Origin of the sequence: Streptomyces sp. NPDC058307 (assembly GCF_042880295.1) — a bacterium.
Taxonomy (GTDB): Bacteria; Actinomycetota; Actinomycetes; order Streptomycetales; family Streptomycetaceae; genus Streptomyces.
In genome coordinates this window covers 1-57,531 of record NZ_JBHVYZ010000054.1, presented here as the reverse complement: position 1 = coordinate 57,531, position 57,531 = coordinate 1, and the positions used below count along the sequence as shown (strand labels likewise).

The 57,531-nt window shown below is 70.2% G+C and carries 47 protein-coding genes, 1 tRNA gene and 1 pseudogene; 37 read left to right on the top strand and 12 right to left on the bottom strand.

What is annotated here, in order from left to right; translation table 11 throughout:
- Nucleotides 1-480: 480 nt before the first annotated feature.
- From ACFVYN_RS31005 to ACFVYN_RS30985, 5 genes are all read left to right on the top strand, one after another.
- Nucleotides 481-1,770: an extracellular solute-binding protein gene (locus ACFVYN_RS31005; protein ID WP_390004477.1), complete on the top strand. Its 1,290-nt coding sequence runs from the start codon at nt 481-483 to the stop codon at nt 1,768-1,770.
- 14 nt (nt 1,771-1,784) lie between these two features.
- Nucleotides 1,785-2,741 (top strand): carbohydrate ABC transporter permease, encoded by a 957-nt coding sequence (locus ACFVYN_RS31000; protein ID WP_390004474.1) that lies wholly within the window; start codon nt 1,785-1,787, stop codon nt 2,739-2,741.
- Nucleotides 2,738-3,610 carry a carbohydrate ABC transporter permease gene (locus ACFVYN_RS30995; RefSeq protein ID WP_390004471.1) on the top strand — a complete coding sequence of 291 codons (873 nt, stop codon included), beginning with the start codon at nt 2,738-2,740 and terminating at the stop codon, nt 3,608-3,610. The genes ACFVYN_RS31000 and ACFVYN_RS30995 overlap by 4 nt, the downstream gene beginning before the upstream one ends.
- Before the next feature lie 10 nt (nt 3,611-3,620).
- Nucleotides 3,621-4,214, top strand: a complete 594-nt coding sequence (locus tag ACFVYN_RS30990) for a hypothetical protein (protein ID WP_390004469.1) — start codon at nt 3,621-3,623, stop codon at nt 4,212-4,214.
- Nucleotides 4,215-4,305: 91 nt separating this feature from the next.
- Nucleotides 4,306-7,041: a Tat pathway signal sequence domain protein gene (locus tag ACFVYN_RS30985; protein ID WP_390004466.1), complete on the top strand. Its 2,736-nt coding sequence runs from the start codon at nt 4,306-4,308 to the stop codon at nt 7,039-7,041.
- 68 nt (nt 7,042-7,109) lie between these two features.
- Here ACFVYN_RS30985 and ACFVYN_RS30980 read toward each other — a convergent pair whose 3' ends face one another.
- Nucleotides 7,110-9,500, bottom strand: a complete 2,391-nt coding sequence (locus tag ACFVYN_RS30980) for an SCO7613 C-terminal domain-containing membrane protein (protein ID WP_390004464.1) — start codon at nt 9,498-9,500, stop codon at nt 7,110-7,112.
- An 83-nt stretch (nt 9,501-9,583) separates the two neighbouring features.
- Between ACFVYN_RS30980 and ACFVYN_RS30975 the strand changes: the two are divergent.
- Both ACFVYN_RS30975 and ACFVYN_RS30970 read left to right on the top strand, forming a co-directional pair.
- Nucleotides 9,584-10,027: pseudogene (locus tag ACFVYN_RS30975) on the top strand (SRPBCC family protein); the annotation flags it as partial.
- Between the two features lie 437 nt (nt 10,028-10,464).
- Nucleotides 10,465-10,536, top strand: a tRNA-Val gene (locus ACFVYN_RS30970).
- A gap of 66 nt (nt 10,537-10,602) precedes the next feature.
- Here the strand turns inward: ACFVYN_RS30970 and ACFVYN_RS30965 are convergent.
- Nucleotides 10,603-11,328, bottom strand: a complete 726-nt coding sequence (locus ACFVYN_RS30965; RefSeq protein ID WP_390004461.1) for a 3'-5' exonuclease — start codon at nt 11,326-11,328, stop codon at nt 10,603-10,605.
- Nucleotides 11,329-11,520: 192 nt separating this feature from the next.
- Here ACFVYN_RS30965 and ACFVYN_RS30960 point away from each other — a divergent pair, with 192 nt between their 5' ends.
- The 3 genes from ACFVYN_RS30960 to thrS all read left to right on the top strand — a co-directional run bounded on the left by ACFVYN_RS30960 (nt 11,521) and on the right by thrS (nt 15,401).
- The gene (locus ACFVYN_RS30960) at nt 11,521-12,087 is read left to right on the top strand and encodes a DUF4365 domain-containing protein (protein WP_356109715.1); all 567 of its coding nucleotides are present in this window, start codon (nt 11,521-11,523) and stop codon (nt 12,085-12,087) included.
- Nucleotides 12,084-13,334, top strand: a complete 1,251-nt coding sequence (locus tag ACFVYN_RS30955) for a hypothetical protein (protein ID WP_390004458.1) — start codon at nt 12,084-12,086, stop codon at nt 13,332-13,334. Before ACFVYN_RS30960 ends, ACFVYN_RS30955 begins: the two co-directional genes overlap by 4 nt.
- A 90-nt stretch (nt 13,335-13,424) precedes the next feature.
- Nucleotides 13,425-15,401: a threonine--tRNA ligase gene (thrS, locus tag ACFVYN_RS30950; RefSeq protein WP_390004455.1), complete on the top strand. Its 1,977-nt coding sequence runs from the start codon at nt 13,425-13,427 to the stop codon at nt 15,399-15,401.
- 30 nt (nt 15,402-15,431) lie between these two features.
- On the opposite strand, the gene ACFVYN_RS30945 is transcribed toward thrS, so the two are convergent.
- The gene (locus tag ACFVYN_RS30945; protein ID WP_390004489.1) at nt 15,432-16,043 is read right to left on the bottom strand and encodes a potassium channel family protein; all 612 of its coding nucleotides are present in this window, start codon (nt 16,041-16,043) and stop codon (nt 15,432-15,434) included.
- 376 nt (nt 16,044-16,419) lie between these two features.
- Between ACFVYN_RS30945 and ACFVYN_RS30940 the strand changes: the two genes are divergently transcribed.
- Complete coding sequence (locus ACFVYN_RS30940) at nt 16,420-16,980, top strand: HIT family protein (RefSeq protein ID WP_390004453.1); 561 nt, start codon at nt 16,420-16,422, stop codon at nt 16,978-16,980.
- 43 nt (nt 16,981-17,023) lie between these two features.
- On the opposite strand, the gene ACFVYN_RS30935 is transcribed toward ACFVYN_RS30940, so the two are convergent.
- Nucleotides 17,024-18,685, bottom strand: a complete 1,662-nt coding sequence (locus ACFVYN_RS30935; RefSeq protein WP_390004451.1) for a hypothetical protein — start codon at nt 18,683-18,685, stop codon at nt 17,024-17,026.
- Nucleotides 18,686-18,891: 206 nt separating this feature from the next.
- Nucleotides 18,892-21,090: an elongation factor G-like protein EF-G2 gene (locus ACFVYN_RS30930; protein WP_390004486.1), complete on the bottom strand. Its 2,199-nt coding sequence runs from the start codon at nt 21,088-21,090 to the stop codon at nt 18,892-18,894.
- A 214-nt stretch (nt 21,091-21,304) separates the two neighbouring features.
- Here ACFVYN_RS30930 and pgsA point away from each other — a divergent pair, with 214 nt between their 5' ends.
- The 15 genes from pgsA to ACFVYN_RS30855 all read left to right on the top strand — a co-directional run bounded on the left by pgsA (nt 21,305) and on the right by ACFVYN_RS30855 (nt 37,295).
- Nucleotides 21,305-22,066 carry a phosphatidylinositol phosphate synthase gene (pgsA, locus tag ACFVYN_RS30925; RefSeq protein WP_390004484.1) on the top strand — a complete coding sequence of 254 codons (762 nt, stop codon included), beginning with the start codon at nt 21,305-21,307 and terminating at the stop codon, nt 22,064-22,066.
- Nucleotides 22,063-22,980: a phosphatidylinositol mannoside acyltransferase gene (locus ACFVYN_RS30920; protein ID WP_390004449.1), complete on the top strand. Its 918-nt coding sequence runs from the start codon at nt 22,063-22,065 to the stop codon at nt 22,978-22,980. Before pgsA ends, ACFVYN_RS30920 begins: the two co-directional genes overlap by 4 nt.
- Entirely contained in the window at nt 22,977-24,146 is a 1,170-nt protein-coding gene (locus tag ACFVYN_RS30915) for a glycosyltransferase family 4 protein (RefSeq protein WP_390004447.1), read from the top strand. The genes ACFVYN_RS30920 and ACFVYN_RS30915 overlap by 4 nt, the downstream gene beginning before the upstream one ends.
- A 180-nt stretch (nt 24,147-24,326) precedes the next feature.
- Nucleotides 24,327-24,869, top strand: a complete 543-nt coding sequence (locus ACFVYN_RS30910) for a hypothetical protein (protein ID WP_352390000.1) — start codon at nt 24,327-24,329, stop codon at nt 24,867-24,869.
- Between the two features lie 739 nt (nt 24,870-25,608).
- A complete protein-coding gene (gene pdxS / locus ACFVYN_RS30905) occupies nt 25,609-26,514 on the top strand; it encodes a pyridoxal 5'-phosphate synthase lyase subunit PdxS (RefSeq protein WP_057614185.1) in 906 nt (301 codons plus the stop codon).
- Between the two features lie 6 nt (nt 26,515-26,520).
- Nucleotides 26,521-27,126, top strand: coding sequence for a pyridoxal 5'-phosphate synthase glutaminase subunit PdxT (pdxT, locus tag ACFVYN_RS30900; RefSeq protein WP_390004443.1), 606 nt, complete (start codon nt 26,521-26,523; stop codon nt 27,124-27,126).
- Between the two features lie 49 nt (nt 27,127-27,175).
- Nucleotides 27,176-27,928 (top strand): YebC/PmpR family DNA-binding transcriptional regulator, encoded by a 753-nt coding sequence (locus tag ACFVYN_RS30895; RefSeq protein ID WP_390004440.1) that lies wholly within the window; start codon nt 27,176-27,178, stop codon nt 27,926-27,928.
- A 109-nt stretch (nt 27,929-28,037) separates the two neighbouring features.
- The gene (gene ruvC / locus ACFVYN_RS30890; RefSeq protein ID WP_390004436.1) at nt 28,038-28,577 is read left to right on the top strand and encodes a crossover junction endodeoxyribonuclease RuvC; all 540 of its coding nucleotides are present in this window, start codon (nt 28,038-28,040) and stop codon (nt 28,575-28,577) included.
- Entirely contained in the window at nt 28,574-29,179 is a 606-nt protein-coding gene (gene ruvA / locus ACFVYN_RS30885) for a Holliday junction branch migration protein RuvA (RefSeq protein WP_390004432.1), read from the top strand. The genes ruvC and ruvA overlap by 4 nt, the downstream gene beginning before the upstream one ends.
- 25 nt (nt 29,180-29,204) lie before the next feature.
- Nucleotides 29,205-30,275: a Holliday junction branch migration DNA helicase RuvB gene (gene ruvB, locus ACFVYN_RS30880; RefSeq protein ID WP_390004430.1), complete on the top strand. Its 1,071-nt coding sequence runs from the start codon at nt 29,205-29,207 to the stop codon at nt 30,273-30,275.
- A 174-nt stretch (nt 30,276-30,449) separates the two neighbouring features.
- Nucleotides 30,450-30,989 carry a preprotein translocase subunit YajC gene (yajC, locus tag ACFVYN_RS30875; protein WP_390004427.1) on the top strand — a complete coding sequence of 180 codons (540 nt, stop codon included), beginning with the start codon at nt 30,450-30,452 and terminating at the stop codon, nt 30,987-30,989.
- A 131-nt stretch (nt 30,990-31,120) separates the two neighbouring features.
- Nucleotides 31,121-32,890, top strand: a complete 1,770-nt coding sequence (secD, locus tag ACFVYN_RS30870; protein ID WP_390004424.1) for a protein translocase subunit SecD — start codon at nt 31,121-31,123, stop codon at nt 32,888-32,890.
- A 2-nt stretch (nt 32,891-32,892) separates the two neighbouring features.
- The gene (gene secF / locus ACFVYN_RS30865) at nt 32,893-34,002 is read left to right on the top strand and encodes a protein translocase subunit SecF (protein WP_390004482.1); all 1,110 of its coding nucleotides are present in this window, start codon (nt 32,893-32,895) and stop codon (nt 34,000-34,002) included.
- The gene (locus ACFVYN_RS30860) at nt 33,999-34,538 is read left to right on the top strand and encodes an adenine phosphoribosyltransferase (RefSeq protein WP_390004421.1); all 540 of its coding nucleotides are present in this window, start codon (nt 33,999-34,001) and stop codon (nt 34,536-34,538) included. The genes secF and ACFVYN_RS30860 overlap by 4 nt, the downstream gene beginning before the upstream one ends.
- 189 nt (nt 34,539-34,727) lie before the next feature.
- Nucleotides 34,728-37,295, top strand: coding sequence for a RelA/SpoT family protein (locus ACFVYN_RS30855; RefSeq protein ID WP_390004419.1), 2,568 nt, complete (start codon nt 34,728-34,730; stop codon nt 37,293-37,295).
- A gap of 73 nt (nt 37,296-37,368) precedes the next feature.
- On the opposite strand, the gene ACFVYN_RS30850 is transcribed toward ACFVYN_RS30855, so the two are convergent.
- Nucleotides 37,369-38,598, bottom strand: coding sequence for a DUF349 domain-containing protein (locus ACFVYN_RS30850; RefSeq protein ID WP_390004417.1), 1,230 nt, complete (start codon nt 38,596-38,598; stop codon nt 37,369-37,371).
- Between the two features lie 135 nt (nt 38,599-38,733).
- Nucleotides 38,734-39,552: a peptidylprolyl isomerase gene (locus ACFVYN_RS30845; protein WP_390004415.1), complete on the bottom strand. Its 819-nt coding sequence runs from the start codon at nt 39,550-39,552 to the stop codon at nt 38,734-38,736.
- A 180-nt stretch (nt 39,553-39,732) separates the two neighbouring features.
- Here ACFVYN_RS30845 and ACFVYN_RS30840 point away from each other — a divergent pair, with 180 nt between their 5' ends.
- Nucleotides 39,733-40,455, top strand: coding sequence for an MBL fold metallo-hydrolase (locus ACFVYN_RS30840; protein ID WP_390004412.1), 723 nt, complete (start codon nt 39,733-39,735; stop codon nt 40,453-40,455).
- A gap of 11 nt (nt 40,456-40,466) precedes the next feature.
- Complete coding sequence (gene hisS / locus ACFVYN_RS30835) at nt 40,467-41,729, top strand: histidine--tRNA ligase (protein WP_390004410.1); 1,263 nt, start codon at nt 40,467-40,469, stop codon at nt 41,727-41,729.
- A 29-nt stretch (nt 41,730-41,758) separates the two neighbouring features.
- Here hisS and ACFVYN_RS30830 read toward each other — a convergent pair whose 3' ends face one another.
- Genes ACFVYN_RS30830 through ACFVYN_RS30815 form a run of 4 tightly spaced genes read right to left on the bottom strand, consistent with a single transcriptional unit; the run spans nt 41,759 to nt 45,283 of the window.
- The gene (locus ACFVYN_RS30830; RefSeq protein ID WP_390004408.1) at nt 41,759-42,382 is read right to left on the bottom strand and encodes a response regulator; all 624 of its coding nucleotides are present in this window, start codon (nt 42,380-42,382) and stop codon (nt 41,759-41,761) included.
- Nucleotides 42,379-43,578 carry a sensor histidine kinase gene (locus ACFVYN_RS30825; RefSeq protein ID WP_390004479.1) on the bottom strand — a complete coding sequence of 400 codons (1,200 nt, stop codon included), beginning with the start codon at nt 43,576-43,578 and terminating at the stop codon, nt 42,379-42,381. Before ACFVYN_RS30825 ends, ACFVYN_RS30830 begins: the two co-directional genes overlap by 4 nt.
- Nucleotides 43,575-44,420 (bottom strand): ABC transporter permease, encoded by an 846-nt coding sequence (locus ACFVYN_RS30820; protein WP_390004405.1) that lies wholly within the window; start codon nt 44,418-44,420, stop codon nt 43,575-43,577. The genes ACFVYN_RS30825 and ACFVYN_RS30820 overlap by 4 nt, the downstream gene beginning before the upstream one ends.
- Nucleotides 44,417-45,283 carry an ABC transporter ATP-binding protein gene (locus ACFVYN_RS30815; protein WP_390004403.1) on the bottom strand — a complete coding sequence of 289 codons (867 nt, stop codon included), beginning with the start codon at nt 45,281-45,283 and terminating at the stop codon, nt 44,417-44,419. The genes ACFVYN_RS30820 and ACFVYN_RS30815 overlap by 4 nt, the downstream gene beginning before the upstream one ends.
- Nucleotides 45,284-45,428: 145 nt before the next feature.
- On the opposite strand from ACFVYN_RS30815, the gene ACFVYN_RS30810 reads away from it, so the two are divergent.
- The 3 genes from ACFVYN_RS30810 to rpsD all read left to right on the top strand — a co-directional run bounded on the left by ACFVYN_RS30810 (nt 45,429) and on the right by rpsD (nt 48,390).
- Nucleotides 45,429-46,091: a vitamin K epoxide reductase family protein gene (locus tag ACFVYN_RS30810; protein ID WP_390004401.1), complete on the top strand. Its 663-nt coding sequence runs from the start codon at nt 45,429-45,431 to the stop codon at nt 46,089-46,091.
- Between the two features lie 46 nt (nt 46,092-46,137).
- Entirely contained in the window at nt 46,138-47,493 is a 1,356-nt protein-coding gene (locus ACFVYN_RS30805; RefSeq protein ID WP_390004398.1) for a replication-associated recombination protein A, read from the top strand.
- 282 nt (nt 47,494-47,775) lie between these two features.
- Nucleotides 47,776-48,390: a 30S ribosomal protein S4 gene (rpsD, locus tag ACFVYN_RS30800; RefSeq protein ID WP_037714931.1), complete on the top strand. Its 615-nt coding sequence runs from the start codon at nt 47,776-47,778 to the stop codon at nt 48,388-48,390.
- Between the two features lie 30 nt (nt 48,391-48,420).
- On the opposite strand, the gene ACFVYN_RS30795 is transcribed toward rpsD, so the two are convergent.
- Nucleotides 48,421-50,583, bottom strand: a complete 2,163-nt coding sequence (locus ACFVYN_RS30795; protein ID WP_390004396.1) for an ATP-binding protein — start codon at nt 50,581-50,583, stop codon at nt 48,421-48,423.
- A gap of 151 nt (nt 50,584-50,734) precedes the next feature.
- Here ACFVYN_RS30795 and ACFVYN_RS30790 point away from each other — a divergent pair, with 151 nt between their 5' ends.
- From ACFVYN_RS30790 to ACFVYN_RS30765, 6 genes are all read left to right on the top strand, one after another.
- Complete coding sequence (locus ACFVYN_RS30790; protein WP_390004394.1) at nt 50,735-51,172, top strand: DUF948 domain-containing protein; 438 nt, start codon at nt 50,735-50,737, stop codon at nt 51,170-51,172.
- A 10-nt stretch (nt 51,173-51,182) separates the two neighbouring features.
- On the top strand, nt 51,183-51,509 hold the full coding sequence (locus tag ACFVYN_RS30785) for a hypothetical protein (protein WP_390004391.1): 327 nt from the start codon (nt 51,183-51,185) through the stop codon (nt 51,507-51,509).
- On the top strand, nt 51,509-54,181 hold the full coding sequence (alaS, locus tag ACFVYN_RS30780; RefSeq protein WP_390004389.1) for an alanine--tRNA ligase: 2,673 nt from the start codon (nt 51,509-51,511) through the stop codon (nt 54,179-54,181). The genes ACFVYN_RS30785 and alaS overlap by 1 nt, the downstream gene beginning before the upstream one ends.
- Entirely contained in the window at nt 54,181-54,645 is a 465-nt protein-coding gene (gene ruvX, locus ACFVYN_RS30775; RefSeq protein WP_007380695.1) for a Holliday junction resolvase RuvX, read from the top strand. The genes alaS and ruvX overlap by 1 nt, the downstream gene beginning before the upstream one ends.
- 122 nt (nt 54,646-54,767) lie before the next feature.
- Nucleotides 54,768-56,504 carry an endolytic transglycosylase MltG gene (mltG, locus tag ACFVYN_RS30770; RefSeq protein WP_390004386.1) on the top strand — a complete coding sequence of 579 codons (1,737 nt, stop codon included), beginning with the start codon at nt 54,768-54,770 and terminating at the stop codon, nt 56,502-56,504.
- Nucleotides 56,485-57,324 (top strand): shikimate dehydrogenase, encoded by an 840-nt coding sequence (locus ACFVYN_RS30765; RefSeq protein ID WP_390004383.1) that lies wholly within the window; start codon nt 56,485-56,487, stop codon nt 57,322-57,324. The genes mltG and ACFVYN_RS30765 overlap by 20 nt, the downstream gene beginning before the upstream one ends.
- Nucleotides 57,325-57,531: the final 207 nt, after the last annotated feature.

The following is a 57,531-nucleotide window of genomic DNA, read 5'->3' as shown; positions in this document are numbered from 1 at the left end:
GTCGGGGCTTTTTGTTCTGGGGTATGGCGTTTGTTCACAACGTTTTTGGAATCGGTTTCCAACCATTTCCCCCCCCCCCGCCCCCCGGCCCCGTGGGCTTTTTGGGGGTGGGGCCGTGGGCGTGTGCGCGCACCGCGCGCACCGATCTGAAGGCCGCCGGCTTTCCCCTTCGCGTGACGGTGACGGCGACGGCACGGTCCGCGTCGGCCCGTGCCGTCGCCCGTCCTTTTCCGGCCGCCCGTCGATGTCGTGAGACAGCCCGCGTGGCGTTCGATCGGTCGGATCCGCGTCTCTCACCTGGGGCATCGTCAGTTCCCCCGTACTGCGCGGTGGTTGGAGACGCTCCGCTCCCTCACCGGACTCACAATAAATTCCTGTCCGAATCATTGACGCGCCTCCGGGGCCTCCGTAGCTTGTGCCAGCAAGCGCTTACTTGAAACGATTCATGCGTGCGGCGACGCTGCGGGGAGGGGACCGACTGTGGGAACCAGCAGGAATGTTGAGAGGCGAACGATCCTGAAGGCGGCCGGGGCTACAGCGGCGACGCTGGGGCTGGCCGCGACGACCGGATGCGGGGGTGACAGTGGCAGTTCCGGAGACGGAACGGTGACACTGCGTTACGCATGGTGGGGTGGCGAGCCGCGCACCATCGCCATCAAGAAGACCATCGCGCTCTTCGAGAAGAAGTATCCGAAGATCAAGATAAAGCCGGAATTCACCGACTACGAGGCGTTCTGGGAGAAGTTCCAGACCCAGGCCTCCGGCGGAAATCCGCCGGACGTTTTCCAGAACGCGGTCGGCTTCCTGCGCAAGTACGACAAGCGCGGCGTTCTGCTGGATCTCAAGTCGCAGGCGGACGCCGGGAATCTGAGCCTGGACAACTTCCGCAACGGCGTTCTGGCGAACGGTCAGGTCGACGGCAAGCAGATCGCCATTCCGGTCGGCGCCAACACCATGTCTCTCGTCATCGATCTCAAGGCCTTCAAGAAGGCGGGCGTCGAGGCGAAGTTCGGCTGGACGTGGGACGAGTACTTCGCCGCGCTCCAGACGATCCAGGACAAGCTGAAGGTCGCCGGCGACACCGGCTATTTCGCCATCATGTACCTCTACGACCTGTACCTGCGCCAGAACGGAAAGGCCTTCTTCACCGACTCCGATCTCGGCTTCACCGAGGACGACCTGACGCAGTGGTGGACGGACGGCTACAAGCGTGTGAAGTCCGGACTGGTCGCCGACCCGAAGAAGATCGAGCAGGTCAAGCCCAAGTCCGGTCTCTCGGCGGGCCTCGCCGCGTCCGAGTTCACCTGGGACAACTTCTCCATCCGCTACGAGGGCGAGGGCACCTCCGACTACGGGCTCGCGCCGATCCCGACCACTGATGGCAAGCAGACCGGCCAGTACCTCGGGTCGCTGATGCTCAGCGGTTTCTCCGGGACCAAGCACCCCAAGGAAGTCGCACAGTTCATCAGCTTCATGGTCCACGACCCCGAGGTCGGCAAGATCATGGGCTACGACCGCGGCATCCTCGCCACGACCGAGCAGTACGACGCGTTCAAGCCCACCGACGCCCAGAACAAGGGTGTCGCGGCGTACGAGGACGAGGTCGCCAAGGCCGGTGTGCTCGGGAAGATCACCCCGCACCCGTCCGGCGCCGACGTCATCGAGGCGGCGTTCCTGCGTCTGGGCGGCGAGGTGGCCCAGGGCAAGTCCAAGCCGGCCGACGCCGCCAAGTCGCTGTTCAGCGAGGCCAAGGCCGCGTTCGCGGGCTGAGGGGACGTACCACCATGACGCTCGTCAAGGAAGCGCCCGTGCGCCCGGCGAAGAAGCGGCCCGCCGCTCCTGCCGCCGGGCGGCGCGGGCGGCGCCGCGAGAACATCGCCGGCTATCTCTTCATGTCGCCGTGGATCGCGGGATTCCTGCTGCTCACGGCGGGGCCGATGATCGCGTCGCTGTACTACGCGTTCACCCGGTACAACCTCTTCACCCCGCCCGAGTGGGTGGGCTTCGACAACTTCACGACGATGTTCCACGACCCGCGCTGGCAGAAGTCGGTGGAGGTCACACTCAAGTACGTCGTCGTGGCCACTCCGCTCAAGTTGCTGCTCGCGCTCGGCGTCGCGCTGCTGCTCGCGCAGAAGCGGCGCGGGCAGGGCCTGTACCGGGCCGCGTTCTACATGCCCTCCCTCATCGGCGCCAGCGTCTCCGTCGGCTTCGTATGGCGGGCGCTGTTCTCCGACGACGCGATCGTGGACCGCACGCAGAAGGTCTTCGGGCTGAACGTGGGCGGCTGGATCGGCAACCCGGACTACGTCCTCTACTCCCTGGTTGCCCTCAGCATCTGGCAGTTCGGTGCCCCGATGGTCATCTTCCTGGCCGGTCTCAAGCAGGTCCCCCGGGAGCTGTACGAGGCCGCCGAGGTGGACGGGGCCGGCCCCTTCCGCAGGTTCTGGAACATCACTCTGCCGATGATCTCCCCGGTGCTGTTCTTCAACGTGCTGCTGGAGTCCATCCACGCGTTCCAGGTGTTCGGCTCCGCCTATGTCGTCTCCGACACCCGGTGCGGGCCCGCCGACGCCACCCTCGTCTACACCTGTTACCTCTACCAGAAGGGCTTCAAGGAGGCCCAGATGGGCTTCGCCTCCGCGATGGCCTGGTCGCTGGTGGTCGCGGTGGCGCTGGTCACGGCGGTCCTGTTCTGGTCGCAGAAGAAGTGGGTGCACTACGAGGAGGCCGCCAAGTGACGACTGTCAGCACCCCCGCGGTGCGCACCGCGAACGAGCGGCGACGCACCGGTTCCCTCGCCTGGCATGTCGGCGCGCTCGTCGTCCTGGCCGTCGTCCTGTACCCGGTGATCTGGGTCCTCGGGGCTTCGTTCAAGCCGAGCAAGGACATCGTCGCCAGTGTCGACCTGCTGCCGTCCAAGCCGGTCTGGGCGAACTTCTCCGGGCTCGCCGACGGCATCTCCGGCATCTCCATCAGCACCTTCTTCCTGAACTCGCTGACCTACGCGGGCCTCGCCGTGGCCGGTGTCGTGATCTCCAGCTCGCTGACCGCGTACGCCTTCGCCAAGATCCGCTTCGCCGGCCGGAACCTGCTGTTCACGCTGATGATCGGCACACTGCTGCTGCCGTATCACGTGCTGCTCATCCCGCAGTACGTGATGTTCCGCAAGCTGGAACTCGTCGACACGCTGGTGCCGCTCGTGGCGGGCAAGTTCCTGGCGACGGAGGCGTTCTTCGTCTTCCTGATGGTGCAGTTCATGCGCGGGCTGCCGCGCGAGCTGGACGAGGCCGCCAAGCTCGACGGCTGCGGGCACTTCAGGACCTACTGGTCGATCGTGCTGCCGCTGTGCCGCCCGGCCCTCATCACCAGCGCGATCTTCACCTTCATCAACGCGTGGAACGACTTCATGGGCCCGTTGATCTACCTCAACACCCCTGAAAAGTACACCGTCTCGCTCGGCCTGATGATGTTCCGCGACCAGGAGGGCATCTCCAACTACGGCAGCATGATCGCGATGTCGCTGGTGGCGCTGGTACCGGTCATCGCCTTCTTCATGGCCTTCCAGCGCTACCTCATCGACGGCATGGCGACGTCCGGACTGAAGTGAGGCGGTCAGCATGGCGCAAGCACGTGTGAAGGCCCGCAGGGCGTCCGTGTTCGGCGGCGAGCGCTTCGCGCTCTTCGCCGAGACCCTGCTCACCGGTGTGTGGATCGCGGTCGCCTGTCTCGGTCTCGTCACCTACCCGGCGGCCTTCGCCGCCGGGGCGCGGCACCTGCGGCGTCGTACCGGCCATGAGGGCGGCGGCTGGCGGGACTTCGTCGCGGACTTCCGTACGGCCGTGCGCCGCGGGTGGCTCGTCGGGGTCGCCGGGTGGGTCGCGGCGGCAGCGGTCTGGGTGGACGTCCAGGCCGCGCGGGCCGGGATCCCCGGTGGCCCGCTGGTCGGAGCCGTCGGACTGTTCGCGCTGATCGGCCTCGCGGTGGCCGGGCTGCGCGCAGCGGCGGTCTGGGCTCCGGGCGCCTCCTGGCGGGCGCTGCTCAGGGACGCCGTACGCCGGACCCTGCGGGACCCCGCCGGGTCCTTCCTGATCGTCGCAGGCCTGGCCGTCGTGGCCCTGTCCGCAGGGTTCCTCGCGCCGCTGGCGGTCCCGGTCCTCGGGGCCGTCGCGGCGGCGGCCGTCGCCGTGGAGGAACGCTACCGGCGCCGCTGACGGGCGGCGCCCTCGTCACCAGGTCGGCGCCCCGGCGTCGTACCTCTCTCTGTCATGCCCCTGGCCAGCCTGTCCATGGAAAGGAACGGTCATGTCCCCCATCCCCCGCAGGTCCATCCTCAAAGCAGCCGCCGTCGCCGGTGCCGCCGCACAGTTCAGCTGGGCGCTAGGGACCAAGGACGCGCAGGCCGCGCCCAGAGCCGCCGAGGCCGACGACGCTCCCGTGACCCTGGACTGGCTGGAGGACGGCGGTCTCGGTGCCGCACCCGGCTCCACCGTCGGTGTCCCCTGGCCCAGGGGCGTCTACCAGGAGGGCCAGAAGTTCGCGGTCCAGGACGCCGACGGCAAGGCCGTCCCGGTGCAGTCCTGGCCGATCGCCTACTGGCCCGACGGCTCGCTCAAGTGGACCGCCCACGCCGTAAGTTCGGGCAAGGGCAAGCTGTCGCTGAGCGCGGGTGACGCCGCCGTACCCGACAAGAAGGTCACCGTCGACAAGAGCGGAGGCACGATCACCGTCTCCACCGGCGTCATCACCGCGAAGATCGGCAAGTCGGGCGCCACGCTCATCAAGTCGGTCACCCGCGGGTCGACGGAGATCGCCAAGAACGGGCGGCTGGTGCTGATCCGCCAGCCCGAGATCGAGGACGAGGACCAGGGCACCGTCAAGACCGAGCGCTTCGAGGGGGCCATCTCCGAGGTCACCGTCGAGCAGTCAGGACCGGTCCGCGCGGTCGTCAAGATCGACGGCAAGCACCGCAAGGGCAGCCGCAGTTGGCTGCCGTTCTCCATCCGCCTCTACTTCTACGCGGGCGCCGACTCCTTCCGCATGGTGCACACCATCACCTACGACGGCACCCAGGAGCCCGGCAAGGCGAGCGGCGACTTCATCCGCGGCCTCGGCGTCCGCTTCACCGTGCCGATGCGCGACCAGTCCTACGACCGCCACATCCGCATCGGCGGCGAGGGCACCGGTCTGCTGCGCGAGGCCGTCAAGGGCATCACCGGACTGCGCCGCGACCCCGGCATCGCCGTGCAGGAGGCCCAGTACGCGGGCAAGAAGCTGCCCGACCCCGCCACCTGGGACCAGCGGGTCACCACCCGGCTCCAGTACATCCCCGAGTGGGGCGACTACACCCTCTCCCAGCTCTCCGCCGACGGCTTCACCCTGCGCAAGCGCACCAAGAAGGGGCACGGCTGGATCGGCGCCGGCGGCGGCAGGCGCGCCTCCGGGTTCGGTTACGTCGGTGGCGCGAGCGGCGGATTCTCCTTCGGCCTGCGCGACTTCTGGGAGCGGCACCCCTCGCAGCTCGACATCCGCGACGCCCAGACCGACGAGGCCGAGGTCACCCTCTGGCTCTGGTCGCCCGAGGCCCAGCCCATGGACCTGCGCTTCTACCACGACGGCATGGGCCAGGACACCTTCGCCGAGCAGCTCGAGGGCCTCAACATCACCTACGAGGACTACGAGCCCGAGTTCGGCACCCCCTACGGCATCGCCCGCACCTCGGAACTGCTGTTCTGGGCCAACGAGTCGACCCCGTCCCCGGAGACCCTGGCCCAACAGGTCGAGGCCGTAAGGGTGTTGCCGCAGCTCGCCGCCCCGCCCAAGCAGCTCATCAAGGCGAAGGTCTTCGGTCCGGGCCTCTACTCCGAGCCCGACCGGTCCACGCCCGCCAAGGCGAAGATCGAAGACCACCTCGACTTCCTCTTCACCTACTACAAGGGCCAGGTGGAGCAGCGCCGTTGGTACGGCTTCTGGGACCACGGCGACATCATGCACACCTACGACGCCGTCAGGCACCAGTGGCGGTACGACATCGGCGGCTACGCCTGGGACAACTCCGAGCTGTCGCCGGACATCTGGCTGTGGTTCGCGTACATCAGGTCGGGCCGCGCGGACATCTTCCGGTTCGCCGAGGCGATGACCCGGCACACCGGCGAGGTCGACGTCTACCACCTCGGGCAGTGGGCCGGACTCGGCACCCGGCACGGCGTGCAGCACTACGCCGACAGCGCCAAGCAGCAGCGCATCGCCAACACGACGTACCGCCGCTACTACTACTTCCTCACCGCGGACGAGCGGGTCGGCGACCTCATGCACGCCAACGTCGACTCCGACGAGACGTTCCTCGTGCTCGACCCGCTGCGCAAGGTCCGCACCGACCCCTACACACCCGACCGGCACGCCCTGTCGGTCGGCTTCGGCACCGACTGGAGCGGGCTGGTCTCGGCCTGGCTGACCGAGTGGGAGCGCAAGGGGCCCAAGTGGGAGAAGGCCAAGGCGCGCGTGCTGTCCACCATGGAGGGCATCGCCGCCCAGCCCAACGGGTTCGTGCAGGGCAGCGGGCTCTACGACCTCGACACCGGCAAGTTCGCCGTGGCTTCCACCCCGGTCGTCGGGGTCTCGCACCTGTCCGCCGTGTTCGGCCTCAACGAACTGTGCGCCGAACTCATCGACCTCGTCGACATGCCGAAGTTCAACGAGGCGTACTTCGACTACTGCCGCTACTTCAACGCGACCAAGGCCGAGCAGGCGGCACGGTACGGGACCAACTTCGGATCACTGCTGCTGTTCCAGGGACACTCGCGGCTCGACGCGTACGCGGCCGTCAAGACCGGGGACGCGAAGCTGGCCGCTCGCGCGTGGGACAAGTTCTACAACTCCGACGGCTACAAGGAGTCGGCGCCCTGGAAGACGGAGGCGTTGACCGGGCCGGTGTCCCTGGTGGCGGGCAGCGAGGCGGCCTGGGTGGCGAGCAATGACACCGCGCTGTACGGGCTCGCCGCCATCGAGAACCTGGCGTTGCTCGGGGACAAGATGCCGTAACGGTTCGTGGGGAACTGCGGGCCCGTTGTGGCTGGTCGCGCAGTTCCCCGCGCCCCTGAAGGGACGCTTCAGTGCATCTTGGTCAGGATGCTCCGTACTCGTCGGGCATCCCTCAGGCGTTGTTCGTACGTCGCTCCCAGGGCCAGGAGCAGGAGGCCGGCCAGGGCCGGGGGCACCCAGCGGGGGAGTGCGTCGGTCACCTGGACGAGGTACGGGGCCAGTTCGTGCAGGGCGTCCAGGAGCAGTACCGCGCCGCCCAGCAGGAGCGGGGCCTGGAGATGGTGGCGGGCGCCCGCCAGGGTGACCAGCAGGGCCGCCAGGCCGAGCAGCAGGGGGCGCGTCCAGTGGGGGTCGGCCCAGGCCGCGAAGAGGCTCGGCACGAGAGTGGCGGCCAGGCCGGGGGCGTACGCCGTCCAGGACGAGGTCCGCGGGTCACGGCGGTGACGCAGGGCGCCGACCACCAGGGCGGGGATCGTGACCGGGAGGGTGTAGGCCTCCGGGGTGCCGATGTCCCAGGCCGCCAGGCGGACCCAGGTGGCCGCGAGGAACAGGGCTGCGGCCGCGTAGCCGAGGGGGCGGCGGTCCACACGGACCGCCGTGCCCGCCGCGATCACCGCGCACAGCGCCAGGACCGTCGCGAGCAGGGGCAGGTCCGTCGCCGCCATCGCGACGGCGAGGACTCCGGCCGCCGCTCCGGCCGCCTCGGCCGGCACGGTGGCCTTCGGGTCGCCGAGGTGCGGGGCGAGCAGGGCCGCGGTCGCGGGGACCGCCAGGACCAGCAGGGCGGTGTGCGGCGACGACCAGTCCGCGGCGGCTCCCGTCGCGACGGCGAGTCCGGCACCGTAGGCGAGGGCGGTGGGGGCGGTGAAGGGGGCCAGGCGCCAAGAGGCCGCCGTGAAGAGCGCGATCAGACCGGAGAGCACGATCAGGGTTGCCGACTCGGAGGCGAGGGCGAGGAAGACGAGGCTCGCGGAGGTGCCCAGTACCAGGACCAGGGCGGTGCGGCTCTGCCGTCGGAACACGGCTGCCGTGAGGATTCCGGCCGTTGTGACGGCCTGGGTCAACAGGCCCGCGAAGTAGGGGAGTTCGAGCACGGCGGGGAGAGTGAGTGCCGTGGCCCAGGCCAGGCCCAGTGCGCCTGCCGTCGCCTTCGGACGCCAGGCCGCGTCCCGTACCACCAGGAACAGCACGGCCGCGACGGCTGCCAGGACCACCGGCACCGCCTCCGCGTGCGGCGGCCAGGCCACGTCCACGGTCACCGCCGTGCGGGCGTCCGACGGGGCACCGGCCCACGCCCGCGAGGCCCAGGCGAGCGGGCCCAGCACCACGACACCGACGACGGGCAGGGCCCACAGCAGGGCCAGCGCCTGTACGGCCCCGGAGGCCCAGGCCAGACCCCGCCGTACCGTCTCCGGCAGCCGGTCGAGCCGAAGGGCCGCCAACAGGGCGATGCCGAACGCCAGATGGGCGGGGACGGTCCACAGTTCGGGCAGCAGGGGCCGTGCCGTGCCGCCGAGCGCGGCCACCGCGAGCAGTCCGGAGGCGACAGCGAGCCCGAGGGCCCGCCCGTCCGCCCGCGCTGCCGTACGACCGCCCTGCCAAGCGGCGGCCAGCGCGATCGCGCTCGCGAGGAGAAGGAGCGCCGCCGCACGGGCGGCGGCGCTCGGTCCGGAGGCTGTCCAGGACAGCCAGCCGGCGGCCAGTACGCCCAGGCCGCCCACTCCGTACGCACCGATCGCGGCGACGACGCGCAGAGACCTGGACGCCGTCCGCAGCGCCACGAGCGTGTCGAACCCGGCCGTCACGAGGAGTGCGGCAGCGAGCCCGTACGAGCCCGCGTCGGCCGCGATCGCCCAGAAGAACAGCGGGAGTTGGGCCGCGACCAGGGCGGCCGGGCGCGGCAGGCGCAGCTCGGAAGCGCGCGGCAGGAGGCCGTACGCCGCCCAGAGGCCCGCCAGCAGGGCCGAGACGACCGCCGTGTACGGCGCCCCGGCGGTCTCCGGGAACACGGCCCCGTGCAGCGCGACCCCGTCCAGGACCGTCAGAGCCAGCCCCAGTCCCGCCACCGACTCGGCCGTCGAGCGCAGCCCGCGCTTCAGCAGCGGGAGCGGTGCGGCGAGCGCGGCCGTCGTGACCGCGCCGAGCACCAGGGCCCGGCCGGCGATCCCCAGGTGACCCCAGCTGACCAGCGTGAACACCATCGCCGCCACGGTGAGCAGAACACCGCCGAGCACCAGGAGCACGTTCTGCACGCTCGGTGCGCTCGCCTCGGAGCGAGGGGTCGTGGCGGGCGTCGGTCCGGTCGGCTGCGGCGGCTGCCACTTCGGCTGCCAGTTCTGCTGGAGCGCGGTGACGAGCCAGGCGCGTCGGGCCAGCAACTGGGCTCGGCGGGCGTCCAGTTGCCACAGCTCGGCGTCGAGAAGCCGCAGCTCCTCGGCCGGGGGCGGGATGTGCGTCATGCCCTGAGTGTGGGCTGGGTCACGCGGCGCGACATGAGTACGGGTACTCAAAACATACTCGGATCCGATGCCAGACTCTCCCCATGGACTGGACCCGATACCGCTTCCGCACCCTGTGGTCCCTGCCCGCGAAGCCCGCCGTCGTCTACGACGCCCTGGAACGCGCCGAGGACTATCCCCGCTGGTGGCCCCAGGTGCGCGAGGTGCGACGGCTCGACGACACCACTGGCGTGATCACGATCCGCGCCGTGCTGCCGTACGACCTCGTCTTCACCGCGCGCGAGGTGCGCCGCGACCGGGAGGCCGGGGTGCTGGAGATCGCGATGAACGGTGACCTCGACGGCTGGGCGCGCTGGACGATCACCGCGGACGGCGACGGCAGCCTCGCCCGCTACGACCAGGTCACCGAGGTGCGCAAGCCGCTGCTCCGGCGCTTCGCCGTGCCGGGACGGCCCATCTTCCTGGCCAACCACCGGGTGATGATGCGCGCCGGGCGGCGAGGGCTGGCCGCCTACCTGGAAGGGGTTGCCAACTGCTTGCCGGGGAGCATGTGCAAGGGCTGTTTAACTCGATCGTGTGATGGTCGGCTTCCTGGCTTGCGGCGTCCTGGGCCGTTCGGCCTATGGTGATCGTGCGGCCTGGGGACACCGGGTACGGCGCCAGCGTGCGGGGCCCCCGCTCCACCGGAGTGATGGTTCGGGGCCTCCCCGTCGCCTCTGGCCGTGCCCATCTGGCCGGGTCGCGCAGGGAACCGGCCTCCCGGGATCGGACCATGGACAGGATCCGTGTCGCTGCCTCGGGGTTGAGTACGCCGGAGACCTGGGGGTACCTCCCACGCCCTTAAGGCAGTGGGGGAGCGCCCAAGACCGTTCGGGGCGTGCGGCTGAGCGGAGTCACTCATGCTCAGTCCACAGGAACGGTTTGAAGGAAACCCGCGGGGACCTGTATTGTTCAGTGCGTTCCCGGGCGATTAGCTCAGTGGGAGAGCGCTTCGTTCACACCGAAGAGGTCACTGGTTCGAACCCAGTATCGCCCACCGGGAAAAGCCGGTCCGTCTCAGACGGGCCGGCTTTCCGCATGCTCGGTCACGCTGCATGCTCGGTCACGCCGCCGCGGGCAGATCCGGGCGCAGCGGCCACGCCGGGTCCACCGACTCCTCCGAGCCGCTGCGCGCGAACCAGGCCTGCAGGCCCCGCGCCTGGGCCGCGTGCCACACCGCCTGCAGGTTGTGCAGCTCCAGCGGTTCCAGCCGCTCCAGCCGGGCGGCGAAACGGCGCCCGACCGCCCGTACGACATCCAGCGCGGCCTGTGCGTCGGCCGCGGCGTCGTGCGCGCCGTCCAGCGCGACGCCGTAGTGCTCGCACAGGTCGGTGAGGGTGCGGCGGCCCTTGCGGTAGCGGTCCAGGTGCTTGTCGAGGACCCGCGGATCCAGCACCAGCAGCGGCGAGGAGTCCAGCCAGCGGTCCAGCGACGAGGCGCGGTGGCGGCGCAACTCGCGGTCCAGGATCGTCAGATCGAACGGCGCGTTCATCACCACCAGCGGACGGCCCGCGGTCGCCTGCTCCGCCAGCGTCTCGGCTATCTCGAACATCACCGGCGCCGGCCAGCGGCCGTTGAGCTGGAGGTGTTCCTCCGTCAGCCCGTGCACCTCCGTCGCCCCGGCGGGCACCGGGACGCCCGGGTTGACCAGCCACCGGCTCACCCGCGGCCGGGTGCCCGCGGCGTCCTGGACGACGACGGCGGCCGACACGATGCGGTCGGTCTCGACGTCCACGCCGGTGGTCTCGGTGTCGAAAGCGGCCAGGGGCCCTTCGTACCAGCACGTCATACCTACTCAACCCCTCGTTCACCCACGGCAGCTGACGCCCCGTCTTCTGCCCCGTTTGGTGATACCCGGGCTGTTTGCGACGTACGCCGGAAGGACACAACAGGAGTGCGGGTCTTTGCAGTTCAGCGACCCGGTGTGGGATTCATGTGGCCCTTGTGAGGGCATGTCACTTGGCTTGGAAGGCTGTTGGTCATGGCGATAGCGCAGCCCGAGCGGGGCGGGCTGCTGCCCGAACGCACGGGCCCCCTTCGCGGCACGCTCGCCACCACCGCCTGCATGGAGACACTGCAGGTGGGCTATCTGCACGCCGTCGCGGCGGCGGCCGGCTGCTCGTTGTCGCAGCCCTTTCCGGACAACGGCATCGACTGGCACGTCAGCCACGGCTCGCCCGGACACACCGTCGACGACGAGGTCACCATCAAGGTGCAGCTCAAATGCACCTACCAGGTCGCGCCCAACCCGCCCGGCCGCTTCTTCTCCTTCACGCTCGACAACGACCACCTGCGCAAACTCGCCCGCACCCCGGTGTCGGTCCACAAGATCCTGGTGGTGATGCTCGTGCCGAGAACCCAGGACGACTGGCTGCGCGCCGGCCACGACCGCCTCGACCTCAGACACTGCTGCTACTGGGTCAACCTCGCCGGCCACCCCATCACCGGCCGGACCCGGACCACCGTGCGGATCCCCACCAACCGCATCTTCGACGACCGGGCGCTGTGCGAGATCATGACGCGCGTCGGGACGGGAGGCAGACCATGACCCACCGCCCGCTGCACGAGCCACTGCGTGCCGTACGCCCCCACCCGGAGGCCCACTGGGACCGTTCGCCGACCCCCGACGAGGTCGACCCGGCCGTCCTGAGCGCTCTGCTGCACCGGCACGGCTGGCAGCGGCGCGGGGGCGCCCCGGGACGCTACGGCCGCTGGACGCCACCAGGACCGGGCGGCGGCGGAACCAGCCTGCTCGTGCCCGAGAGCCGCGCCTTCCCCGACAGCGAGGACCTCCTCGGCGAGGCCCTCGTCGCCCTGTCCCGCAGCGGCACGCCCTCCGCGCGCGAGGTGCTCGTCGGCCTCGCCGTGCCCAGCGACGAGATCCGCTGGTGGCGGGACGTCCCGACCGGCCCCGCCGACACCACGCCCTGGACCGTCGAGGAGCAACTGCGCGCCGCCGCCCGCCAGACCCTGCTCGCCGGCGCGCTCGCCACCCGCGCGCGTGCCGGCTACTACGGCGCCCGTTACCGCCGTACGGCGGCCGCGTCCCTCGACACCGTCCTGGTCGGCTCCGCCGCCGGGGGCCGCCGGCTCACCGCCTTCGTGCCCGTCGGCACCGGCCGCCCCCTCGCCGTCCGTCTCCACCAGGCTCTCCACGCCACCCGCGAGGCCATCGACTACCGGCGGGCCACCGGGGGCATGGACGCCTTCGACGGGGCCGTGGAGGCGGGCGTCAGCCGTGAGCTCACCGAGGCACTGATCGCCCTCGTGCGCGGTACGGAGGGCGCGCGCATCGCCGTCGAGTGGGCGCCCGCGGCCGGGGTCCCCGACGGGTGCGCGGCCTCCGCCGAGGCCGTGGAGTTCTCGCCGGGCGACCTGTCCGTGCTGCGCGAGGCCGGGGCCCGTTTCCTGCACGAGGAGCCCTCCGTCGCGGTGCGGATCACCGGCACTGTCGTGCGGATGCGCAGGTCGGGTCCGCGCGGGGACGGGTCGGTACGGCTGCGGGTGATCGCCGGCGCCGAGATACCGCACGTCCGGCTGACCCTGGACGAGGAGGCGTACCGGATCGCCGGGCACGCCCACCTCGTCGGGCTCCCGGTCCGGGTGCACGGCAGGCTGGAGAGCCGCGGCGGCTTCCGTCGGCTCACCGGGGCCACGGGCGTGGTGCCCGTGCAGGTCGACGAGGCCGAGCGGGACCGGCTGATGAAGTCCCTCCAGGAGAATCTCGACTTCTTCGAGGAGGCCTGCGGAGAGTCCGGTGAGGAGTCCTTCGAGGAGTCCCGCGCAGGGGACTGATTTCGCGCTGGTGGGTGCCGGGTCGGTACGATCCCCTATTGCGCGCGCTCCCGGTATGGCGCCGCACCCACCTTCAGTCAGGAGAGACCGGTGTCAGACGTCCGTGTGATCATCCATCGCGATTCCGAGCGGGAAGAGCGCGTGGTGACGACGGGCACTACGGCCGCCGAGCTCTTCGCCGGCGAGCGCTCGATCGTCGCCGCGCGCGTGGGAGGCGAGCTCAGGGACCTCGCGTACGTCGTGTCCGAGGGCGAGGAGGTCGAGGGCGTCGAGATCTCCTCCGAGGACGGTCTCAACATCCTGCGCCACTCCACCGCGCACGTGATGGCGCAGGCCGTGCAGGAGCTCTTCCCCGAGGCCAAGCTGGGCATCGGCCCGCCGGTCAAGGACGGCTTCTACTACGACTTCGACGTCGAGAAGCCGTTCACGCCCGAGGATCTCAAGGCCATCGAGAAGAAGATGCAGGAGATCCAGAAGCGCGGGCAGCGCTTCAGCCGTCGTGTGGTGACCGACGAGGCGGCCCGTGAGGAGCTATCGAACGAGCCGTACAAGCTGGAGCTGATCGGTCTCAAGGGCTCCGCGTCCTCCGACGACGGCGCGGACGTCGAGGTCGGCTCCGGCGAGCTGACGATCTACGACAACCTCGACGCCAAGACCGGCGACCTGTGCTGGAAGGACCTCTGCCGCGGTCCCCACCTGCCCTCCACCCGCAACATCCCGGCGTTCAAGCTGATGCGCAACGCGGCCGCCTACTGGCGCGGCAGCGAGAAGAACCCCATGCTCCAGCGCATCTACGGCACCGCCTGGCCGACCAAGGACGAGCTGAAGGCGCACCTCGACTTCCTCGCCGAGGCCGAGAAGCGCGACCACCGCAAGCTGGGCAGCGAGCTCGACCTGTTCTCCATCCCGGAGCAGATCGGCTCCGGCCTCGCCGTCTTCCACCCCAAGGGCGGCATCATCCGCCGGGTGATGGAGGACTACTCGCGCCGCCGTCACGAGGAGGAGGGCTACGAGTTCGTCTACACCCCGCACGCGACGAAGGGGAAGCTCTTCGAGCAGTCGGGCCACCTGGACTGGTACGCCGACGGCATGTACCCGCCCATGCAGCTCGACGAGGGCGTGGACTACTACCTCAAGCCCATGAACTGCCCGATGCACAACCTGATCTTCGACGCGCGCGGCCGCTCCTACCGTGAACTCCCGCTGCGCCTCTTCGAGTTCGGGACCGTGTACCGGTACGAGAAGTCGGGCGTCGTGCACGGCCTCACGCGTGCGCGTGGCTTCACGCAGGACGACGCACACATCTACTGCACCCGTGAGCAGATGTCGCAGGAGCTCGACAAGACGCTCACCTTCGTCCTCGGCCTGCTGCGCGACTACGGCCTGACCGACTTCTACCTGGAGCTGTCCACCAAGGACCCGGAGAAGTTCGTCGGCTCCGACGAGGCCTGGGACGAGGCCACGGAGACGCTGCGGCAGGTGGCGGAGAAGCAGGGCCTCCCGCTCGTGCCCGACCCGGGCGGCGCCGCCTTCTACGGACCGAAGATCTCCGTCCAGACCAAGGACGCGATCGGCCGGACCTGGCAGATGTCGACGATCCAGCTGGACTTCAACCTGCCGGAGCGCTTCGAGCTGGAGTACACCTCGCCCGACGGCTCCAAGCAGCGCCCGGTCATGATCCACCGGGCCCTGTTCGGCTCCATCGAACGGTTCTTCGCGGTGCTCCTGGAGCACTACGCGGGCGCCTTCCCGGCCTGGCTGGCCCCGGTCCAGGCGGTCGGCATCCCGATCGGCGACGCGCACGTCGAGTACCTGGAGAAGTTCGCCGCGGCCGCCAAGAAGCGGGGGCTGCGCATCGACGTGGACTCGTCCTCGGACCGGATGCAGAAGAAGATCCGCAACGCCCAGAAGCAGAAGGTGCCCTTCATGGTCATCGCGGGCGACGAGGACATGTCGGGCGGCTCGGTCTCCTTCCGCTACCGCGACGGCTCGCAGGAGAACGGCATCGCGTTCGACGAGGCCATCGCGAAGATCGTGAAGGTCGTGGAGGAGCGGGCACAGGTCTGACCCTTTTGCGCGCGAGGGCCCCCGGGAAGCTCAGCTCCCCGGGGGCCTCTCGTCGTCCTCCCGCGCGAAAACCTGGAGCAGCCAGGAGGCGAAGGCCCCGGTCACCGCGCCGAGCAGGGCCAGCCCGATGGCCATCACACCGACCGCGATCAGGCGTCCGAGCGGGGTGACCGGTACGACATCGCCGTAGCCGACGGTGGCGAGGGTGGCGCAGGTCCACCAGACGGCGTCGCCGAAGGTGCGCATGGTCGTACCGGGCGCGTGGTGCTCCTGCTGGAAGACGGCTAGGGCACCGGTGAAGCCCAGCAGCAGGGCCGCCAGACCGGCGTACACGATCACGCGCGCGTGCAGGGCGAGCCGGGGTCGGCCGCGGCGGCGCTGCACGGCCTCGTACAGCTTCACCACTCTGAGCGGCCGCAGCAGCGGCAGGAGCAGCACCACGGTGTCCAGCACATGCGTCCGTACGAAGCGCAGCCGCTGTCCGCTGAGGCGCCAGCGCACCGCGTAGTCGACGGCGAACAGCGCCCAGGCGGCCAGCGTCACCGCGAGGCAGAGGTCTCGCGCGGCATCCGGGAGACAGCCGGCCAGGACCTGGAGCGCGTACGCGGCGAGGAAGGCCAGGGAGGCGACGGCGAGGGGGATCTCGGCGCGCTGCTCCCAGCGGGCCGCTCGGTGGGCGGTGTCGAGGGGTGGGCGATCCGGTGTGCCGTGGGCTTGACGGGCTCCGGTGTCGTAGGCCTCGGGGTCGTCGGTGCCGTGGGTCTCGTGACCTGGTGCGCCGTGGCCATGGTGTTCGCCGGTGCTGTGGGCCCTGCCTGCGCCGGAACCGGGTGCCTTGTGAGCGTCGGAGCCGTCGGCCCCGCGCGCGTCGGAGCCGTCGGCCCCGCACCCGACGTTGCCGTCGGTCTCGTGCCCGTTGCTGTCGGGGCGCGTGCCGGTGTCGTCGTCCACCCGCTCAGCTTGGCCCGGGCCGGTTTTCGCACAACCCCGCCGACACGGCGCGAACGGGCGAAGCAATATGCTGCTTTGCATGACGAGTGAGCCGGAGCAGCAGTTGGGAGTGGGGACGCAGGACGCGTTCCAGCGTCTGTGGACACCCCACCGGATGGCCTACATCCAGGGCGAGAACAAGCCGACCGGCCCAGGTGCCGACGACGGCTGTCCCTTCTGCTCGATTCCGGCCAAGTCCGACGAGGACGGTCTGATCGTCCGGCGCGGCCGGCTGGTGTACGCGGTGCTCAACCTCTACCCCTACACCGGCGGTCACCTGATGGTCGTGCCCTACCGTCATGTGGCCGACTACACCGACCTCACCGAGCCGGAGACCGCCGAGCTGGCCGCGTTGACCAAGCAGGCGATGACGGCCCTGCGGACGGCCTCAGGGGCGCACGGTTTCAACATCGGCATGAACCAGGGCACCGTCGCCGGCGCCGGTATCGCCGCCCATCTCCACCAGCACATCGTCCCGCGCTGGGGCGGCGACACGAACTTCATGCCGGTCGTCGGCCACACCAAGGTGCTGCCGCAACTGCTGGGCGACACCCGCAAGATGCTCGCGGAGGCGTGGCCGGGCGAGTGACACAGGGGCCGCCGATCCGCGGCCCCCTTCACCCTCCTCACCTCTACGCGTCGTAGAGATCCGCCTTCTGCGGGGTAACCTCCTGCACCTGCGTGCTCAGGAAGCCCGCCCGCGTGCCGAACTTCTCGGTGTCCACGCCGTTGTCCCGCAGGACCCGGATCGCCGCCGAGTGCACGACCCTGAGGACCGGGGTCGCGGCGCGCAGCGCGTCGTCGGCCATGAAGCGGTGCCGCCACGGCTTGTCCGCCCAGGCGTGCCGCAGACCGAACGGTTCGGGCAGGGCCAGCGAGCCGCCGAGCCAGTTGAGCAGCGGTGGAAACCGGGTCAGGGGCGCCCGGGCGGTGAGCCGGACCACCTCGTCCGCGTCGACCAGCGGAAGCTTGATCTTCTTGGTCTCCCAGAACTTGACCTGCTTGGCGACTTCCTTCTCCTTGGCCGCCGGCTTCGAGGTGAACAGTCCGTGCACCGGCCCCAGGGCGTGCCCGGTGACCTCGATGCGCAGCGTCTCGTGCAGCACGGTCACCGTGATCAGCATGGTCAGGACCAGCTGTCCCTCCCAGAGGGTCCACTGGACGCCCAGGTAGTGCCGGTCGCCGCCGCCGAACTGCTGCTTGTTGCAGATGTCCTGTATCGCGTGGGTCTTCACCTGGTAGGCGTCCACGTCCGTGCCTCCCGGCCGGGACACCTCCTTCGCGCCCTCCGCGATCGGTGTGACGATCCAGTGGCGTACGGACGGCTTCGGGAAGCCGCCGGTGTTGATCGTGTTGCGCTCCAGCATGCGCAGTTGGTCGTGGATGGAGCGGATGACGTCCCAGCTGCGGAAGGGGTGGATCTCCCGGGTCGGGTCGGCGGACACCAGGTCCTCGGCCAGCTGCCAGCTGCCCCAGCGGGTGCCCATGCCGAGTATCCCCTTGGGGCCGGCGTAGAAGACCGAGTTGGACTGCTGCTCGGCGCTGAGCGTGGCCAGGGACTGGCGCAACTGCTCGGCCGCGGTCTCGCCGGGGTTGCTCGGCACCGCCTCGGGCACCTTCGCGCCGACGCTGCTGCCCGCCAGCAGACTGGCCCAGCGGTCCCGCAGATCCCTCGCGGTGCGCTCGCAGATCTGCTTGGCCCAGAACCAGCCGACGACGGGCAGGGCCACGCACGCGCGTGCGTACAAGCCCCAGAAGCCGGAGAACGGCATCTTGATCAGGAAGAGCACCGCGAGCGCGCCCATCGCGACGAGCAGCGCCGTGCCGAGCGCGCCGGCCTGCTTGTCCTCACGCCTGGCGATGTTGGTGCGCAGTATGAAGACCATCAGCCAGACGAGAAGCCCCGGCAGGAAGAGCACACCGCACAGCACCATCACGGCGGTCAGCCAGTTGTCGCGGTCCCGGCGGATGTTGTTCGCCGCGAGACAGTGCTCGACCACGACCTGCGGCTCGGCGCCGAAGGACTGGATGAGCGGCTTGCGGCCCGCGCCGAGCATGCGGGTGATCACGGCCGTGGAGAAGGCCTCACCCAGGTTGGGACGGAAGATCTTCGCCCACCTGCGGCCGCCCTTGACGGCCGACTGGTGCCATTCGTTGTTGGCCTTGAGGATCTCCTCCACCGGATTGTCCCGATAGGCCGCCGAGGCCAGCGCGAACGTCGCCGTCTGCGCCTCGTCGCCCGTGCGCGGCACCTGCGGACCGAAGATGTCCGCGTAACCGCCGTCAACGGTCATTCCCGCCCCCGATCGCCGCCGGACTCACCCACTGCGGCTTTCCCGACTTCCTTGCTTCGCACACCTGTTGATCAGGTCATCAGCGTATCGGTACGCGCTGACATTGGTCGGCGGACGGCCGAAGCCGCCCGCCGATTCGGAGGGGAGCGTTCCACAAACGTCACCCGAGGGGCACCGAACGCCACTTGTGCGGTGTCCGGGCCCAACTACGACGCCGCTCGCGCCTCTTCACGGATCCGCTCGGCGATCTGCGGCGGCATGGGTTCGTGCCGCGCGTAGGAGCGGCTGAAACGCGCGGTGCCGTGTGACAGGGACCGGAGGTCGACCGCGTACCGGCCGATCTCGATCTCGGGCACCTCGGCCTTGATGAGCGTGCGCCCGCCGTTGGTCTGCTCGGTGCCCAGCACCCGGCCGCGCCGCCCGGACAGGTCGCTCATCACGGCGCCCACGTAGTCGTCGCCGACCAGCACGGACACCTCGGCGACCGGCTCCAGCAGATGGATCCTCACGTCGGCCGCCGCCTCCCTGAGGGCCAGCGCCCCGGCCGTCTGGAACGCGGCGTCCGAGGAGTCCACGGAGTGCGCCTTGCCGTCCAGCAGCGTCACCCGGACGTCGATGAGCTGATGGCCGGTGGCGACCCCCCTGGCCGCCTGCGCCCGTACGCCCTTCTCCACGGACGGGATGAACTGCCGTGGCACCGCGCCGCCGACGACCTTGTCCACGAACTCGATGCCCGAACCGCCGGGCAGCGGCTCCACCTCGATCTCGCAGATGGCGAACTGCCCGTGCCCGCCGGACTGCTTCACATGGCGGCCGCGCCCGGTGGACTTCTCGGCGAAGGTCTCCCGCAGGGACACCCGGTGCGGTACGACGTCCACCTGCACGCCGTACCGGCTGCGCAGCCGCTCCAGTGCCACGTCGGCGTGCGCCTCGCCCAGGCACCACAGGACGACCTGGTGGGTGTCCTGGTTCTGTTCGAGCCGCATGGTCGGATCCTCGGCGACCAGCCGGGAAAGGCCCTGCGAGAGCTTGTCCTCGTCGGCCTTGCTGTGCGCCTGGATGGCGAGCGGCAGCAGCGGGTCCGGCATCTCCCACGGCTCCATGAGCAGCGGGTCGTCCTTGGCGGAGAGGGTGTCGCCGGTCTCCGCGCGGCTGAGTTTGGCCACGCACGCGAGGTCGCCCGCGATGCAGTGCGTCAGCGAGCGCTGCTGCTTGCCGAAGGGGGCGGACAGCGCGCCGATGCGTTCGTCGACGTCATGGTCCTCGTGCCCGCGGTCGGCGAGCCCGTGCCCGGAGACATGGACCGTCTCGTCGGGACGCAGGGTCCCGGAGAAGACCCGCACCAGCGAGATCCGGCCGACATACGGGTCGGACGCCGTCTTCACGACCTCCGCGACCAGCGGCCCCTGGGTGTCGCACGCCTTGATCTCACGCGGCTTGCCGTCGATGGTCCTCACGCCCGGCGTGGGGTGTTCGAACGGTGTGGGGAAGCCGCCCGTGACCAGCTCCAGCAGCTCGACCGTGCCGAGCCCCTGCCTGGCGCCCTCGGCGGCGGGGGCGGCGGCCAGGACCGGATGGAACACCCCGCGCGCGACGGCCCGCTCCAGGTCCTGCACGAGCGTCTTGAAGTCGATCTCCTCACCGCCCAGATAGCGGTCCATGAGGGTCTCGTCCTCGCTCTCCGAGATGATCCCCTCGATCAGCCGGTTGCGGGCCTCCTCGATCCCCGGCAGCAGGTCCTCGCCCGGCTCGGACTCCTTGCGCTCCCCGGACGAGTAGTCGAACAGCTTCTGCGACAGCAGTCCGGTCAGCCCGGTCACGGGCGCGTGCCCGTCGGGCGCCTGCGGGCCGCGCAGCGGGAGGTAGAGCGGGAGTACGGCGTCGGGGTCGTCGCCGCCGAAGGCCTGCGCGCAGATCCGCGTCATCTCCTCGAAGTCCGCCCGCGCGGCCTCCAGATGCGTGATGACGATCGCGCGGGGCATCCCGACGGCCGCGCACTCCTCCCACACCATGCGCGTGGAGCCGTCCACCCCGTCCGAGGCCGAGACGACGAAAAGGGCCGCGTCCGCCGCTCGCAGACCGGCCCTGAGTTCCCCGACGAAGTCGGCGTATCCGGGGGTGTCCAGAAGATTGATCTTGTACCCGTCCCATTCGACGGGCACCAGGGAGAGCTGTACCGAGCGTTGCTGCCGGTGCTCGATCTCGTCGTAGTCCGAGACGGTGCCGCCGTCCTCCACGCGGCCCGCCCGGTTCACTGCTCCCGCGGTGAGCGCGAGAGCTTCCACCAATGTCGTCTTGCCCGATCCGGAGTGGCCGACCAGCACCACATTCCGTACGGACGCGGGGTGGTCGGCCGCTGTTGCCCTGCCGGCGGCTCCGGGGTGTGCATTCGCCTTGTCGCCCATGGCCTTGCCTCCCGTGCACGGTGAGGTCTCTGTGGGCGCGGACATGCGGACCCGCGTGCGGTGCGGCTCCGGTGACGCCCGCGGTCCTTCGAGCTTTCCACTCCCGTCACGGTGCGTCCATACGACGGACGCGATCGCCCGGTGACCCGGATGCCGCGAGCCCGTGACACGGCTACGGGTGCCCGGCCGTCACCCACGCGCGCGCGTGGCTACGATGGGCCAGCCGGTGGCCAGCAGGGGCCGCGCGGCGACACCGACCCTCGGGAAGGCCATGCTGAACAAGTACGCGCGTGCTTTCTTCACGCGTGTTCTCACGCCGTTCGCCTCGTTCCTGATCAGAAGGGGCGTCAGCCCCGACACGGTCACGCTCCTCGGCACCGCCGGAGTGGTCGCGGGCGCACTGGTCTTCTATCCCATGGGCGAGTTCTTCTGGGGGACGGTCGTGATCACGCTGTTCGTGTTCTCCGACCTCGTCGACGGCAACATGGCCCGCCAGCTCGGCCGCTCGAGCCGCTGGGGCGCCTTCCTCGACTCCACCCTCGACCGGGTCGCCGACGGCGCGATCTTCGGCGGCTTCGCGCTCTGGTACGCGGGGGGCGGCGACGACATCACCCTGTGCGCGGTCTCCATCTTCTGCCTGGCCAGCGGCCAGGTGGTGTCGTACACGAAGGCCCGGGGCGAGTCGATCGGGCTGCCGGTCGCCGTCAACGGCCTCGTCGAGCGCGCCGAGCGCCTGGTGATCGCCCTGACCCTGGCGGGCCTCGCGGGCCTGCACAAGTTCGGCGTGCCCGGCATCCAGTACCTGCTGCCGATCGCCCTGTGGGTCGTCGCCGTCGGCAGCCTGGTCACGCTGATCCAGCGGGTCGTCACGGTCCGCCGGGAGTCCGCGGAGGCCGAGCAGGCCGCGGAGGAGCCCTCCGGCACCGGTCCGGCTGCCGGGGAGTCCCGGGAGCAGGGGAGCGAGGCCGCGAAGTGAGCGCCCATGACCGGCTCACGGACTCGCTGTACGGCCTCGGCTGGGGCGTGGTGAAGAAGCTCCCCGAGCCGGTCGCCGTGCGTCTCGGCCGGAGCATCGCCGACCTGGCCTGGAGGCGGCGCGGCAAGGGCGTGCTCCGGCTGGAGAGCAACTACGCGCGCGTGCTGCCCGACGCGAGCCCGGAGCGCCTCGCCGAGCTCTCGCGCGCGGGCATGCGGTCGTACCTGCGCTACTGGATGGAGTCCTTCCGGCTGCCCGCCTGGAGCAAGGACCGCATCAGGGGCGGTTTCGACCCCAAGGGCCTGCACCACCTCACCGACGGCCTCGCCGCCGGCAAGGGCGTCGTCCTCGCGCTGCCGCACATGGCCAACTGGGACCTCGCCGGCGCCTGGGTCACCACCAAGCTGGGGACGCCGTTCACGACGGTGGCCGAACGGCTCAAGCCGGAGACGCTCTACGACCGTTTCGTCGCCTACCGCGAGGGCCTCGGGATGGAGGTGCTCCCGCACAGCGGCGGCACCGCCTTCGGCACGCTGGCCAGGCGGCTGCGCGACGGCGGCCTGGTCTGCCTGGTCGCCGAGCGCGACCTGTCGTCGTCCGGGGTCGAGGTCCGGTTCTTCGGCGAGGCGACCCGTATCCCCGCGGGCCCGGCCCTGCTGGCCCAGCAGACGGGCGCACTGCTGCTGCCGGTGACCCTCTGGTACGACGACTCGCCCGTCATGCAGGGCAGGGTGCATCCCCCGGTCGAGGTGCCCGAGACAGGTACGCGGGCCGAAAAGACGTCTGTCATGGCACAGGCGCTGGCCGATGCCTTCGCCACCGGCATCGCCGACCATCCGGAGGACTGGCACATGCTGCAGCGCTTGTGGCTGAAGGACCTCGAGCCCCGACCGTCGGACGGGGCCCGCCCGTGAGAATCGGCATCGTCTGCCCGTACTCCTGGGACGTACCGGGTGGCGTCCAGTTCCACATCCGCGATCTCGCCGAGTACTTCATCCGCCTCGGCCACGAGGTGTCCGTCCTCGCCCCGGCCGACGACGACACCCCGCTGCCGCCGTACGTCGTCTCGGCCGGCCGCGCGGTCCCGGTGCCGTACAACGGCTCGGTGGCCCGTCTGAGTTTCGGTTTCCTGTCGGCGGCACGGGTGCGCCGCTGGCTGCACGACGGCGAGTTCGACGTGGTGCACATCCATGAGCCGTCCTCGCCGTCGCTCGGCCTGCTGACCTGCTGGATCGCCTCGGGACCGATCGTCGCGACCTTCCACACCTCCAACCCGCGCTCCCGGGTCATGGTCGCCGCGTACTCGATCCTCCAGGCCGCCCTGGAGAAGATCAGCGCCCGGATCGCCGTCAGCGAGTACGCCCGCCGCACGCTCGTCGAACACCTCGGCGGCGACGCGGTGGTGATCCCGAACGGCGTGGACGTGGACTTCTTCGCCAGGGCCGAGCCGAACCCGCAGTGGCAGGGCGGCACGATCGGGTTCATGGGCCGCATCGACGAACCCCGCAAGGGCCTGCCGGTGCTGATGAAGGCCCTGCCGAAGATCCTCGCGGAGCGCCCGGGGACCCGGCTGCTGGTCGCCGGACGCGGCGACGAGGAGGAGGCGGTGGAGTCGCTTCCCGAGGAGCTACGCGCGCGCGTGGAGTTCCTCGGCATGGTCAGTGACGAGGACAAGGCGCGCTTCCTGCGCAGCGTCGACCTGTACGTCGCCCCCAACACCGGCGGCGAGAGCTTCGGGATCATCCTGGTCGAGGCCATGTCGGCCGGGGCTCCTGTGTTGGCGTCGGATTTGGACGCTTTCGCCCAGGTCCTGGACCAGGGCGCGGCGGGCGAGCTCTTCGCCAACGAGGACGCGGACGCGCTCGCCGAGGCGGCGGTACGGCTGCTCGGTGACCCGGCGAGGCTGTCCGAACTGCGCGAGCGCGGCAGCGCGCACGTCCGCCGGTTCGACTGGTCGACCGTCGGGGCGGACATCCTGTCGGTCTACGAGACGGTGACGGCGGGCGCGGCGGCGGTGGCGGCGGCGGACGACGACCGGGGGTGGGGGCTGCGGGCACGGCTGAGGCTCGCGCGCGACTGACGCCGTGGCGGCCTTGGGGGAGGGCCTGCCGGAGTCGGTGACAGGATCACGGGCCCGGCAAGGCCCGACGCGCGACCACGTGCCGCTGAGCCTCCCGGACGCGCCCCCGCGTCCGGCACGCACGTCCACGTCGGCGCCTGACCCATCCCGCACCGAACCGCCCCGATAGCCTTGCTGCCCGTGACTCCCACCCTCATCTGGATTCTCGTCGCGCTGGTCGCGATCGGCCTTTATCTGAGCTGGACCGCGGGCCGTCTCGACCGGCTGCACGCCAGGATCGACGCCACGCGCGCGGGCCTGGACGCGCAGCTGCTCCGCCGCGCCTCCGTGACCCAGGAGCTGGCCACCTCGGGCGTCCTCGACCCGGCCGCGTCGATCGTCCTGTACGAGGCCGCGCACGCCGCCCGGCAGGCGGAGGAGGAGCAGCGGGAGGTCGCCGAGAGCGAGCTGAGCCAGGCGCTGAGGGCCGTGTTCGCGGAGCCGGCGCAGGTGGAGGCGGTGCGCGAGGCGCCCGGGGGAGAGGCGGCCGCCCACGAACTCACCGAGGCCGTACGCCGGGTCCCCATGGCCCGCCGCTTCCACAACGACGCCGTAGGCGCCGCCCGCCGCCTGCGCCAGCACCGCAAGGTCCGCTGGTTCCGCCTGGCCGGCCATGCCCCCTTCCCCATGGCCTTCGAGATGGACGACGAGCCACCTGCGGCCCTCGTGGACCGGGCCGGGTAGGACCCGTGACCGGCGTCAGCTGCCGCGTCTTCCGGGGCCTGGAGGGCAGGGCAACCGGGCCCGGCCCGGGAGCGCCGGCGCGCTGCGGGTCAACGGCTTGGCGCGACCGGATCGTCTGGGACCAGGACCGGCGTCAGCCGCAGCGTCGTGCGTGGCCCGGAGGGCAACGTGATCCGGCATCCGGATGCGCCGCGTCGGCGCGTCGGCCGTGGTGGATCGGGTCGGACAGGACTGTGGCGGGTGTCAGCCGCAGTGTCGTGCGTGGCCCGGAGGGCAACGAGAACCGGCCCGGCTGGGAAGCCCCGGCGCACTGCGGCGCGACGGCTTGGCGCACGGGCACGAGTCGCCCAGGGCCCTGGTGGACCGGGCTGGGTAGGACCTGCCCGACGTCGGCCGCCGGGTCTTCCGGGGTCTGGAGGCCAGCGAGAATCGGCCCCGGCTGGAAAGCGCCACGGCTTCGCGGACCGGCACGAGTCGCCCGCCACACCTCGGTGGATCGGCCGCGTAGGACACTGCCGACGTCAGCCGTCGCGTCGTCCGTGGCCCGGAGGGCAATCAGATCCAGCCATCGATTGCGATGTGCCCTGACGCTGCCGCCCGCAGCCCCGCGGACCAGCGCCCCCGCACCCCACAGCAGCAAAAACGATCCACCGCCTCCCCATTGGCCCTTGCTGTGGCCTGCTCCGGTGGCGTTTCCTCGGTGCTGCAGTAGTCCCTTTCACTTCAGCGAGGTCAACCCGTGTCCAGCATCGAGAACCAGGCTCCCGAGACCGGCACCGCGCGCGTGAAGCGCGGTATGGCGGAGCAGCTCAAGGGCGGCGTGATCATGGACGTCGTCACGCCGGAGCAGGCGAAGATCGCCGAGGACGCGGGCGCCGTCGCCGTCATGGCCCTGGAGCGGGTCCCGGCCGACATCCGCAAGGACGGCGGCGTGGCGCGCATGTCCGACCCGGACATGATCGAGGGCATCATCGAGGCTGTCTCGATCCCGGTCATGGCCAAGTCCCGCATCGGCCACTTCGTCGAGGCCCAGGTCCTGCAGTCCCTCGGCGTCGACTACATCGACGAGTCCGAGGTCCTCACCCCGGCCGACGAGGTCAACCACTCCGACAAGTGGTCCTTCACGACCCCCTTCGTCTGCGGTGCCACCAACCTGGGCGAGGCCCTGCGCCGCATCGCCGAGGGCGCGGCCATGATCCGCTCCAAGGGCGAGGCCGGCACCGGCAACGTCGTCGAGGCCGTCCGTCACCTGCGCCAGATCAAGAACGAGATCGCACGGCTCCGCGGCTACGACAACCACGAGCTGTACGCCGCCGCCAAGGAGCTGCGCGCCCCGTACGAGCTGGTCAAGGAGGTCGCCGAGCTCGGCAAGCTCCCCGTGGTGCTGTTCTCCGCCGGTGGCGTGGCCACCCCCGCCGACGCCGCGCTGATGCGCCAGCTCGGCGCCGAGGGCGTCTTCGTCGGCTCCGGCATCTTCAAGTCCGGCGACCCCGCCAAGCGCGCCGCCGCCATCGTGAAGGCCACCACCTTCTACGACGACCCGAAGATCATCGCGGACGCGTCCCGCAACCTCGGCGAGGCCATGGTCGGCATCAACTGCGACACCCTCCCCGAGACCGAGCGCTACGCCAACCGCGGCTGGTAACCACTCATGAGCACTCCTGTCATAGGCGTCCTGGCCCTTCAGGGCGACGTCCGGGAGCACCTCGTGGCCCTGGCCGCGGCCGACGCCGTGGCCAGGCCGGTGCGGCGCCCCGACGAACTCGCCGAGGTGGACGGCCTCGTCATCCCCGGCGGGGAGTCCACCACCATCTCCAAGCTGGCCGTCCTGTTCGGCGTGATGGAGCCACTACGCGCGCGCGTGCGCGCAGGAATGCCCGTCTACGGCACCTGCGCGGGGCTCATCATGCTGGCCGACAAGATCCTCGACCCGCGCTCGGGCCAGGAGACGATCGGCGGCATCGACATGATCGTGCGCCGCAACGCCTTCGGACGTCAGAACGAGTCCTTCGAGGCCGCGGTCGACGTGAAGGGCGTTCCGGGCGCCCCGGTGGAGGGCGTCTTCATCCGCGCCCCCTGGGTGGAGTCCGTCGGTGCCGAGGCAGAGGTGCTGGCCGAGCACGGCGGCCACATCGTCGCGGTCCGTCAGGGCAACGCGCTCGCCACGTCGTTCCACCCGGAACTGACCGGCGACCACCGCGTGCACTCTCTCTTTGTCGACATGGTGCGCGCGTACCGGACGCGGGAGTCCTTGTAGGATCTCAGGCGTTGGTTGCAGAGATGGGTTACGCGAAGGAGACAGGCAGATGTCCGGCCACTCTAAATGGGCCACGACGAAGCACAAGAAGGCCGTGATCGACGCCAAGCGCGGCAAGCTCTTCGCGAAGCTGATCAAGAACATCGAGGTCGCGGCGCGGATGGGCGGCGTGGACCTGGACGGCAATCCGACGCTGTACGACGCCGTGCAGAAGGCGAAGAAGTCGTCTGTTCCGAACAAGAACATCGACTCCGCGATCAAGCGTGGCGGCGGTCTCGAGGCCGGCGGCGCCGACTACGAGACGATCATGTACGAGGGCTACGGCCCCAACGGCGTCGCGGTGCTCATCGAGTGCCTGACCGACAACCGCAACCGCGCCGCCTCCGACGTACGTGTCGCCATGACCCGCAACGGCGGCAACATGGCCGACCCCGGTTCGGTGTCGTACCTCTTCAACCGCAAGGGCGTCGTCATCGTGCCCAAGGGCGACCTCACCGAGGACGACGTGCTCGGCGCGGTCCTGGACGCGGGCGCCGAGGAGGTCAACGACCTGGGCGAGTCCTTCGAGATCCTCAGCGAGGCCACCGACCTGGTCGCCGTCCGCACCGCTCTCCAGGACGCCGGGATCGACTACGACTCGGCCGACGCCAACTTCGTCCCGACCATGCAGGTCGAGCTGGACGAGGACGGCGCCAGGAAGATCTTCAAGCTGATCGACGCCCTCGAGGACAGCGACGACGTCCAGAACGTCTTCGCCAACTTCGACGTCAGCGACGAGGTCATGGAAAAGGTAGACGCCTGAGCCGACGCTCAGCTTCCAACGGGCCGACGGGACACACCCGTCGGCCCGTCGCTTTGTCAGTGGCACCCGATAGCCTGCACAAACAGGCGAATCGAGGAGAGGGGGGCGCGTGCGCGTACTCGGGGTGGACCCCGGTCTCACGCGATGCGGCGTCGGCGTGGTCGAGGGGGTCGCGGGCCGGCCGCTCACGATGATCGGCGTCGGGGTCGTACGCACGCCCGCGGACGCCGAGTTGGGGCAGCGGCTCGTCGCCGTCGAGCAGGGCATCGAGCAGTGGCTGGACGAGTACCGGCCCGAATGTCTCGCCGTGGAGCGGGTGTTCAGCCAGCACAACGTCCGTACGGTGATGGGCACCGCCCAGGCCAGCGCCGTCGCCATGCTGTGCGCCGCCCGCCGTGGCATCCCCGTCGCCCTGCACACCCCGAGCGAGGTCAAGGCCGCCGTCACCGGCAGCGGCCGCGCCGACAAGGCCCAGGTCGGCGCCATGGTCACGCGCCTGCTGCGGCTCGACGCGCCGCCCAAGCCGGCCGACGCCGCCGACGCCCTCGCGCTCGCCATCTGCCACATCTGGCGCGCGCCCGCCCAGAACCGACTCCAGCAGGCGGTCGCCCTGCACGCAGCCACAGCACGGAAAGGCCGTACGGCATGATCGCCTTTGTGAGCGGCACGGTCGCCGCACTCGCTCCCGACACCGCGGTGGTCGAGGTCGGCGGTGTCGGCATGGCGGTGCACTGCACGCCGAACACGCTGTCGACCCTGCGTCTGGGTCAGCCGGCCAAGCTCGCCACCTCCCTGGTCGTGCGCGAGGACTCCCTCACCCTGTACGGCTTCGTCGACGACGACGAGCGCCAGGTCTTCGAGCTGCTCCAGACCGCCAGCGGAGTCGGCCCGCGGCTGGCCCAGGCCATGCTGGCCGTGCACGCGCCGGACGCGCTGCGCCGAGCGGTGGCCACGGGTGACGAGAAGGCGCTCATCGCCGTACCCGGCATCGGCAAGAAGGGCGCCCAGAAGCTGCTCCTTGAGCTCAAGGACCGGCTCGGCGAGCCGATCGGCGCCCCCGCGGTCGGCGCCCCGGTCAGCCAGGGCTGGCGCGACCAGCTGCACGCCGCCCTGATCGGCCTCGGCTACGCCACCCGCGAGGCCGACGAGGCCGTCACCGCCGTCACCCCGCAGGCAGAGGCCGCCGAGGGCACTCCCCAGGTCGGCCGGCTGCTGAAGGCGGCCCTGCAGACCCTGAACCGCGCCCGCTGACCCACCCGACATTGAGGCACATCACATGAACTGGGACGACACCACCGGCGAGACCGCCGACGAGCGGCTCGTCGGTGCGTCCGCCGACCGTGAGGACCAGGCCGTCGAGGCCGCCCTGCGCCCCAAGGACCTGGACGAGTTCATCGGCCAGGAGAAGGTCCGCGAACAGCTCGACCTGGTCCTGCGGGCCGCACGCGCGCGCGGAGCCACCGCCGACCATGTGCTGCTCTCCGGCGCCCCCGGCCTCGGCAAGACCACCCTCTCGATGATCATCGCGGCCGAGATGAACGCTCCGATCCGGATCACCAGCGGCCCCGCCATCCAGCACGCCGGCGACCTCGCGGCGATCCTCTCCTCCCTCCAGGAGGGCGAGGTCCTCTTCCTCGACGAGATCCACCGCATGTCGCGGCCCGCCGAGGAGATGCTCTACATGGCGATGGAGGACTTCCGCGTCGACGTCATCGTCGGCAAGGGCCCCGGCGCCACCGCCATCCCGCTGGAGCTGCCCCCCTTCACCCTGGTCGGCGCCACCACCCGCGCGGGTCTGCTGCCGCCCCCGCTGCGCGACCGCTTCGGCTTCACCGCGCACATGGAGTTCTACGAACCCGCCGAGCTGGAGCGCGTCATCCACCGCTCGGCCAACCTGCTCGACGTCGAGATCGGCTCCGACGGCGCCGCCGAGATCGCGGGCCGCTCCCGCGGCACGCCCCGTATCGCCAACCGTCTGCTGCGCCGGGTCCGCGACTACGCCCAGGTCAAGGCCGACGGAGTCATCACGCGGGACATCGCCGCGGCGGCGCTCAAGGTCTACGAGGTCGACGCCCGCGGCCTGGACCGCCTCGACCGCGGAGTCCTGGAGGCCCTGCTCAAGCTCTTCGGCGGCGGCCCGGTCGGCCTGTCCACGCTCGCCGTCGCGGTGGGCGAGGAGCGCGAGACCGTCGAAGAAGTGGCCGAGCCCTTCCTCGTCCGGGAGGGTCTGCTCGCCCGCACCCCGCGCGGACGGGTCGCCACCCCCGCCGCGTGGGCCCACCTCGGCCTCACCCCGCCCCGCCCGGCAGCCACGGGAAACGGACAACAGGACCTGTTCGGGACGTGACGCGATCGTGACGGCGCGGGCATTGGCCGGGTCAGGAACCCTGGTGCCATGCTGAGCGTTGTTCACTGCGCGCGGACTCGCTTAGACTCCGCCGATGCCGCCCTTGTCGGCGGCAGACATACCCCCAACCATCAGGCCGCTCACCTCGCGGTCGCGTGAAGGAAGTACCGACCCGTGAGTCTCGTGACCCTCCTCCCGTTCATCGTGCTCATCGGGGCCATGTTCCTGATGACCCGCTCGGCCAAGAAGAAGCAGCAGCAGGCCGCCAGCATGCGGAACGACATGCAGCCCGGCAGCGGCGTCCGCACCATCGGGGGCATGTACGCCACGGTCAAGGAGGTCAACGAGGACACGGTCCTCCTCGACGCCGCTCCCGGCGTCGAACTTCTCTTCGCGAAGAACGCCATCGGTGCCGTCCTGACCGACGACGAGTACAACCGCATCGTCCACGGCATCGAGCACGACCTGAAGTCCGACTCCGACGTCGTCCCCGACGACGCCTCCTCCCTCACCGACACCGAGACCGACGAGCCCGCCGACGAAGCTGCCGCCGCCTCCGACGAGAAGTCCGTCGACCTCGGTAAGAAGGACACGGCCGAGGAGCCCGCCGACGACGCGCCCGCCAAGGCCGACGTCGAGACCGAGGCCGAGGCCGTCGAGGCGAAGCCGGACGACGAGCCGAAGAAGACCGACGGCGACTCCGGAGCGAAGTAGTCGCACTCCGGGGCGCGCGGACCAGGTCCGCGCGCCCCGGACCTGCGCGGCTCGCACGGGATCCCGACACCAGTCATGGCCGCCCGCTCGCCGACCCGGCGCGAGAGCGGCCCGAGAGGGAGTACGAGAAGGTGGCAGCACCCAAAAGGGGCCGGAGCGCGAGTGCCCAGAGCAAGCCAGGGCGCACGCTGGCCCTGATCCTGATCGCCATCGTGGCGCTCACCGGTGGAATGTTCCTCTCCGGACACACCACCCCGCGTCTCGGCATCGACCTTGCCGGAGGCACCAGCATCACGCTGGGGGCCAAGGCCGAGCAGGGGTCCGCGATCAACAAGGCCAACATGGACACCGCGGTCGACATCATGAACCGCCGTGTCAACGGCCTGGGCGTCTCCGAGGCGGAGGTGCAGACCCAGGGTGATCGCAACATCATCGTGAACATCCCCAAGGGCACCAACTCCAAGGAGGCCCGCGACCAGGTCGGCACCACCGCCAAGCTGTACTTCCGTCCGGTCCTGGCCCAGGACGCCACCGGCAGCGCCGCGGCCACCTCGCCGAGCCCGTCCGCCAGCGGCTCCTCGACCGCCTCGCCGAGCCCCTCCGCGAGCAAGTCCGGCTCCACCGGCGAGAAGGCGACCTCGTCGTCCTCCCCGTCGGCCTCCGCCACCTCGCAGGGCCGCGCGGTCACCGACGCGCTGAAGGCCGACTCCACGCCGTCGGCGTCCGCGAGCGCGTCGGGCTCCCCGTCCCCGTCCCCGTCGGCCTCCGCGAGCGGCGGCACCGGCACCTCCGCCGCCCAGGCCAAGCTCCAGGCCCAGTACACCGCCCTGGACTGCTCCAAGAAGGCGCAGCGCACCACCGCGGGCGACGGCGCCAAGCCGGGCGAGCCCACTCTGGGCTGCGGTCAGAGCAACGGCGTCTGGTACAAGTACCTGCTCGGCCCGGCCGCCGTCGACGGCACCGAGGTAAAGAAGGCCCAGGCGGTCTTCGACACCCAGACCGCCGCCGGCTGGCAGGTCACCATGACCTTCAACAGCAAGGGCGCCAAGAAGTTCGCGGACATCACGGGCCAGCTCGCGAAGAACACCTCGCCGCAGAACGAGTTCGGCATCGTCCTGGACGGCGAGGTCGTCTCCAGCCCGTTCGTGCAGAACTCCATCTCCGGCGGCAGCGCCCAGATCTCCGGCAGCTTCACGCAGGACGAGGCCCAGAACCTCGCCAACATGCTGTCGTACGGCGCTCTCCCGCTCTCCTTCCAGGAGGAGAGCGTGACCACGGTGACCGCCGCGCTCGGCGGTGACCAGCTGCACGCCGGTCTCCTCGCCGGTGCCATCGGCCTCCTGCTGGTCGTGTTCTACCTGGTGGCCTACTACCGGGGCCTGTCGCTCGTCGCGATGGCCTCGCTGCTGGTCTCCGGCATCCTCACCTATGTGCTCATGGCGCTGCTCGGCCCGGCCATCGGCTTCGCGCTGAACCTGCCGGCCGTGTGCGGTGCCATCGTCGCCATCGGTATCACCGCGGACTCGTTCATCGTGTACTTCGAACGCATAAGGGACGAGATCCGCGAGGGCCGCTCGCTGCGCCCCGCCGTCGAGCGGGCCTGGCCGCGTGCCCGGCGCACCATCCTGGTCTCCGACTTCGTGTCGTTCCTCGCCGCCGCGGTGCTGTTCATCGTGACGGTCGGCAAGGTCCAGGGCTTCGCGTTCACGCTCGGCCTGACCACCGTGCTCGACGTCGTCGTGGTCTTCTTCTTCACCAAGCCGCTGATGACGCTGCTGGCCCGCCGGAAGTTCTTCGCGAGCGGCAGCAAGTGGTCCGGCCTCGACCCGAAGAGCCTGGGCGCCAAGCCACCTCTGCGCCGCACCCGCCGCCCCGCCCCCGCCCACACGAAGGAGGCGTGAGCATGTCGAAACTCGGCAACCTCGGCGCCCGACTGCACCGTGGCGAGATCAGCTACGACTTCATCGGTCACCGCAAGCTCTGGTACGGCATCTCGATCCTGATCACCATCACGGCGATCCTGGGCCTCGCGGTACGTGGCCTCAACATGGGCATCGACTTCCAGGGCGGCGCGGTCTTCACCACCCCGAAGACCAGCGTCTCCGTCTCCCAGGCCGAGGACTACGCGAAGCAGACCTCCGGCCACGACGCGGTCGTCCAGAAGCTCGGCAACGGCACGCTGCGCATCCAGATCGCCGGTATGGACACCAAGCAGTCCGACCAGATCAAGACGGACCTGGCCAAGGACTTCAAGGTCGACCCGGAGAAGATCGCCGCCGACCTGGTCGGACCCAGCTGGGGCGACCAGATCGCCAACAAGGCCTGGCAGGGTCTGGCGATCTTCATGGTCCTCGTCGTGATCTATCTGGCGATCGCCTTCGAGTGGCGCATGGCCATCGCGGCGCTCGTCGCCCTGATCCACGACATCACCATCACCGTCGGCATCTACGCCCTAGTCGGCTTCGAGGTCACGCCGGGCACGGTGATCGGTCTGCTGACCATCCTCGGTTACTCGCTCTACGACACGGTGGTCGTCTTCGACTCCCTCAAGGAGCAGACCAAGGACATCACCAAGCAGAACCGGTGGACGTACAGCGACATCGCCAACCGTTCGATCAACGGCACCCTGGTCCGTTCGATCAACACCACGGTGGTCGCGCTGCTGCCGGTGGCGGGCCTGCTGTTCATCGGTGGCGGTTTCCTCGGCGCGGGCACGCTCAACGACATCTCGCTGTCGCTGTTCGTCGGTCTCGCCGCAGGTGCGTACTCCTCGATCTTCATCGCCACACCGCTCGTCGCCGACCTCAAGGAGCGCGAGCCGGCGATGCAGGCCCTCAGGAAGCGGGTCCTGGCCAAGCGCGCCCAGGGGTCCGTCGAGGAGGAGACGGCCGACGCGCCTTTCGTCTCCGACGACGAGCCGGACGACGACACCGCCCACGCGGTCGTCGGTCCGCGCACCCAGCCCGCGTCCCGGGGCCGGGGCCGGGGCCGTCCCTCGGGGAAGCGCCGATGACCGACGTCGAGGAACTGCTGCTCAGCCGTATCCGCGATGTGGCCGACTACCCGGAGCCGGGGGTGATGTTCAAGGACATCACCCCGCTCCTGGCGGACCCGGCGGCGTTCACGGCGCTCACCGACGCGCTGGCCGCGGTCGCCGCGAACACCGGTGCCACGAAGATCGTCGGTCTGGAGGCCCGGGGCTTCATCCTCGGCGCCCCGGTCGCGATCCGCGCGGGACTCGGCTTCATCCCCGTGCGCAAGGCCGGCAAGCTCCCCGGGGCGACCCTGAGCCAGGCGTACGACCTGGAGTACGGCTCGGCGGAGATCGAGGTGCACGCGGAGGACCTGTCCGCCGACGACCGCGTCCTGATCGTCGACGACGTACTGGCCACGGGCGGCACCGCCGAGGCGTCCATCGAGCTGATCCGCCGGGCGGGCGCCGAAGTCGCCGGCCTCGCGGTCCTGATGGAACTGGGCTTCCTGGGCGGCCGAGCCCGCCTGGAGCCCGCTCTGGCGGGAGCCCCGCTGGAAGCGCTGCTGGTGGTCTGACCGCCGACAGCATCGCGCACGCACCGCGAAACGGCCGTTCCGGGAGACCGGGACGGCCGTTCCGTGTGAGGGTGTGAGGGAGGTAGACGTCCCTCACATCGGCCTGAAGGCGATCCCGGGGCGCGGGATCGCTACCATGGGTTCTCCGGAGCCTGACCTGGGGACCCGGATCGCGCACGAGGAGTCCTCTTGCCAGACGAGGCCCAGCCACTCGCCCCCGGTGCTGAACGCCAGGGGGGACCCCCGGCCGCCAAGCCCGAGCCCGCCTCGGCACCCGCGGCGAAGCCCGCGCCGGACGCGAAGAACGCGACGAGCGACGCCCGCGGGCCGGTCGAGCACGCCCAGTCCGCGCCCGTCGACAAGCCTGCCGAGCCGCCCCGGCCCAAGCCCGACTCCGCCGAGCCCGCCGCACCGGCCACCCCGGCGGCCCGTCCGAACGCGGGCCAGAGCGCCCGCACCGGCTCCTCCAACCGCGTCCGCGCCCGTCTGGCCCGCCTCGGCGTCCAGCGCTCCAACCCGTACAACCCGGTCCTGGAGCCCCTGCTGCGGATAGTGCGCAGCAACGACCCGAAGATCGAGACGGCGACGCTGCGCCAGATCGAGAAGGCCTACCAGGTCGCCGAGCGCTGGCACCGCGGCCAGAAGCGCAAGAGCGGCGACCCGTACATCACGCACCCCCTCGCGGTGACCACCATCCTCGCCGAGCTCGGCATGGACCCGGCGACCCTGATGGCCGGGCTGCTGCACGACACCGTCGAGGACACCGAGTACGGCCTCGACCAGCTCCGCCGCGACTTCGGCGACTCGGTCGCCCTGCTCGTCGACGGCGTCACCAAGCTGGACAAGGTCAAGTTCGGCGAGGCCGCGCAGGCGGAGACCGTGCGCAAGATGGTCGTAGCCATGGCCAAGGACCCGCGCGTCCTGGTCATCAAGCTCGCCGACCGGCTGCACAACATGCGCACCATGCGCTACCTCAAGCGCGAGAAGCAGGAGAAGAAGGCGCGCGAGACGCTGGAGATCTACGCGCCGCTCGCCCACCGCCTCGGCATGAACACCATCAAGTGGGAGCTGGAGGACCTCGCCTTCGCGATCCTCTACCCCAAGATGTACGACGAGATCGTACGGCTGGTGGCCGAGCGGGCGCCCAAGCGGGACGAGTACCTGGCCATAGTGACCGACGAGGTTCAGTCCGACCTGCGCGCCGCCCGGATCAAGGCGACCGTCACCGGCCGCCCGAAGCACTACTACAGCGTCTACCAGAAGATGATCGTCCGCGGCCGCGACTTCGCGGAGATCTACGACCTGGTCGGCATCCGAGTCCTCGTCGACACCGTCCGCGACTGCTACGCCGCCCTCGGCACCGTGCACGCGCGATGGAACCCGGTCCCCGGCCGGTTCAAGGACTACATCGCGATGCCCAAGTTCAACATGTACCAGTCGCTGCACACGACGGTCATCGGGCCGAACGGCAAGCCGGTCGAACTCCAGATCCGCACGTTCGACATGCACCGCCGCGCCGAGTACGGCATCGCCGCGCACTGGAAGTACAAGCAGGAGGCCGTCGCCGGCACCTCCAAGGTCCGCTCGGACCAGCCGAGGACCACAGGCAAGGACGACCACCTCAACGACATGGCGTGGCTGCGTCAGCTCCTCGACTGGCAGAAGGAGACCGAGGACCCCGGCGAGTTCCTGGAGTCCCTGCGCTTCGACCTCTCGCGCAACGAGGTCTTCGTCTTCACGCCCAAGGGCGACGTCATAGCGCTGCCGGCCGGTTCCACGCCGGTGGACTTCTCGTACGCGGTGCACACCGAGGTGGGCCACCGCACCATAGGAGCCCGCGTCAACGGCCGTCTCGTGCCGCTGGAGTCGACCCTGGACAACGGCGATCTCGTCGAGGTCTTCACGTCCAAGGCGGCCGGGGCCGGGCCGTCCCGGGACTGGCTGAACTTCGTGAAGTCGCCGCGGGCCCGCAACAAGATCCGCGCCTGGTTCTCCAAGGAGCGCCGCGACGAGGCGATCGAGCAGGGCAAGGACGCCATCGTCCGCGCGATGCGCAAACAGAACCTGCCGATCCAGCGCATCCTCACCGGCGACTCCCTCGTCACGCTCGCGCACGAGATGCGGTACTCCGACATCTCCGCGCTGTACGCGGCGATCGGCGAGGGGCATGTCTCCGCGCAGAACATCGTGCAGAAGCTCGTCTCCGCGCTCGGCGGCGAGGAGGCGGCCACCGAGGAGATCGACGAGTCGGTCCCGCCGTCCCACGGCCGCGGGCGCAAGCGCCGCACCAGCACGGACCCGGGCGTCGTCGTCAAGGGCGTCGACGACGTGTGGGTCAAGCTGGCCCGCTGTTGCACCCCCGTCCCCGGCGACCCGATCATCGGCTTCGTCACCCGCGGTAGTGGCGTATCGGTTCACCGCAGCGACTGCGTGAACGTGGACTCACTTTCCCGCGAGCCCGAGCGCATCCTCGAGGTCGAGTGGGCTCCCACCCAGTCCTCGGTCTTCCTGGTCGCCATCCAGGTCGAGGCCCTGGACCGCTCCCGGCTCCTGTCCGACGTCACGCGCGTCCTGTCCGACCAGCACGTCAACATCCTCTCCGCGGCCGTCCAGACCTCCCGCGACCGCGTCGCCACCTCCCGCTTCACCTTCGAGATGGGCGACCCGAAGCACCTCGGTCACGTCCTGAAGGCGGTCAGGGGCGTGGAGGGCGTGTACGACGTGTACCGCGTGACCTCGGCGCGCAACCGGTCGTAGAAGACAGTAGAAGACAGGTGAAAGGGCCCCGCACCAAGGTGCGGGGCCCTTTCACCTACGGTCGCACACGGTCTCAGCCGCCGAACTCCTCAAGACCCTTGAGCGCCTGCTCCAGGAGCGCCTGGCGGCCCTCCAGCTCACGCTCGAGCTTGTCGGCCCTGGCGTTGTTGCCCTGGGCGCGCGCCTGGTCGATCTGGCCCCTGAGCTTGTCCACGGCTGCCTGGAGCTGGCCGGTCAGACCCGCGGCACGCGCGCGTGCCTCCGGGTTGGTCCGGCGCCACTCGGTCTCCTCGGCCTCCTGGAGGGCGCGCTCGACGGCGTGCATCCGGCCCTCGACCTTCGGCCGGGAGTCCCGCGGGACGTGACCGATGGCCTCCCAGCGCTCGTTGAGCGCGCGGAACGCGGCGCGGGCGCTCTTCAGGTCGCCGATCGGCAGGAGCTTCTCGGCCTCCTCGGCCAGCTCCTCCTTCAGTTTGAGGTTCTCGGTCTGCTCGGCGTCCCGCTCGGCGAACACCGAGCTGCGGGCGGCGAAGAACACGTCCTGGGCGCCGCGGAAGCGGTTCCACAGATCGTCCTCGTGCTCGCGCTGGGCGCGGCCTGCGGCCTTCCACTCGGCCATCAGCTCGCGGTAGCGCGCGGCCGTCGGGCCCCAGTCCGTCGACCCGGACAGTGCCTCGGCCTCACCGACCAGCCGCTCCTTGGTCCTGCGGGCCTCCTCGCGCTGCGCGTCCAGCGACGCGAAGTGGGCCTTGCGACGCTTGGAGAACGCCGAGCGCGCGTGCGAGAAGCGGTGCCACAGCTCGTCGTCGGACTTGCGGTCCAGGCGCGGCAGACCCTTCCAGGTGTCCACCAGCGCCCGCAGCCGCTCGCCGGCGGCCCGCCACTGATCGGACTGGGCCAGCTCCTCCGCCTCGACGACCAGCGCCTCCTTGGCGTGCCGGGCCTCGTCGGACTGCTTCGCGCGCTGCTGCTTGCGCTCCTCGCGACGCTTGTCGACGGTCTCCACGAGCTTGTCCAACCGCACCTTGAGCGCTTCCAGGTCGCCGACCGCGTGATGCGCGTCGACCTGCTCGCGGATGTGGTCGATGGCCGCCTGAGCGTCCTTCGCCGACAGGTCGGTGGTCTTCACCCGCTTCTCGAGGAGGCCGATCTCGACAACCAGGCCCTCGTACTTGCGCTCGAAGTAGGCCAGGGCTTCCTCGGGGGAGCCGGCCTGCCAGGAACCGACGACCTGCTCGCCGTCGGCCGTACGCACGTACACGGTCCCCGTCTCGTCGACGCGGCCCCACGGGTCGCTGCTCACAGCGCCTCCTCCACATGATGCCTGCGGGAGGCTTCCTCGCCCCCGGACATCGTCCACAGTTTCGTCACGGCCAACATAGGCGACCGGCGGGTGGCCTGTCCGCATCCCGCGCGACCGAAATTTCGCACTTGACGGTCAGGATTTGCTGACCGTCGCCTTGTTGATCACGACGGTCGCGTTCGGTGCGCCGTCGCCCGCGCCGGTGCTCTCACCGGCCGCGGCGATCTTCTTCAGCACCTTCATACCGGATGCCGAGATGGTGCCGAACGGGGTGTAGGTCGGCGGCAGCTGGCTGGCCTGGTACACGAGGAAGAACTGGCTGCCGCCGGTGTGCGCCTGCCCGGTGTTCGCCATCGCGACGGTGCCCGCCGGGTAGACGTTGGACTTGAGGCTCTTGTCCTTCAGGTTCTCGTCCGGGATGGTGTAGCCCGGTCCGCCGCTGCCGGAGCCCGTCGGGTCGCCGCACTGCAGGACGTAGATGTTGGCGGTGGTGAGCCGGTGGCACTTGGTGTGGTCGAAGAAGCCCTTGTTCGCGAGGAAGTCGAACGAGTTCACGGTGTGCGGGGCCGCCGACGTCTTCAGCGCTATGTCGATCTTCCCGCAGGTCGTCGCGAGGTCCAGGGTGTACTTCGCCGACTGGTCGATGGACATCGCCGGCTCCTTCTTCCACTTCTGGGTCTCGACCTTGCCGGCGGCCGGCTTCTCGCACGGGTCCGGCGCCTTGCTGGTCGGCGCCGCGCTGGGAGTGGTCTGCGCGCTCGCGCTGGCCTTGTCGTCGTCCTTCATGACTCCGGACGTGTAAAGCGCAAGGCTGCCCACCAGGATCACGCCGAGCACCGCCGCGATGACAGAGTTGCGTGCACGGGCCTTGCGGCGCGCGGCCGTGCGCCGCTGCTGCTGCCGCAAGAACTTCTCCCGCGCGAGCTGCCGCTTCCGCTGTTCCTGGGTGACCACGGGGTTCTCTCCTCATGCGTCTCGTACGCCGACCGTTACGCATGCGTCCTGTGAACCGACCGCCTGCGTGTGCCCCGTACCGTATATGGGTTCGCTGAGGAATCGGCAGCGCCGGTAGGCTCTGACCACTGGGGCAGCCGCCCGGAAGACCGCCCGTACCCACACAAAACGAGGACGATCGTGCTCATTGCCGGGTTCCCCGCCGGGGCCTGGGGGACGAACTGTTATCTCGTCGCCCCCGCCGCCGGTGAGGAGTGCGTGATCATCGACCCCGGCCACCAGGCCACCGAAGGCGTCGAGGAAGCGCTGCGGAAGCATCGTCTCAAGCCCGTCGCCGTCGTCCTCACGCACGGCCACATCGACCATGTGGCCTCGGTCGTCCCGGTGTGCGGCGCACACGGCGTACCGGCGTGGATCCACCCCGAGGACCGCTACATGATGAAGGACCCGTCGATGGGTCTGGGGCGTTCCATCGGGATGCCGCTCATGGGCGAGATCACCGTGGGGGAGCCGGACGACGTCAAGGAGCTGACCGACGGCGCGAAGCTGGAGCTCGCGGGCCTGGAGCTGTCCGTCGCGCACGCGCCGGGCCATACCAAGGGGTCGGTGACCTTCCGGATGCCCGAGACCGCGGAGATCCCTTCCGTGTTCTTCTCCGGGGATCTGCTCTTCGCCGGCTCCATCGGACGCACCGACCTGCCCGGCGGTGACATGGCCGAGATGCTCGACTCGCTGGCCCGCGTGTGCCTGCCGCTCGACGACTCGACCGTGGTGCTGTCCGGCCACGGCCCCCAGACGACCATCGGCCAGGAGCGCGCCACGAACCCGTATCTGCGGGACGTGGCCGCAGGCCCCCAAGATCGCGGCGAGGGTGCGAGCACCCCTCCCCGACGAGGAATGTGACAAGAGACTTCGTGAGCACCTTTCAGGCCCCCAAGGGCACGTACGACCTGCTGCCCCCCGACTCGGCCAAGTACTTGGCCGTCCGCGAGGCGATCGCCGCGCCCCTGCGCACCTCCGGCTACGGCTACATCGAGACACCCGGCTTCGAGAGCGTCGAGCTGTTCGCGCGCGGGGTCGGTGAGTCCACCGACATCGTGACCAAGGAGATGTACGCCTTCGAGACCAAGGGCGGCGACAAGCTGGCCCTGCGCCCCGAGGGCACGGCGTCCGTGCTGCGCGCCGCGCTGGAGGCGAACCTGCACAAGGCCGGCAACCTCCCCGTCAAGCTCTGGTACTCCGGCTCGTACTACCGCTACGAGCGTCCGCAGAAGGGCCGCTACCGGCACTTCTCGCAGGTCGGCGCCGAGGCGATCGGCGCGGAGGACCCGGCGCTCGACGCCGAGCTGATCATCCTGGCCGACCAGGCGTACCGCTCGCTGGGCCTCAGGAACTTCCGCATCCTGCTCAACAGCCTGGGCGACAAGGAGTGCCGGCCGGTGTACCGGGCCGCGCTCCAGGACTTCCTGCGGGGCCTGGACCTCGACGAGGACACCCTGCGCCGCGCGGACATCAACCCGCTGCGCGTCCTCGACGACAAGCGCGAGTCGGTGCAGAAGCAGCTCGGGGACGCCCCGCTGCTGCGGGACTACCTGTGCGACGCCTGCAAGGCGTACCACGAGGAGGTCCGTGAGCTGATCAGCGCGGCGGGCGTGGCCTTCGAGGACGACCCGAAGCTGGTGCGCGGCCTCGACTACTACACCCGTACGACCTTCGAGTTCGTCCACGACGGTCTGGGCTCCCAGTCCGCGGTGGGCGGCGGCGGCCGCTACGACGGCCTGTCGGAGATGATCGGCGGCCCCGCGCTCCCGTCCGTCGGCTGGGCCCTCGGCGTCGACCGCACGGTCCTCGCCCTGGAGGCGGAGGGCGTGGAGCTCGAACTCCCCTCCGCGACCAGCGTGTTCGCGGTGCCGCTGGGGGAGGAGGCCCGCCGGATCCTCTTCACGAAGGTCAACGAACTGCGCAAGCTGGGCATCGCGGCGGACTTCTCCTACGGCGGCAAGGGCCTCAAGGGCGCCATGAAGAACGCCAACCGCAGCGGCGCCCGCTACACGATCGTGGCCGGCGAACGCGACCTCGCCGAGGGCGTCGTACAGCTCAAGGACATGGAGTCCGGGGAGCAGTCGGCGATCGGGGTCAACGAGATCGTGGCGGAACTGGAGTCACGTCTGGGCTGAGCGCGACGGAGTGAGGGGGACGGGCCTCCTCACTCCAACAGCCCGAACCGCATGGCGCTCGTCACCGCCGCCGTCCGGTCGTCGACTCCCAACTTGGCGAAGACGCGCAGGAGATGGGTCTTCACCGTCGACTCGCCGATGAACAGCCTGCGGCCGATCTCCGCGTTCGTGCAGCCCTCCGCGACCAGGCGCAGCACCGCCGTCTCGCGCTCCGAGAGCCGCGGCCGTTCCGGCCTGGTGCGCAGCTGGTCGACCAGACGGGCGGCGACCGTGGGCGCCAGGACCGTCTCGCCGCGCGCGGCGGCCCGTACGGACTCCGCCAGTTCGGCGCGGGGCAGGTCCTTGAGGAGATAGCCGGCCGCCCCCGCCTCCACGGCCCGCAGGATGTCCCGGTCCGTCTCGTACGTCGTCAGGACGATCACCCGGCACGGCAGACCCGCCTCCGTCATCCGCACGATCGACTCCACGCCCGAGCCGCCCGGCATCCGCAGGTCCATCAGCACGATGTCGGGCCGCAGTTCCGCGGCCAGTGCCTCCGCCTGCGGACCGCTGGACGCGTCGGCGACCACCTCCAGGTCCGGCTCCGCCGTCAGCATGGCCCGCAGGCCCTCCCGTACGACGGGGTGGTCGTCGGCCAGGATGATCCGGATCATGAGCAGCTCCTCGCGGGCGGTACGGGCAGACGGACGGTGACCGTGGTGCCGCCGCCGGGCGTGCTGCGCACCCGGACCGTCCCGCCGACCTCGGCGGCGCGGGCGCGGAGCCCCGCCAGACCGTAGCCGTCACGGACGGCCCCCGGGTCGAAGCCGCAACCGTCGTCCCGTACGAAGAGGGTGAGGCTGTCCTCGGTGTAGGCCAGGTCGATGCCTACCGTCGTGGAACTCCCCGCGTGTTTACGGCAGTTCGTGAGCGCCTCCTGGCACGAGCGCAGGGCGACGACCTCGGGTCCCGTGGGCAGCGGACGGACCGGTCCGGTCACGGCGAGCTTCGCGGAGTGCCGGGCCGCCAGCCGGGCCAGGGCGTCCGGCAGTGTCGCGCCGTCCAGGTCGGCGGGGGTGCCGTCGGCGACCAGGGCCCGTGCCTCGGCGAGGTTCAGCCGGGCCGTCTCGTCCATCAGGGCCAGATGACGCCGGGCCTGCGGCACGTCGTGGTCGAGTTCGGCCTCGACGGCCTGGACCAGCATCAGCAGGCTGGTGAAGCCCTGCGCGAGGGTGTCGTGGATCTCCCGGGCCATCCGCTCCCGCTCGGCCAGCGCCCCGTGCGCCGCCGACAGCCGCGAGACCTCGTGCCGGCTGCTGTCCAACTCGGCGATCAGGGCCGCCCGTTCCTGGCTCTGCTCGATGATCCGGATGACATAACTGCCGACGGCCACCGAGAAGACCAGGGTCACGACGGCGAACAGGCCGTTGAAGAAGACGTCCTGGTCGCTCGGCCACCAGAGCAGGGCCCAGCCCAGCACGGGCGCGAGGTTGATCACGGCCACGGCGGTCAGCGCCCACCGCATCCGCAGCGTCATGAAGCACTGCGGCACGAGGGCGAAGGTCATCAGCCGGGTCTCGCCGACCAGGATCGCCGAGGGCAGGAACAGCGCCATCATCGCGCCGAGGTAGGTGAGGGCCCGGCGCGCGTCGGGCGGATCCTCCCGGAGCAGGGGACGCCCGACCCGTACGAAGAGGGGGACCAGCGGCACCAGCAGGGCCGCCGCGGTGACGCGGACCGGCCACCCGGGCTGTGCCGTGCCCAGCACGAACACCAGGGTGGCCAGCCAGATCAGCGCGAAGTAGGTGTCCCAGAGCCGGAACGAACGGTCCCAGGAGTACGCGCCCCCGGCGTCCGCCGGACCGTTCATCCGTCGCGCCGGGTCTTCCACCGGAAGGTCAGCAGACACAGCAGCAATCCTCCGACGCACCACGCTCCCAGCACCAGGGCGGTGCGTCCCAACTCCCAGCTGCCGGCCTGCTCCAGGACCTGCGCCGAGTCCGGCAGGAACACCCCGCGCAGCCCCTGGCACATCCACTTCAGGGGGAACCACGCGCCGATGTTCAGCATCCAGTCGGGGATCGTGTCGATCGCGATGTACACCCCGGAGATGAACTGGAGGACCAGGAAGGGCAGGACGACCACGGAACTCGCGCTCTTGCTGGACTTGGGCACCGAACTGACCGCGATGCCGAGCAGCGCACACCCCGTGAGACCGAGCACGAAGATCCAGGCGAACGCGAACCATTTGGCGGCGTCCGACGGCAGCCGGACATCGTACAGCGTGGTGCCGACGAGGAGCAGGATCGCCGTCTCCAGGACGCCGGTGACCAGAACCAGCCAGATCTTGCCCAGGAAGTACGCCGCCGGCGGCATCGGGGTCCCGCGCAGCCGGCGCAGCACCTTCTCGTCCCGCTCGACGGCGATCGAGATGCCGAGCGACTGGAAGCTCGTCGACATGATGCCGGCGGCCATCATCGCCGGGACGTACAGCTGCGAGGCCTTGATGCCCGCCCCCTCCACGTCGTCGCTGAAGATCGACGCGAACAGGAACAGGAAGACCACCGGGAAGGCGAAGGTGAACACCACCTGGTCGCGCTGGCGGAAGAACTGCTTGATCTCCAGGGCGCCCCGCCGCAGCCCGAGCCCCCAGACGCCGGGCAGCCCCGTGTGGACGTGGCTGCGGGTTTCCTTGACGGCGGTCGTGGTCATCGCGCGTCCTCCTGTCCGGTGAGCCGGAGGTAGACGTCCTCCAGCGTGGGGCGGCCGACCTGGAGCCCCGGGATCTCGCCGTCGAAGCGGCGCATCAACGCGGCGACCGTCCTGGTCGGGGTGTCCGTGTGCTCCGCGCGCGGGGTGCCGTCCGGCTCGGTCCACTCGACGGTGGCACCGGAGCCGTACCGCTCGCGCAGTGCGGCCGGCTCGCCCTCGGCGACGACCTGGCCCCGGGAGACCACGGCCAGCCGGTCGGCGAGCGCCTCGGCCTCCTCCAGGTAGTGCGTGGTGAGCAGGATCGTGGTGCCCTCGTCGGACAGCTTGCGGATCAGGTCCCAGAACTGGCGCCGGGCCGCCGGGTCGAAACCGGTCGTCGGCTCGTCCAGGAGCAGCAGCTCGGGCCCCCCGATCACGCCGAGGGCCACGTCGAGACGCCGGCGCTGCCCGCCCGACAGGGCCTTGATCCGGCTGCCCGCCTTCGCCTCCAGACCCACCAGCCCGATGACCTCCTCGGGGTCCCGCGGCCGCGGATAGTAGTGGGCGAAATGCCGGACGGTCTCCGCGACCGTCAACTCGGCGGGCGCGGATTCATCCTGCCAGACGATTCCGACTTTTGAGCGCCACGCACGTGTGCCGTGCGCCGGGTCCGCGCCGAGCACGGACACCTCACCCGCGTCCCGGTCCCGGTTGCCCTGGAGGATCTCCACCGTGGTGCTCTTGCCCGCGCCATTGGGCCCGAGCAGGCCGAACACCTCGCCCTTGCGGATGCCGAGGTCGATCCCGTCGAGCGCGGTCACGTCGCCGTACTGCTTGCGCAGCCCCCGAACGTCCACCGCGAGTTCGTTCGCGTGTGTGGTCATGCCCCTGAGCATCGGCCGGAACCGAACGTTCAGGGACGACCGTGCGTACTTCCTTATGTCCACCGAACGGTGGACAAGCCTCCAGGTGCGGCACAATGGCCCCTGCCCGAAGAAGGTCCAACTCTCAAGCAGACGGATCGGCGTGATGAGCAAGACCACAGTGAAAGACGTCTCCACGGATCCCGAGCCCTCGTCGGGGAGCGCCGATACCGCGCCCCGGACGGTGGGCGGCAGCCGTGCCTTCGCACTGCTGCTGGTGGTCACCGGTGCCGCCGGACTGCTCGCCGCGTGGGTCATCACGATCGACAAGTTCAAGATCCTCGAGGGAAAGGCCAGCGGCAAACCGTTCACGCCGAGCTGCTCCCTCAACCCGATCGTCTCCTGCGGCAGTGTGATGGAGAGCAAGCAGGCCGCCGCCTTCGGGTTCCCCAACCCGATGCTCGGCCTCGTCTGCTACGGCATCGTCATCTGCGTCGGCATGAGCCTGCTGGCCCGCGCCACCTTCCCGCGCTGGTACTGGCTCACCTTCAACTTCGGCACGCTCTTCGGCGTGGCCTTCTGCACCTGGCTGCAGTTCCAGTCGCTGTACCGGATCAACGCGCTGTGCCTGTGGTGCTCGCTGGCCTGGGTCGCCACGATCACCATGTTCTGGTACGTCACCTCGTTCAACGTCCGCAACGACCTCCTGCCGTCCCCGGGCTGGCTCAAGCGCTTCCTCGCCGAGTTCACCTGGGTCCTGCCGGTCACCCACTGCGGCATCATCGCCATGCTGATCCTGACCCGCTGGGGCGACAGGCTCTGGGCCTGACCGACAGCCGACGGCGTTGTCAGTGGCGTGACATAGGGTTTTGACCGTGGAGCCCGATCTGTTCACCGCCGCGGCGGAAGAGCGCCAGGAGAAGGACCCGGCCGGCAGTCCCCTGGCGGTCCGGATGCGCCCGCGCACCCTCGACGAGGTGGTGGGCCAGCAGCACCTGCTCAAGCCGGGCTCGCCGCTGCGCCGACTGGTCGGTGAGGGCAGCGGCGGTCCCGCGGGACCCTCCTCGGTGATCCTCTGGGGGCCGCCCGGCACCGGCAAGACGACTTTGGCGTACGTCGTCTCCAAGGCCACCAACAAGCGTTTCGTGGAGCTCTCCGCGATCACCGCCGGGGTCAAGGAGGTCCGCGCGGTCATCGACGGCGCCCGCCGCGCCACCGGCGGCTTCGGCAAGGAGACCGTGCTCTTCCTCGACGAGATCCACCGCTTCAGCAAGGCCCAGCAGGACTCCCTGCTCCCCGCGGTCGAGAACCGCTGGGTCACCCTGATCGCCGCCACCACCGAGAACCCGTACTTCTCGATCATCTCCCCGCTGCTGTCCCGGTCCCTGCTGCTGACCCTCGAACCCCTCTCGGACGACGACCTCAGAGGGCTCCTGAAGCGGGCGGTGGGCGACGAGCGCGGCCTGAAGGGCGCCGTCACGCTCCCCGAGGACACCGAGGACCACCTCCTGCGGATCGCCGGCGGTGACGCCCGCCGCGCCCTGACCGCCCTGGAGGCCGCCGCCGGGGCCGCCCTCGACAAGGGCGAGCCGGAGATCACCCTCACCACGCTGGAGGAGACGGTCGACCGCGCGGCCGTGACGTACGACCGCGACGGCGACCAGCACTACGACGTGGCCAGCGCCCTCATCAAGTCCATCAGGGGCTCCGACGTGGACGCGGCCCTGCACTACCTGGCCCGCATGATCGAGGCCGGCGAGGACCCCCGCTTCATCGCCCGCCGCCTGATGATCTCCGCCAGCGAGGACATCGGCCTGGCGGATCCGAACGCCCTGCCCATAGCCGTGGCCGCCGCCCAGGCTGTCGCCATGATCGGTTTCCCCGAGGCCGCGCTGACCTTGAGCCACGCCACCATCGCCCTCGCCCTGGCCCCGAAGTCCAACGCCGCGACCACGGCGATCGGCGCCGCCATGGAGGACGTACGCAAGGGGCTGGCCGGGCCTGTGCCGCCGCATCTGCGCGACGGGCACTACAAGGGCGCCGCCAAACTCGGGCACGCGCAGGGGTACGTCTACCCGCACGACCTGCCCGAGGGGATCGCCGAGCAGCAGTACGCCCCGGACGCCATCCAGGACCGCGAGTACTACGAACCCACCCGGCACGGCGCCGAGGCCCGGTACGCGGACGCGGTGGAGTGGACCCGCAGACACCTCGGTCGCAAGCGGTCCTGAGCACCCTGTAGAATCCTTCGAAGTGCTGTGTCCCGTGCAGTCAGAACGGGACGGTCAGCCGGAACCCCCCAGTGGGGTTCCCGGAGCGTCGCGCACCGTTCGAATGGTGTCGCGGGCAGCCCACCACCGCTCGCGGTAGGTGGGCCACTCGCGTGCTGCACGTATGTGCCCAGACCAGGGAGCGGCTGCCCTCCAGGTCCTTCGAGGACCCGGCGGGTTTCCCCGGCTGCGGATGCGACCTCCCTCAACCCTGACAAGCCGAAAACCAGGAAATGAGAGACAGTGGCGAACCAGCCCCGCCCGAAGGTCAAGAAGTCGCGTGCCCTCGGCATCGCGCTGACCCCGAAGGCCGTCAAGTACTTCGAGGCCCGTCCCTACCCGCCGGGTGAGCACGGCCGTGGCCGCAAGCAGAACTCGGACTACAAGGTCCGTCTGCTCGAGAAGCAGCGTCTGCGCGCGCAGTACGACGTGTCCGAGCGTCAGCTCGTCCGCGCCTACGAGCGTGCCGCCAAGACCCAGGGCAAGACCGGTGAGGCCCTGGTCATCGAGCTCGAGCGCCGTCTCGACGCCCTGGTCCTGCGTTCGGGCATCGCCCGCACCATCTACCAGGCCCGCCAGATGGTCGTCCACGGCCACATCGAGGTCAACGGCCAGAAGGTCGACAAGCCGTCCTTCCGCGTCCGTCCCGACGACGTCGTGATGGTCCGCGAGCGCAGCCGCGAGAAGACCCTCTTCTCGATCGCCCGTGAGGGCGGCTTCGCCCCCGACGGCGAGACCCCGCGCTACCTCCAGGTGAACCTCCGCGCCCTGGCCTTCCGCCTGGACCGCGAGCCGAACCGCAAGGAGATCCCGGTGATCTGCGACGAGCAGCTCGTCGTCGAGTACTACGCCCGCTGATCACCGGCAGGCCGTAGCACCCGCACCACGTCAGCCCGCCGTCTCCCCGCCCTTCCGGGTGGGCGAGGCGGCGGGTTGCTGCCTGTCCGGGGTCACGTCGGTGGGCAGCACCGAGCCCCGCGGCGCCGGCAGCCCGTCGAACGGACGTGCGCGGCCCAGTGCCCGGGACACCGCCGCCTCCCGCCCGAGCGCCCGCCCCTGCCGTACGCACTCCTCGTACCGCTCGTCGCCCAGCCGCTCCCGGACCATCGCCTCGCACAGCTCGTGCGGGGCGTTGTAGTAGGCCGAGCCGAACAGGGGCAGGCCCACCGACGGCCACAGCGAGGCCGCCGCATCCTGGAGCACGGCCGCCTCGGCCGCGTCGCCCCGGACCACCGTCACCAGGGCGAGGAGCTCGATCGACAGCACCGAGCCCAGCAGGTCGTGGAAGGCGTGCGCACAGGTCAGGCAGTCGGTGAGCAGCTCACGCGCGCGTGCCGCGTCCCCCTCGCTCCAGGCCGCGTACGCCAGGACGTACAGCGCGTACGACCGCGCCCACCGCTCCCCGTGGTCCTCGCACACCCGGCGCACCTCCTCGCACAGCCGTACCGCGTCCGGCAGATCACCCAGGAAGGCACGGGCCATCGCCAGCTCGACCTGAGCCATCAGCACGTTGCTGTTGAGCTCGCCGATCTCCGGGTAGCGCTCCAGTGCCGAGCGCAGCAGCCGCTCCGCGCGGGGCATGTCGTCCGAGACGAGCGCCAGACAGCCGGTGCGGTGCTCGGCGTACGCCACCGCCGTCGCGTTCCCGGAGCGCTCCGCCTCCTGGCGGCACTCCTGGAGCGCCGCCAGCGCCGGCACGGTGTCGCCCTGCAGGATCGCCACATGGCCGAGGACCCACAGGGCCTTGAGGCGGGTGTGCTCATGGCCCGGCTCCAGTTCGACGCTGCGCTCCAGCCAGTGCCGCCCCTCGGAGAGCCGGCCGCAACCGACCCAGCAGAACCAGAGGGAGCCCGCGAGATGCCGGGCCAGCTCCGCCCCGTCCGGCTCGGTCAGGGAGTACTCCAGGGCACAGCGCAGGTTCGGCAGCTCGGCCTCGATCCGTGCGGCCACCTCGTTCTGGCGCGGGGAGAACCAGTCCAGCTCGCACCAGGTCGCCAGGCCCACGTACCAGTCGCGGTGCCGTCTGCGCAGCCGGACCGCGTCGCCCGTCGCCTCCAGCCACTCGGCGCCGTACGCCCGGACCGTGTCGAGCATCCGGTAGCGCACGCCGGTCGCGGTCTCCTCGCGGGCCACCACCGACTGGGCGAGCAGCGCGGACAGGACATCGAGGACGTCGTCGCAGTGCAGACCGCCGCCGCTGCACACGTACTCGGCGGCCTCCAGGTCGAACTGCCCCGCGAACACCGAGAGCCGTGACCACAGCAACCGCTCCTCGGGTGTGCACAGTTCATGGCTCCAGCCGATCGCCGTGCGCAGCGTCCGATGACGGGGAAGCGTGTCCCGGCCGCCGCCGGTCAGCAGCCGGAACCGGTCGTCGAGCCGCTCCAGCACCTGCCCGGGGGACAGCGCCCCCAGCCGGCCCGCGGCCAGCTCGATCGCCAGCGGAATGCCGTCCAGGCGCCGGCACAGCTCCCGTACCTGCGGATCGTCGCCGACCGTCACCCCCAGCCGTCCGGCCCGCTCCGCGAACAGTTCCACGGCCTCGTCCTCGTCCAACGGGCCCAGCGCGAAGACCTGTTCGCCGGCGACGGCCAGCGGCCGGCGTCCCACGGCGAGGACCGCCAGACCCGGCACCTGCCCCAGCAGTTCGACGACCAGGGTCGCGCACGCGTCCACCAGATGCTCGAAACCGTCCAGAACCAGCAGGAGTTGACGCCCGGTCAGATGGGCCAGGAGCGCCTCGCGCGGTGGCCGCGCGGTGTGGTCCGTCAGCCCCAGCGACTCCACGACGGCGTAGTCCACGAACTCCGGATCCCGTACGGCGGCCAGCTCGACGTGCCACACCCCGTCGGCCGGCGCGCACCGGACGCCCGCCACCCGTGCCGCGAGCCGTGACTTGCCGATACCGCCCGGACCCGTCACCGTCACCAGCCGCGAGGCGCCGACCGCCCGTGCCAGCGCCGCGAGTTCCGCGCACCGGCCCACGAAGCCGTCGAGCTCCAGCGGGAGATCGCCGCTCACCTCGGTGTCGTCGGGCTGATCACTGCGCATGGGGCACGGAGCGTACTGAACCGTATGCACTCCGTACAATCGGCACGGGCAACCCGGGGGCGGGCGAGGGGTGATCCGGTGCGGATTGCCGTCCCCGGCGCGATAGGCTCGGCGGAGACTTTTTCCATAGACAGCACGTATCAGGGAGCGGGTGCACACAGTGTCCGGTGGAGAGGTTGCCGGGATCCTGGTGGCCGTCTTCTGGGCGATCCTGGTCTCCTTCCTCGCCGTCGCGCTGGCGAGGCTGGCCCAGACGCTCAAGGCGACCACCAAACTCGTGGCGGACGTGACCGACCAGGCTGTCCCGCTGCTGGCCGACGCCTCCACCGCGGTGCGCTCCGCGCAGACCCAGATCGAGCGGGTCGACGCGATCGCCTCGGACGTCCAGGAAGTCACGTCGAACGCCTCCGCGCTGTCCACCACCGTCGCCTCCACCTTCGGCGGCCCGCTGGTCAAGGTCGCGGCCTTCGGCTACGGCGTACGCCGCGCGATCAGCGGCCGCAAGGAAGACGACGTGCCCGCGAAATCCTCCCGGCGTACCGTGATCGTGGGCCGGACGGTTTCCCGGGGCCGAGGCAAGAAGGACTGAGGCTCAAGAGATGTTCCGCCGTACTTTCTGGTTCTCCTCGGGCGTGGCCGCCGGTGTCTGGGCGACCACCAAGGTGAACCGCAAGCTGAAGCAGCTGACCCCCGAGAACCTCGCCGTGACGGCGGCCAACAAGGCGATCGAGACGGGCGCCCGCCTCAAGGACCGCGCGGTCGGTTTCGCGCTCGAGGTCCGCGACAACATGGCCCAGCGGGAGGCGGAGCTGACGGACGCCCTGGGTATCCGGGAGGATCCCGAACTTCCCGCCCCCAGGCGCATCGCCGCCATCGAGAACACGACGTACCCCAAGCATTCGTACAACCGGAATGAGGACCACTGATGGAGTCGGCCGAGATTCGCCGCCGCTGGCTGAGCTTCTTCGAGGAGCGCGGGCACACCGTCGTCCCTTCGGCGTCGCTCATCGCGGACGACCCGACTCTGCTCCTCGTCCCCGCCGGCATGGTGCCCTTCAAGCCCTATTTCCTGGGTGAGGTCAAGCCGCCCTTCGCGCGTGCCACCAGCGTCCAGAAGTGCGTGCGCACGCCGGACATCGAAGAGGTCGGCAAGACCACCCGGCACGGCACGTTCTTCCAGATGTGCGGCAACTTCTCCTTCGGCGACTACTTCAAGGAAGGCGCCATCACATACGCCTGGGAGCTGCTCACCAGCCCCCAGGACAAGGGTGGTTACGGCCTGGAGCCGGAGAAGCTCTGGATCACCGTCTACAAGGACGACGACGAGGCGGAACGCATCTGGCACGAGGTCGTCGGTGTGCCCAAGGAGCGCATCCAGCGCCTCGGCATGAAGGACAACTACTGGTCCATGGGCGTCCCCGGACCCTGCGGCCCCTGTTCCGAGATCAACTACGACCGCGGCCCCGAGTTCGGCGTCGAGGGCGGTCCCGCCGTCAACGACGAGCGGTACGTGGAGATCTGGAACCTCGTCTTCATGCAGTACGAGCGCGGCGAGGGCATCGGCAAGGACAACTTCGAGATCCTCGGCGAGCTCCCCAGCAAGAACATCGACACCGGCCTCGGCCTCGAGCGCCTGGCGATGATCCTGCAGGGCGTGCAGAACATGTACGAGATCGACACCTCCATGGCCGTCATCAAGAAGGCGACCGAGCTGACCGGCGTGGCCTACGGCGACGCCCACGCCTCGGACGTCTCCCTGCGTGTGGTCACCGACCACATGCGCACGTCCGTGATGCTCATCGGCGACGGTGTCACCCCCGGCAACGAGGGCCGCGGCTACGTCCTGCGCCGCATCATGCGCCGGGCCATCCGCAACATGCGCCTGCTCGGTGCCACCGGTCCGGTCGTGCTGGAACTGATCGACACCGTGATCGCCATGATGGGCCAGCAGTATCCGGAGCTCGTCACCGACCGCGAGCGCATCGAGAAGGTCGCCGTCGCCGAGGAGAACGCCTTCCTCAAGGCCCTCAAGGGCGGCACGAACATCCTCGACACCGCCGTCACCGAGACCAAGCAGGCCGGTGGCACGGTCCTGTCCGGTGACAAGGCGTTCCTGCTCCACGACACCTGGGGCTTCCCGATCGACCTCACCCTGGAGATGGCCGCCGAGCAGGGCCTCTCCGTGGACGAGGACGGCTTCCGCCGCCTGATGAAGGAGCAGCGGGAGCGCGCCAAGGCCGACGCCCAGGCCAAGAAGACCGGGCACGCCGGCGCCGGTGCCTACCGTGAGATCGCCGACCAGGCCGGCGAGACCGACTTCGTCGGGTACACGGACACCGAGGCCGAGTCGACGATCGTCGGCATCCTCGTCGACGGCGCCTCCTCGCCGGCCGCCACCGAGGGCGACGAGGTCGAGATCGTCCTGGACCGCACCCCGTTCTACGCCGAGGGCGGCGGCCAGATCGGCGACACCGGCCGCATCAAGGTCGACTCCGGTGCCGTCATCGAGATCCGCGACTGCCAGAAGCCGGTCCCGGGCGTCTACGTCCACAAGGGCGTCGTCCAGTTCGGCGAGGTGACCGTCGGGGCCAAGGCCCAGGCCTCCATCGACAACCGCAGGCGCACCGCCATCGCGCGCGCCCACTCGGCCACCCACCTCACCCACCAGGCCCTGCGGGACGCGCTCGGCCCGACGGCCGCCCAGGCCGGTTCGGAGAACCAGCCCGGCCGCTTCCGCTTCGACTTCGGCTCCCCGTCCGCCGTTCCCACGGCCGTGATGACCGACGTCGAGCAGAAGATCAACGAGGTGCTCGCCCGCGACCTCGACGTCCGCGCCGACGTCATGGGCATCGACGAGGCCAAGAAGCAGGGCGCCATCGCCGAGTTCGGCGAGAAGTACGGCGAGCGGGTCCGGGTCGTGACCATCGGCGACTTCTCCAAGGAGCTGTGCGGCGGCACCCATGTGCACAACACCTCGCAGCTCGGCCTGGTCAAGCTGCTCGGCGAGTCGTCCATCGGCTCCGGGGTCCGGCGCATCGAGGCGCTCGTCGGCGTCGACGCGTACAACTTCCTCGCCCGCGAGCACACCGTCGTCGCCCAGCTCCAGGAGCTGATCAAGGGCCGCCCGGAGGAGCTCCCGGAGAAGGTCTCCGCCATGCTCGGCAAGCTGAAGGACGCCGAGAAGGAGATCGAGAAGTTCCGCGCCGAGAAGGTCCTGCAGGCCGCCGCCGGTCTCGCCGAGTCCCCCAAGGACGTCCGCGGGATCGCCGTCGTCACCGGGCAGGTCCCCGACGGCACTACCCCCGACGACCTGCGCAAGCTGGTCCTCGACGTGCGCGGCCGCATCCAGGGCGGCCGGGCCGCCGTGGTGGCCCTCTTCACCGTCAGCAACGGCAAGCCGCTGACGGTCATCGCCACCAACGAGCCCGCCCGTGAGCGCGGTCTCAAGGCCGGTGACCTGGTCCGCACGGCCGCCAAGACCCTCGGCGGCGGCGGTGGCGGCAAGCCGGACGTCGCCCAGGGCGGCGGCCAGAACCCGGCCGCGATCGGTGCGGCCGTGGACGCCGTGGAGCGCATGGTCGGGGAGACGGCCAAGTAATGCGCCGAGGCCGCAGACTCGCGATCGACGTCGGGGACGCCCGCATCGGGGTCGCCTCGTGCGACCCCGACGGGATCCTTGCCACCCCGGTGGAGACGGTCCCGGGCCGGGATGTCCCGGCTGCCCACCGCCGGCTGAAGCAGCTGGTCGAGGAGTACGAACCGATCGAGGTCGTCGTCGGCCTCCCTCGCTCCCTCAAGGGGGGCGAGGGCCCGGCCGCCGTGAAGGTCCGCGGCTTCGTCCAGGAGCTCGCCCGGGGAATCGCGCCCGTTCCGGTCAGGCTCGTCGACGAGCGGATGACCACCGTGACGGCCAGTCAGGGACTGCGCGCCTCCGGAGTGAAATCCAAAAAGGGCAGATCGGTCATCGACCAGGCGGCAGCCGTGATCATTCTTCAGCAGGCCCTGGAATCCGAACGGGTGTCAGGTAAAGCACCCGGCGAGGGCGTCGAAGTGGTCATCTGATCGCGATACGGTAACGTTCCGCGCGATGCGGCGACATTCGAACAGTCGCCGCACAGAAAGAGGCGGATCGGTAGCCGGATCGTGGAAGAGGGAGACCGCCGCCTCGCGGCTCTAGGGGATCGATGACTGAGTATGGCCGGGGCCAAGGCTCCGAACCGTGGCATCCGGAGGACCCGTTGTACGGGGACGACGGATGGGGTGGACAGCAGGCCCAGACGGGTCAGCAGTCCCCCTACGGCGGCCAGCCGCAGCACTATCCGGAGCAGCCGCAGCAGCCGCAGTACGACAACGGCGGCTGGGGCGACGGCCAGCAGGCCGCCCATGGTCAGGCGCAGCAGCAGTACCCGCAGCACGACGGCCAGTACGACCAGCACCAGCAGTACAACCAGCAGTACGACCAGCAGCAACAGTACGGTCAGCAGCAGTACGACCAGCAGCCCTATCAGGACCAGTCGCAGCAGTCGTACGACGACAACGGCTGGGCGGCCGGCACCCAGGCGCGGATCCCGTACCCCGCCGACCCCTCGGATCCCTACGGTCAGCAGGTCGCCGCGTACGGCGCCGAGCAACAGGACTACTACGGCAGCCCGGACGCCTACCCACCGCCGGAGCCGCCGAGCCGTCGGAGCGCCGAACCCGAGCCGCGGACCGACTGGGATCCGGGACCCGACCAGGGCGAACAGGCCTTCTTCGCGAGCGATGACGACGACGTCGTCGACTCGGACGACCCGCAGGGCGGCCGCGGCGACCGGCGGGGCCGCGGCGGCAAAGGGTCCAAGAAGCGCAAGAGCGGGTGCGCCTGTCTGGTGGTGCTGCTGGTGTTCGGCGGCGGTATCGGCGGTGTCGGGTACTTCGGCTACCACTTCTACCAAAATCGTTTCGGCGCGGCTCCGGACTATGCGGGGAACGGGACGAGCGAGATGGTCACCGTGCAGGTCCCCAAGGGGGCGGGCGGCTACGCGATCGGCCGGCTGCTGAAGGACGCGGATGTCGTCAAGAGCGTCGACGCCTTCGTGTCCGCCCAGGAGCAGAACCCCAAGGGGAAGACCATCCAGGCCGGCGCCTATCTGCTGAAGAAGGAAATGTCCGCGGCGAGCGCCGTCGTGATGATGCTCGACCCGAAGAGCCAGAACAACGTGCTGGTCGCTCCAGGGGTGCGGAACGTCATCGTCTACAAGAAGATCGACGAGAAACTCGATCTCGCTTCCGGTACCACGAAGAAGATCGCCAAGAAGGAATACAAGAGCTTCGGTCTGCCGAGCTGGGCGGACGACAACAAGCAGATCAAGGACCCGCTGGAGGGCTTCCTCTATCCGGGCACCTATCCGGCCGCGAAGGGCATGAAGCCCGAGACGGTGCTGAAGGACATGGTCTCCCAGGCCGCCGAGGTGTACGGCAAGTACGACCTGGAGGCGAAGGCCAAGGCGCTCAAGCTGGACAACCCGCTGCAGGTCATCACGGTCGCCAGCCTCGTCCAGGCCGAGGGCAAGACCGAGGAGGACTACCGCAAGATGGCGGAGGTGGTCTACAACCGCCTCAACCTCGCGAATCCAGAGACCTACGGCTTCCTCCAGTTCGACTCGACCTTCAACTACGTGAAGAACGAGAGCAACATCGAGATCTCCGAGAAGGAGATCAACAGCAACAAGGACCCGTACAACACGTACACGAACAAGGGTCTGCCGCCCGGACCGATCGACAACCCGGGGGACACCGCCCTGAAGGCGACACTGAATCCGACCGACGACGGCTGGTACTACTTCGTCGCGACCGACGGTGTGAACAAGACCGAATTCGCCAAGACCCACGCCGAATTCCTACGGCTCAAGGAAAAGTTCAATGAGAGCACCGGCAGCTGACACCCGCCGGGCCGCCGTTCTCGGCAAGCCCATCGCGCACTCCCTCTCACCGGTCCTGCACCGGGCCGCCTACGAGGAGCTGGGGCTCACGGACTGGTCGTACGACCGGTTCGAGCTCGACGAGGCCGCACTGCCCGGGTTCGTCGAGCAGCTGGGGCCGGAGTGGGCCGGGCTGTCGGTGACCATGCCGCTCAAGCGGGCGGTCATCCCGCTGCTTGACGGGATCAGCGACACGGCCGCCTCGGTGGAGGCGGTCAACACGGTGGTGTTCACGGAGGACGGCCGCCGCCTCGGCGACAACACCGACATCCCGGGGATGGTCGCCGCCCTCGGGGAGCGGGGCATCGAGCAGGTCCCCTCGGCGGCGATCCTCGGCGCCGGCGCCACCGCCTCCTCCGCGCTCGCCGCGCTGGCCCGGATCTGCACCGGCGAGGTCGTCGCCTATGTGCGCAGCGAGGCCCGGGCCGCCGAGATGCGGCAGTGGGGCGAGCGACTGGGCATCGACGTGCGTACGGCGGACTGGGCGGACGCGGCCGAGGCCCTGCGCGCCCCCCTGGTGATCGCGACCACCCCCGCCGGGGCGACGGACGCCCTGGCCCATGCCGTACCGGAGCGCCCCGCGGCACTCTTCGACGTGCTCTACGACCCCTGGCCGACCGAGCTGGCGGCCCGCTGGTCGATGACCGGCGGAGCCGTGGTCAGCGGCCTTGATCTGCTCGTGCACCAGGCGGTGCTCCAGGTCGAGCAGATGACGGGACTGCGGCCCGCGCCAGTGGAGGCCATGCGCAAGGCGGGCGAGCACGCGCTGGCGGCCCGCTGAGATCCGTCCACGTCCGTCTGCTGGACCTGTGACCGGCTCCCGGCGCCGGACGTGGGAGGATCGGAGGTGGCGGGCCGGGGCCGCGCACCTGGTCGCGCCGTTGCCGTACGCGAGGACGCGCGTAAGCAGAGCAGTACCAGGGCGCGAGCACTGAGGAGCTTCGTTGAGCAGGTTGCGCTGGCTGACCGCGGGGGAGTCCCACGGTCC

Coding starts and splice junctions, on each gene's coding strand:
- ACFVYN_RS30785 (WP_390004391.1), top strand. CDS start 51,183: ATGTTCCGCCGTACTTTCTGGTTCTCCTCGGGCGTGGCCGCCGGTGTC.
- ACFVYN_RS30820 (WP_390004405.1), bottom strand. CDS start 44,420: ATGACCACGACCGCCGTCAAGGAAACCCGCAGCCACGTCCACACGGGG.
- ruvA (WP_390004432.1), top strand. CDS start 28,574: ATGATCGCCTTTGTGAGCGGCACGGTCGCCGCACTCGCTCCCGACACC.
- ACFVYN_RS30985 (WP_390004466.1), top strand. CDS start 4,306: ATGTCCCCCATCCCCCGCAGGTCCATCCTCAAAGCAGCCGCCGTCGCC.
- mltG (WP_390004386.1), top strand. CDS start 54,768: ATGACTGAGTATGGCCGGGGCCAAGGCTCCGAACCGTGGCATCCGGAG.
- ACFVYN_RS30960 (WP_356109715.1), top strand. CDS start 11,521: ATGGCGATAGCGCAGCCCGAGCGGGGCGGGCTGCTGCCCGAACGCACG.
- ACFVYN_RS30980 (WP_390004464.1), bottom strand. CDS start 9,500: ATGACGCACATCCCGCCCCCGGCCGAGGAGCTGCGGCTTCTCGACGCC.
- ACFVYN_RS30810 (WP_390004401.1), top strand. CDS start 45,429: ATGAGCAAGACCACAGTGAAAGACGTCTCCACGGATCCCGAGCCCTCG.
- alaS (WP_390004389.1), top strand. CDS start 51,509: ATGGAGTCGGCCGAGATTCGCCGCCGCTGGCTGAGCTTCTTCGAGGAG.
- secF (WP_390004482.1), top strand. CDS start 32,893: ATGTCGAAACTCGGCAACCTCGGCGCCCGACTGCACCGTGGCGAGATC.
- ACFVYN_RS31000 (WP_390004474.1), top strand. CDS start 1,785: ATGACGCTCGTCAAGGAAGCGCCCGTGCGCCCGGCGAAGAAGCGGCCC.
- ACFVYN_RS30815 (WP_390004403.1), bottom strand. CDS start 45,283: ATGACCACACACGCGAACGAACTCGCGGTGGACGTTCGGGGGCTGCGC.
- ACFVYN_RS30990 (WP_390004469.1), top strand. CDS start 3,621: ATGGCGCAAGCACGTGTGAAGGCCCGCAGGGCGTCCGTGTTCGGCGGC.
- ruvB (WP_390004430.1), top strand. CDS start 29,205: ATGAACTGGGACGACACCACCGGCGAGACCGCCGACGAGCGGCTCGTC.
- ACFVYN_RS30930 (WP_390004486.1), bottom strand. CDS start 21,090: ATGGGCGACAAGGCGAATGCACACCCCGGAGCCGCCGGCAGGGCAACA.
- ACFVYN_RS30895 (WP_390004440.1), top strand. CDS start 27,176: ATGTCCGGCCACTCTAAATGGGCCACGACGAAGCACAAGAAGGCCGTG.
- ACFVYN_RS30935 (WP_390004451.1), bottom strand. CDS start 18,685: ATGACCGTTGACGGCGGTTACGCGGACATCTTCGGTCCGCAGGTGCCG.
- ACFVYN_RS30825 (WP_390004479.1), bottom strand. CDS start 43,578: ATGAACGGTCCGGCGGACGCCGGGGGCGCGTACTCCTGGGACCGTTCG.
- ACFVYN_RS30830 (WP_390004408.1), bottom strand. CDS start 42,382: ATGATCCGGATCATCCTGGCCGACGACCACCCCGTCGTACGGGAGGGC.
- pgsA (WP_390004484.1), top strand. CDS start 21,305: ATGGGCCAGCCGGTGGCCAGCAGGGGCCGCGCGGCGACACCGACCCTC.
- ACFVYN_RS30940 (WP_390004453.1), top strand. CDS start 16,420: ATGCTGCTTTGCATGACGAGTGAGCCGGAGCAGCAGTTGGGAGTGGGG.
- ACFVYN_RS30860 (WP_390004421.1), top strand. CDS start 33,999: ATGACCGACGTCGAGGAACTGCTGCTCAGCCGTATCCGCGATGTGGCC.
- ACFVYN_RS30965 (WP_390004461.1), bottom strand. CDS start 11,328: ATGACGTGCTGGTACGAAGGGCCCCTGGCCGCTTTCGACACCGAGACC.
- ACFVYN_RS30765 (WP_390004383.1), top strand. CDS start 56,485: ATGAGAGCACCGGCAGCTGACACCCGCCGGGCCGCCGTTCTCGGCAAG.
- ruvX (WP_007380695.1), top strand. CDS start 54,181: ATGCGCCGAGGCCGCAGACTCGCGATCGACGTCGGGGACGCCCGCATC.
- pdxT (WP_390004443.1), top strand. CDS start 26,521: ATGAGCACTCCTGTCATAGGCGTCCTGGCCCTTCAGGGCGACGTCCGG.
- ACFVYN_RS30955 (WP_390004458.1), top strand. CDS start 12,084: ATGACCCACCGCCCGCTGCACGAGCCACTGCGTGCCGTACGCCCCCAC.
- ACFVYN_RS30795 (WP_390004396.1), bottom strand. CDS start 50,583: ATGCGCAGTGATCAGCCCGACGACACCGAGGTGAGCGGCGATCTCCCG.